The sequence below is a fragment of the Nonomuraea sp. bgisy101 genome, assembly GCF_057708945.1.
The window spans coordinates 173015-227865 of the sequence record NZ_JBYITD010000007.1; the positions used below are offsets into that span (position 1 = coordinate 173015).

57 protein-coding genes and 1 tRNA gene (2 of these 58 running past the window's edge) are annotated in these 54851 nt (G+C 68.8%); 29 read left to right on the forward strand and 29 right to left on the reverse strand.

Features of this window, described 5'->3' with window-relative positions:
* Both AC3EO4_RS15415 and AC3EO4_RS15420 read left to right on the forward strand, forming a co-directional pair.
* Window positions 1–860 carry the 3' portion of an ROK family protein gene (locus tag AC3EO4_RS15415; RefSeq protein ID WP_379573707.1) on the forward strand. Its footprint begins 82 nt before the window's first position, so the window shows 860 of its 942 coding nt (coding positions 83–942); its start codon lies off the left edge, out of view; the stop codon is at window positions 858–860.
* 17 nt (window positions 861–877) lie between these two features.
* A tRNA-Val gene (locus AC3EO4_RS15420) sits at window positions 878–949 on the forward strand.
* 59 nt (window positions 950–1008) lie between these two features.
* On the opposite strand, the gene AC3EO4_RS15425 is transcribed toward AC3EO4_RS15420, so the two are convergent.
* From AC3EO4_RS15425 to AC3EO4_RS15440, 4 genes are all read right to left on the reverse strand, one after another.
* Entirely contained in the window at window positions 1009–1719 is a 711-nt protein-coding gene (locus tag AC3EO4_RS15425; RefSeq protein ID WP_431896160.1) for a tyrosine-type recombinase/integrase, read from the reverse strand.
* 784 nt (window positions 1720–2503) lie between these two features.
* Window positions 2504–3439, reverse strand: a complete 936-nt coding sequence (locus tag AC3EO4_RS15430; RefSeq protein WP_431896162.1) for a site-specific integrase — start codon at window positions 3437–3439, stop codon at window positions 2504–2506.
* Between the two features lie 503 nt (window positions 3440–3942).
* Entirely contained in the window at window positions 3943–4362 is a 420-nt protein-coding gene (locus AC3EO4_RS15435) for a hypothetical protein (RefSeq protein ID WP_431896164.1), read from the reverse strand.
* A 23-nt stretch (window positions 4363–4385) separates the two neighbouring features.
* Entirely contained in the window at window positions 4386–4697 is a 312-nt protein-coding gene (locus AC3EO4_RS15440) for a hypothetical protein (RefSeq protein ID WP_431896166.1), read from the reverse strand.
* A 247-nt stretch (window positions 4698–4944) separates the two neighbouring features.
* Between AC3EO4_RS15440 and AC3EO4_RS15445 the strand changes: the two genes are divergently transcribed.
* A complete protein-coding gene (locus AC3EO4_RS15445; protein WP_431896168.1) occupies window positions 4945–5751 on the forward strand; it encodes a UTRA domain-containing protein in 807 nt (268 codons plus the stop codon).
* Between the two features lie 21 nt (window positions 5752–5772).
* Complete coding sequence (locus AC3EO4_RS15450; RefSeq protein ID WP_431896170.1) at window positions 5773–6276, forward strand: hypothetical protein; 504 nt, start codon at window positions 5773–5775, stop codon at window positions 6274–6276.
* A 452-nt stretch (window positions 6277–6728) separates the two neighbouring features.
* Here the strand turns inward: AC3EO4_RS15450 and AC3EO4_RS15455 are convergent, their stop codons facing one another.
* On the reverse strand, window positions 6729–6872 hold the full coding sequence (locus AC3EO4_RS15455; RefSeq protein WP_431896172.1) for a plasmid pRiA4b ORF-3 family protein: 144 nt from the start codon (window positions 6870–6872) through the stop codon (window positions 6729–6731).
* Between the two features lie 270 nt (window positions 6873–7142).
* Here AC3EO4_RS15455 and AC3EO4_RS15460 point away from each other — a divergent pair, with 270 nt between their 5' ends.
* On the forward strand, window positions 7143–7487 hold the full coding sequence (locus AC3EO4_RS15460) for a DUF6247 family protein (protein WP_431896174.1): 345 nt from the start codon (window positions 7143–7145) through the stop codon (window positions 7485–7487).
* Entirely contained in the window at window positions 7488–7736 is a 249-nt protein-coding gene (locus AC3EO4_RS15465) for a hypothetical protein (protein ID WP_431896175.1), read from the forward strand.
* A 348-nt stretch (window positions 7737–8084) separates the two neighbouring features.
* On the opposite strand, the gene AC3EO4_RS15470 is transcribed toward AC3EO4_RS15465, so the two are convergent.
* The 3 genes from AC3EO4_RS15470 to AC3EO4_RS15480 form a co-directional block, all read right to left on the reverse strand.
* Window positions 8085–9515: an ATP-binding protein gene (locus AC3EO4_RS15470; protein ID WP_431896177.1), complete on the reverse strand. Its 1431-nt coding sequence runs from the start codon at window positions 9513–9515 to the stop codon at window positions 8085–8087.
* Window positions 9516–10280: 765 nt separating this feature from the next.
* Window positions 10281–11591 carry an SEC-C metal-binding domain-containing protein gene (locus AC3EO4_RS15475; protein WP_379573717.1) on the reverse strand — a complete coding sequence of 437 codons (1311 nt, stop codon included), beginning with the start codon at window positions 11589–11591 and terminating at the stop codon, window positions 10281–10283.
* A 414-nt stretch (window positions 11592–12005) separates the two neighbouring features.
* Window positions 12006–12734, reverse strand: coding sequence for a LysR family substrate-binding domain-containing protein (locus tag AC3EO4_RS15480; RefSeq protein ID WP_379573718.1), 729 nt, complete (start codon window positions 12732–12734; stop codon window positions 12006–12008).
* A gap of 54 nt (window positions 12735–12788) precedes the next feature.
* On the opposite strand from AC3EO4_RS15480, the gene AC3EO4_RS15485 reads away from it, so the two are divergent.
* From AC3EO4_RS15485 to AC3EO4_RS15495, 3 genes are all read left to right on the forward strand, one after another.
* The gene (locus AC3EO4_RS15485) at window positions 12789–13160 is read left to right on the forward strand and encodes a DUF5997 family protein (RefSeq protein WP_379573719.1); all 372 of its coding nucleotides are present in this window, start codon (window positions 12789–12791) and stop codon (window positions 13158–13160) included.
* 193 nt (window positions 13161–13353) lie between these two features.
* Window positions 13354–14187 (forward strand): SDR family oxidoreductase, encoded by an 834-nt coding sequence (locus AC3EO4_RS15490; protein WP_431896179.1) that lies wholly within the window; start codon window positions 13354–13356, stop codon window positions 14185–14187.
* Window positions 14188–15042: 855 nt separating this feature from the next.
* A complete protein-coding gene (locus tag AC3EO4_RS15495) occupies window positions 15043–15588 on the forward strand; it encodes an ATP-binding protein (protein ID WP_379573721.1) in 546 nt (181 codons plus the stop codon).
* Between the two features lie 80 nt (window positions 15589–15668).
* Here the strand turns inward: AC3EO4_RS15495 and AC3EO4_RS15500 are convergent, their stop codons facing one another.
* The 3 genes from AC3EO4_RS15500 to AC3EO4_RS15510 all read right to left on the reverse strand — a co-directional run bounded on the left by AC3EO4_RS15500 (window position 15669) and on the right by AC3EO4_RS15510 (window position 18953).
* A complete protein-coding gene (locus AC3EO4_RS15500; RefSeq protein ID WP_379573722.1) occupies window positions 15669–15983 on the reverse strand; it encodes a hypothetical protein in 315 nt (104 codons plus the stop codon).
* Window positions 15984–16080: 97 nt separating this feature from the next.
* On the reverse strand, window positions 16081–16911 hold the full coding sequence (blaOXA, locus tag AC3EO4_RS15505) for a class D beta-lactamase (RefSeq protein WP_379574558.1): 831 nt from the start codon (window positions 16909–16911) through the stop codon (window positions 16081–16083).
* Window positions 16912–17156: 245 nt separating this feature from the next.
* Entirely contained in the window at window positions 17157–18953 is a 1797-nt protein-coding gene (locus AC3EO4_RS15510) for an ABC transporter ATP-binding protein (protein WP_379574559.1), read from the reverse strand.
* A 198-nt stretch (window positions 18954–19151) separates the two neighbouring features.
* On the opposite strand from AC3EO4_RS15510, the gene AC3EO4_RS15515 reads away from it, so the two are divergent.
* Entirely contained in the window at window positions 19152–19319 is a 168-nt protein-coding gene (locus AC3EO4_RS15515) for a hypothetical protein (protein ID WP_379573723.1), read from the forward strand.
* A 296-nt stretch (window positions 19320–19615) separates the two neighbouring features.
* On the opposite strand, the gene AC3EO4_RS15520 is transcribed toward AC3EO4_RS15515, so the two are convergent.
* A complete protein-coding gene (locus tag AC3EO4_RS15520) occupies window positions 19616–19909 on the reverse strand; it encodes a hypothetical protein (RefSeq protein WP_379573724.1) in 294 nt (97 codons plus the stop codon).
* Window positions 19910–20007: 98 nt separating this feature from the next.
* Between AC3EO4_RS15520 and AC3EO4_RS15525 the strand changes: the two genes are divergently transcribed.
* Both AC3EO4_RS15525 and AC3EO4_RS15530 read left to right on the forward strand, forming a co-directional pair.
* The gene (locus AC3EO4_RS15525) at window positions 20008–20130 is read left to right on the forward strand and encodes a hypothetical protein (RefSeq protein ID WP_379573725.1); all 123 of its coding nucleotides are present in this window, start codon (window positions 20008–20010) and stop codon (window positions 20128–20130) included.
* Between the two features lie 95 nt (window positions 20131–20225).
* Window positions 20226–21884 (forward strand): TROVE domain-containing protein, encoded by a 1659-nt coding sequence (locus tag AC3EO4_RS15530; protein WP_379573726.1) that lies wholly within the window; start codon window positions 20226–20228, stop codon window positions 21882–21884.
* 28 nt (window positions 21885–21912) lie between these two features.
* On the opposite strand, the gene AC3EO4_RS15535 is transcribed toward AC3EO4_RS15530, so the two are convergent.
* Window positions 21913–22086, reverse strand: coding sequence for a hypothetical protein (locus AC3EO4_RS15535; RefSeq protein WP_379573727.1), 174 nt, complete (start codon window positions 22084–22086; stop codon window positions 21913–21915).
* Window positions 22087–22294: 208 nt separating this feature from the next.
* Between AC3EO4_RS15535 and AC3EO4_RS15540 the strand changes: the two genes are divergently transcribed.
* Genes AC3EO4_RS15540 through AC3EO4_RS15550 form a run of 3 tightly spaced genes read left to right on the forward strand, consistent with a single transcriptional unit; the run spans window position 22295 to window position 23751 of the window.
* Entirely contained in the window at window positions 22295–22537 is a 243-nt protein-coding gene (locus tag AC3EO4_RS15540; protein ID WP_379573728.1) for a hypothetical protein, read from the forward strand.
* Between the two features lie 48 nt (window positions 22538–22585).
* A complete protein-coding gene (locus tag AC3EO4_RS15545; RefSeq protein ID WP_379573729.1) occupies window positions 22586–22783 on the forward strand; it encodes a hypothetical protein in 198 nt (65 codons plus the stop codon).
* A 5-nt stretch (window positions 22784–22788) separates the two neighbouring features.
* Window positions 22789–23751: a D-2-hydroxyacid dehydrogenase gene (locus tag AC3EO4_RS15550; RefSeq protein WP_379573730.1), complete on the forward strand. Its 963-nt coding sequence runs from the start codon at window positions 22789–22791 to the stop codon at window positions 23749–23751.
* 66 nt (window positions 23752–23817) lie between these two features.
* On the opposite strand, the gene AC3EO4_RS15555 is transcribed toward AC3EO4_RS15550, so the two are convergent.
* Genes AC3EO4_RS15555 through AC3EO4_RS15565 form a run of 3 tightly spaced genes read right to left on the reverse strand, consistent with a single transcriptional unit; the run spans window position 23818 to window position 26806 of the window.
* The gene (locus tag AC3EO4_RS15555; protein ID WP_431896182.1) at window positions 23818–24627 is read right to left on the reverse strand and encodes a carbohydrate ABC transporter permease; all 810 of its coding nucleotides are present in this window, start codon (window positions 24625–24627) and stop codon (window positions 23818–23820) included.
* Window positions 24624–25508 (reverse strand): carbohydrate ABC transporter permease, encoded by an 885-nt coding sequence (locus AC3EO4_RS15560; RefSeq protein ID WP_379573732.1) that lies wholly within the window; start codon window positions 25506–25508, stop codon window positions 24624–24626. Before AC3EO4_RS15560 ends, AC3EO4_RS15555 begins: the two co-directional genes overlap by 4 nt.
* Window positions 25505–26806 (reverse strand): ABC transporter substrate-binding protein, encoded by a 1302-nt coding sequence (locus AC3EO4_RS15565; RefSeq protein ID WP_431896184.1) that lies wholly within the window; start codon window positions 26804–26806, stop codon window positions 25505–25507. Before AC3EO4_RS15565 ends, AC3EO4_RS15560 begins: the two co-directional genes overlap by 4 nt.
* A 955-nt stretch (window positions 26807–27761) precedes the next feature.
* Between AC3EO4_RS15565 and AC3EO4_RS15570 the strand changes: the two genes are divergently transcribed.
* The 10 genes from AC3EO4_RS15570 to AC3EO4_RS15615 all read left to right on the forward strand — a co-directional run bounded on the left by AC3EO4_RS15570 (window position 27762) and on the right by AC3EO4_RS15615 (window position 36317).
* On the forward strand, window positions 27762–28319 hold the full coding sequence (locus AC3EO4_RS15570; protein ID WP_379573734.1) for a helix-turn-helix domain-containing protein: 558 nt from the start codon (window positions 27762–27764) through the stop codon (window positions 28317–28319).
* A gap of 105 nt (window positions 28320–28424) precedes the next feature.
* The gene (locus AC3EO4_RS15575; protein ID WP_379573735.1) at window positions 28425–29543 is read left to right on the forward strand and encodes an ABC transporter substrate-binding protein; all 1119 of its coding nucleotides are present in this window, start codon (window positions 28425–28427) and stop codon (window positions 29541–29543) included.
* 7 nt (window positions 29544–29550) lie between these two features.
* The gene (locus AC3EO4_RS15580; RefSeq protein ID WP_379573737.1) at window positions 29551–30378 is read left to right on the forward strand and encodes an ABC transporter permease; all 828 of its coding nucleotides are present in this window, start codon (window positions 29551–29553) and stop codon (window positions 30376–30378) included.
* Complete coding sequence (locus tag AC3EO4_RS15585; protein ID WP_431896187.1) at window positions 30375–31157, forward strand: ABC transporter permease; 783 nt, start codon at window positions 30375–30377, stop codon at window positions 31155–31157. Before AC3EO4_RS15580 ends, AC3EO4_RS15585 begins: the two co-directional genes overlap by 4 nt.
* A complete protein-coding gene (locus tag AC3EO4_RS15590) occupies window positions 31147–32229 on the forward strand; it encodes an ABC transporter ATP-binding protein (protein ID WP_431896189.1) in 1083 nt (360 codons plus the stop codon). The genes AC3EO4_RS15585 and AC3EO4_RS15590 overlap by 11 nt, the downstream gene beginning before the upstream one ends.
* Entirely contained in the window at window positions 32226–33617 is a 1392-nt protein-coding gene (locus AC3EO4_RS15595) for an NAD(P)/FAD-dependent oxidoreductase (RefSeq protein ID WP_379573740.1), read from the forward strand. Before AC3EO4_RS15590 ends, AC3EO4_RS15595 begins: the two co-directional genes overlap by 4 nt.
* Window positions 33617–33961 carry a cupin domain-containing protein gene (locus tag AC3EO4_RS15600; RefSeq protein WP_431896191.1) on the forward strand — a complete coding sequence of 115 codons (345 nt, stop codon included), beginning with the start codon at window positions 33617–33619 and terminating at the stop codon, window positions 33959–33961. Before AC3EO4_RS15595 ends, AC3EO4_RS15600 begins: the two co-directional genes overlap by 1 nt.
* 83 nt (window positions 33962–34044) lie before the next feature.
* Window positions 34045–34878 carry an ABC transporter substrate-binding protein gene (locus AC3EO4_RS15605; RefSeq protein WP_379573742.1) on the forward strand — a complete coding sequence of 278 codons (834 nt, stop codon included), beginning with the start codon at window positions 34045–34047 and terminating at the stop codon, window positions 34876–34878.
* The gene (locus tag AC3EO4_RS15610; RefSeq protein WP_379573743.1) at window positions 34879–35598 is read left to right on the forward strand and encodes an amino acid ABC transporter permease; all 720 of its coding nucleotides are present in this window, start codon (window positions 34879–34881) and stop codon (window positions 35596–35598) included.
* Window positions 35595–36317 (forward strand): amino acid ABC transporter ATP-binding protein, encoded by a 723-nt coding sequence (locus AC3EO4_RS15615; protein WP_379573744.1) that lies wholly within the window; start codon window positions 35595–35597, stop codon window positions 36315–36317. The genes AC3EO4_RS15610 and AC3EO4_RS15615 overlap by 4 nt, the downstream gene beginning before the upstream one ends.
* On the opposite strand, the gene AC3EO4_RS15620 is transcribed toward AC3EO4_RS15615, so the two are convergent.
* The 8 genes from AC3EO4_RS15620 to AC3EO4_RS15655 all read right to left on the reverse strand — a co-directional run bounded on the left by AC3EO4_RS15620 (window position 36289) and on the right by AC3EO4_RS15655 (window position 47059).
* Window positions 36289–37569, reverse strand: coding sequence for a hypothetical protein (locus AC3EO4_RS15620; RefSeq protein ID WP_431896194.1), 1281 nt, complete (start codon window positions 37567–37569; stop codon window positions 36289–36291). The two genes, AC3EO4_RS15615 and AC3EO4_RS15620, sit on opposite strands and share 29 nt — an antisense overlap.
* Before the next feature lie 23 nt (window positions 37570–37592).
* Window positions 37593–38621, reverse strand: coding sequence for a LacI family DNA-binding transcriptional regulator (locus tag AC3EO4_RS15625; RefSeq protein WP_431896196.1), 1029 nt, complete (start codon window positions 38619–38621; stop codon window positions 37593–37595).
* Between the two features lies 1 nt (window position 38622).
* On the reverse strand, window positions 38623–40329 hold the full coding sequence (locus tag AC3EO4_RS15630; protein ID WP_431896197.1) for a glycoside hydrolase family 36 protein: 1707 nt from the start codon (window positions 40327–40329) through the stop codon (window positions 38623–38625).
* A gap of 2 nt (window positions 40330–40331) precedes the next feature.
* A complete protein-coding gene (locus AC3EO4_RS15635) occupies window positions 40332–41141 on the reverse strand; it encodes a carbohydrate ABC transporter permease (protein ID WP_379573748.1) in 810 nt (269 codons plus the stop codon).
* Window positions 41138–42040, reverse strand: a complete 903-nt coding sequence (locus tag AC3EO4_RS15640) for a carbohydrate ABC transporter permease (RefSeq protein ID WP_379573749.1) — start codon at window positions 42038–42040, stop codon at window positions 41138–41140. The genes AC3EO4_RS15635 and AC3EO4_RS15640 overlap by 4 nt, the downstream gene beginning before the upstream one ends.
* Window positions 42037–43341 (reverse strand): ABC transporter substrate-binding protein, encoded by a 1305-nt coding sequence (locus AC3EO4_RS15645; protein ID WP_431896198.1) that lies wholly within the window; start codon window positions 43339–43341, stop codon window positions 42037–42039. The genes AC3EO4_RS15640 and AC3EO4_RS15645 overlap by 4 nt, the downstream gene beginning before the upstream one ends.
* A gap of 18 nt (window positions 43342–43359) precedes the next feature.
* The gene (locus tag AC3EO4_RS15650) at window positions 43360–44508 is read right to left on the reverse strand and encodes an aminotransferase class V-fold PLP-dependent enzyme (RefSeq protein WP_431896199.1); all 1149 of its coding nucleotides are present in this window, start codon (window positions 44506–44508) and stop codon (window positions 43360–43362) included.
* Window positions 44509–44620: 112 nt separating this feature from the next.
* A complete protein-coding gene (locus tag AC3EO4_RS15655) occupies window positions 44621–47059 on the reverse strand; it encodes a M9 family metallopeptidase (protein ID WP_431896201.1) in 2439 nt (812 codons plus the stop codon).
* A gap of 80 nt (window positions 47060–47139) precedes the next feature.
* Between AC3EO4_RS15655 and AC3EO4_RS15660 the strand changes: the two genes are divergently transcribed.
* Entirely contained in the window at window positions 47140–47295 is a 156-nt protein-coding gene (locus AC3EO4_RS15660; protein ID WP_431896202.1) for a hypothetical protein, read from the forward strand.
* A 114-nt stretch (window positions 47296–47409) separates the two neighbouring features.
* Here the strand turns inward: AC3EO4_RS15660 and AC3EO4_RS15665 are convergent, their stop codons facing one another.
* The 3 genes from AC3EO4_RS15665 to AC3EO4_RS15675 form a co-directional block, all read right to left on the reverse strand.
* Window positions 47410–47970, reverse strand: coding sequence for a cysteine hydrolase family protein (locus tag AC3EO4_RS15665; protein ID WP_431896203.1), 561 nt, complete (start codon window positions 47968–47970; stop codon window positions 47410–47412).
* A gap of 347 nt (window positions 47971–48317) precedes the next feature.
* Window positions 48318–49643, reverse strand: coding sequence for a DUF1254 domain-containing protein (locus tag AC3EO4_RS15670; RefSeq protein WP_431896205.1), 1326 nt, complete (start codon window positions 49641–49643; stop codon window positions 48318–48320).
* A gap of 674 nt (window positions 49644–50317) precedes the next feature.
* On the reverse strand, window positions 50318–50905 hold the full coding sequence (locus AC3EO4_RS15675; RefSeq protein ID WP_431896207.1) for a type II toxin-antitoxin system Phd/YefM family antitoxin: 588 nt from the start codon (window positions 50903–50905) through the stop codon (window positions 50318–50320).
* Between the two features lie 274 nt (window positions 50906–51179).
* On the opposite strand from AC3EO4_RS15675, the gene AC3EO4_RS15680 reads away from it, so the two are divergent.
* Complete coding sequence (locus tag AC3EO4_RS15680) at window positions 51180–51803, forward strand: alpha-ketoglutarate-dependent dioxygenase AlkB (protein ID WP_431896208.1); 624 nt, start codon at window positions 51180–51182, stop codon at window positions 51801–51803.
* A gap of 51 nt (window positions 51804–51854) precedes the next feature.
* Complete coding sequence (locus AC3EO4_RS15685) at window positions 51855–52559, forward strand: HD domain-containing protein (RefSeq protein WP_431896210.1); 705 nt, start codon at window positions 51855–51857, stop codon at window positions 52557–52559.
* A gap of 13 nt (window positions 52560–52572) precedes the next feature.
* Here the strand turns inward: AC3EO4_RS15685 and AC3EO4_RS15690 are convergent, their stop codons facing one another.
* Window positions 52573–52836 (reverse strand): DUF4031 domain-containing protein, encoded by a 264-nt coding sequence (locus tag AC3EO4_RS15690; protein ID WP_431896211.1) that lies wholly within the window; start codon window positions 52834–52836, stop codon window positions 52573–52575.
* Window positions 52837–53004: 168 nt separating this feature from the next.
* Between AC3EO4_RS15690 and AC3EO4_RS15695 the strand changes: the two genes are divergently transcribed.
* On the forward strand, window positions 53005–53508 hold the full coding sequence (locus tag AC3EO4_RS15695; protein ID WP_379573760.1) for a GlcG/HbpS family heme-binding protein: 504 nt from the start codon (window positions 53005–53007) through the stop codon (window positions 53506–53508).
* Window positions 53509–53553: 45 nt separating this feature from the next.
* Here AC3EO4_RS15695 and AC3EO4_RS15700 read toward each other — a convergent pair whose 3' ends face one another.
* Window positions 53554–54851: the 3' portion of a glycoside hydrolase family 71 protein gene (locus tag AC3EO4_RS15700; RefSeq protein WP_379573761.1), read on the reverse strand. The gene runs 613 nt beyond the window's last position; 1298 of the gene's 1911 nt are visible here — the last part of the coding sequence; its start codon lies off the right edge, out of view; the stop codon is at window positions 53554–53556.

The following is a 54851-nucleotide window of genomic DNA, read 5'->3' on the forward strand; positions in this document are numbered from 1 at the left end:
TCACCGACCGGCGCGCCACACCGCGCGCCGAGGGGCCTGACGCCGTCGTCACCGCCATCCGCGAGTTCATCGCCGACCTCGCCGCCCGCGGAGGGGCGGGCCTCGCGGGAGTCGGCCTCGCCGTCCCGGGGCTCGTCACGGCCACCAGCGCCGTCTACGCCGCCAACCTCGGCTGGCGCGACGTGCCCGCGCAGGCCTTCGTCGACATGGACGTCCCCGTCATGCTCGGACACGACGTCCGCACCGGCGGGCTCGCGGAGAGCGTCCTCGGCGCGGGACGCGGCGTGTCCGACTTCCTGTTCCTGCCCATCGGCACCGGCATCGCCGGCGCGATGATCCTTTCCGGCCGGCCGTACGGCGGCGCCGCAGGCTGGGGCGGCGAGATCGGCCACATCCCCGTCTTCCCCGACGGCGAGCCGTGCGCCTGCGGTCAGCTCGGCTGCCTGGAGACGTACGCGTCCGCGGCCTCGGTCGGACGGCGCTACAGCGAGCGCTCAGGCGTGCCAGGGGTCAAGGCGGAGGAGGTCGTCGCCTCCGACGACCCGGTGGCCATAGAGGTGTGGGACGAGGCCGTTGAGGCGCTCTCACTGGCGCTGGCCACGTACACGCTCCTGCTCGACCCCTCCGTCATCGTCCTCGGCGGCGGCCTCGCCGAGGCGGGCCCCGCCCTGTTCGATCCGGTACGCACGAGGCTGGTCAAGCGACTCGCGTTCCGCGACGCGCCCCCGCTGGTGCCGGCGTCGCTGGGAGTGAACGCGGGCATGCTGGGCGCGGCCCTGCTGGGCTGGACCGCGGCCGGCCGGCCTTCGGTAGGGGAAGGATGGACAATGGATGTGCGATCGGCGCCCGCGGTGTCGTAAGGTGTAGTGCCGATCAGGGGCGGTTAGCTCAGCGGTAGAGCACTCGCCTTACAAGCGAGGGGTCACTGGTTCGATACCAGTACCGCCCACCTGCACAAAGAAGCCCGGTAGCGATCTTGCCACCGGGCTTCGTGCCATTAGCGTGCCATTAGATTGAGCTGATCATGGCGTCTATCGCGTTGACGATCTTGCGGTCCGCCTCTTCGGTGTTGTGCTGGTAGATCAACGCGGCGCGCACCGAGTCGTGCCCCATCCGCGCCATGAGATCTTTGAGGCTCGCGCCGGACGCGGAGGCGATCGTGTTGCCTGTGTGGCGAAGATCATGGAAGTGCAGACCGGGCATGCCGATCTTCTTCGTGTTCTCATCCCACTTGGCCGCGCGCCTGAAGTTGCTTCGGCGCAGGACACCGCCCCGGGAGCCAGTGAAGACCAGGTCATCGGGTTCCGGTCCCGTGAACGAGTCGAGATGTTCCTGCACGGCGGGGATGATCGCCCGGGGGATGGCGACCATGCGAACACCGGCGCGTGACTTGGGCGGCCCGACCAGGAGTTCGCCCGTGTCCAGTTCGACGTGCTGTTGCCGAACGCTGACCGTGCCCTTCGCCAGGTCCAGGTCCATCCGCCGCAGGGCAGCCACCTCACCCCACCGCAGGCTCGTGAAGGTGGCCAGGAGGATCAGCGCCCGCAGACGCTTCACGACGAGGTCGGCCAGCTTGAAGACCTGCGCCACCGTGAGCATCGGTCGCTCATCGGGCTTCTCTTCACCGGCTCCCCTGATGCGACAGGGGTTGCGCGGGATGATCAGGTCGTCTGCCGCCGTCATGAGCACGGCACGCAGGAACCGGTACGCCTTGGCCACCTCCGACGCGCCGACGCCGTTCGAGATCAGCGCGACCCGCCACTCTCGAACGGCCGACGTGTCGATCTTTCCGAGAAGGAGCCCAGCGCATCAAGGCCAGGGGTCAAGGTCGTTCGTCCAGTAGGGCGCTCCACCTTGACCCCTGGCCTTGATCCGCTGCATTGCATGTGGGACGAGGCAGACGGGAAGATCGGGCAGGGCGGAGCGCGATGTAGAGGATTCCTGCCGTTCGATCCCATGTGGGATGCTCTGCGCTGTGACTGAGCCCGAGGATCCCCAGCTCTACCGTTCGCCGACCAATGCCCCCGAGGGCTATGAAACGGTCCGAATCATAGGGACTGTCTCCATAGTCGCCGGTGTCGCCGTATCTTTCGGGATTCTGATCTTCGATGAACGATCCCCCTCGTGGCCATGGCTCGTTGGTCTGTGGATCATGGCCCTAATCGGCGTTGGCTTGCGGGTTGAGGCGGGAATTCGTGAGCGTCGACGCTCTTAAGCATTGGCGTGCCATTAGAGCCACCTGAGGGACCACATCGGCCGTGAGTGTGAGCCCGCCAACTTCACAGATGCCCATGATCGCCGTGCCATTAGCGTGCCATTAGGCCACGTCGAGCGAGCCTCATGCCGCGAGGTGAACGAGGCTCCCACGCACGTCAGCCGCGCTGCAAAGGCGATCTTGGCTCCTTACAAGCGAGGGGTCACTGGTTCGATACCAGTACCGCCCACCTGCGAAAAGGCCCCGTCTCCGACTGCGGAAACGGGGCCTGAGTGACTAAGTGAGTGACTAACTCCCAAAGATCTTGTCCATCGCCGCAGCTCCTTGCATGATCACCGGCCGGATCTGGTGCCGGTAGACCGTCTCGGTCACCACCGTGTTGGAGTGGCCGACCAGGCGCGAGATGTCCTCGATCGGGACGCCGGAGTCCGACAGCACCGACACGAAGCTGTGCCGCAGCTCGCGCGGGGACCATTGCTTGCCGACGAGACCGGCTGCATCCACCACCTTCCGGAAGTCGCGTCGTACGTTGTGCGCGGTGACCGGCGTTCCCGTCCTCGTGCAGAAGACGAGGTCGGTGTCCTGCCATCGCTCGCGCGCCTTCTCTCGTGCGGTCTGCTGGACGTCCCAGAGCAGACGAAGCGCCTCCACACAGCGGCGGGGGAGCTTGAGCGAGCGCCGGGACTTCACGGTCTTCGTGTCGCCCTTCTGCCGGACGGAGCGCCACACGTAGATCGCGAACTCCTCGTGGTCCCATCCCGCCTCTGCCACTGGTAACCACGCCTCGCGCTCTGCGTCGTATGCGACGACGTGAGACCAGAGCAGCGCACGCAGTTCCTCGGTACGCGCGCCGATCAGCAGCGACAGGACGATGTACGCCCTGATGCGCTCGCCGCTGGTCTCCGCCTCGGCCAGGACGGCCAGTGCTTGAGCGAGGGTGAGCGCCTTGGAAGGTCGGCCCGCGCGACCGTCCGGGATGTCGCAGAGATCGACCACGTTCCGCTTCACCATGTCGCGCCGCATGGCGCTCTTGACGGAGCGGTTGAGGATGCCGTGGATCAGCTTGAGTGACCTGGTGCCCAGCTCGTCCGTCTTGCTCGCGAGCCAGCGATCGACGTCCTCCACGGACAGGTCACGAAGCTTGCGAGCACCGAGCGCCGGGATCACGTGCTTGTCGGCGTACGTGTGGTACATGGTGACCGTGGCCGGGGATCTGCCGCTCAAGGACTCGCTTCGCTCGCCACGCCGCCGCCCGCTCCGGGCGGCCTGCGCGCCGGGCGTGCGGCCTTGGGGGCCGGTCCCGGCGCGCACCGCCCCCGCTCCTGGCGGCGTGACGACCAACAAGCACAGGCCATGCAGGACGCTGAGTCCAGCAAGCCACCTGATGGCCGTTCCGCCGCCGGCCCCCACCGCTACGCGGCCCCTACGGGGTGCTTCGCATGCGCGCCGGCCGCTGCACTCCGAAGACGCATGGATCACGGGCTGAGGTCCGTACCCCTGCCCCCGATACCGCATTGTTCGTGTCCCTTGGTCGGCGTCAACTCCGTCTGCACGCCATGGACGCAGGACGCGTGGAAGCCGCACGGCAACGGCTCCGAAGACGGAGTTGACACCTCGGTCGGGCCACACAATCTGGCAGCTATCGGGGGCGGGGGGGAGGAGTGGGCTGTGGGAAGAACCGACCCACGACCAACGGCACGACGCTCCGGCTCGTTCGACGGCGATGCTCATGGGAGCGCTGCCAGGTGAATGCAATTCGGGCAAGCCCGGTCCGCTGTGGGCGAGAACGGCATCGACCAGCCGCACACGGGCAATGGGTACACCGGCTCCCCGCACAAGCTGATCTTCGTGTCGAGTGGTACGGCGTGCTGCACCGCTTGCCGTCCAGTGCCGGACAGCCCGAGCCGGTAGGCCTCGCAGGGATGGTCCGACCCCGATTCCGTGCCGTACACGAGCAGGTCGTCCCAGTGAACCGGCCAGCGCCGAACGCCGCCCGGTAGATCGTGGGCCGCGTCGTCGAGCTCGAACAAGGCCAGGGTGCCGTTGCGCAGGACCATGACCACGGTTCCACGCTGACCGATCAGCCACGCGCCAGAGCCACGGGTTCGAGCGGGACTGTGCAGCAAGTCCACGATCTTGGCACGCACCCCCGGCATGTGCCGAGGCGATGTCACCCCGGTGCCTTGCTCGCTGTCCCCACGTCATCAGATACGGCCGACAGCGGTCGTTTCTCCCGCAGGTCGGCGTAGCGGAAGGCGATTCGTCGAGCGGCGCGTGATGGATCCATGGCCGGATGACGGGCGTACACGGCACGCTTGCGCCGCTCGTCCCATCCCGACCGCCACCAGAACCACTCGCCATCGCACCACACCACCAGCCCGACCCAGACGGAGACGAGCGCCATGCCGTACCCGTCGTGAGTGTCCGCTGCTATGTCGTGCCCTTGCCGCAGTGCGTCGCGCAGTATGTCTGCCGATAGCACTGCTTGTGACTCCTTGCCGTTCCTGGGCACGGCAGTAATCTGGTTCTGCATCGTTGACGCCCCAAAGCTCTCGATGCGTTCTGGACCCCCGTTGTGGGCGGTGTTCCAGCACCGTGCTCCCATGGCGGGGGTCCTACTTAGTCCCCCACTTTAGGGGGGCTAAAGTCGAGGGTAGAACCTGGCCTTAGCCCTCGCAATAGGGGGGCTAAAACCGGCTCGCGTCAGTCGCTGAGGAGGCATTGCCCGGATGGATCTGAAGACGCTGAGGGAAGTCGCCCAGATGAGCGACCCCGTGGAACGAGCCCGCATCCTCAGTCGCCTCATGACCGAGGAGCAGGGCTTGGTCACCGAAGCGGCGAAGATGCGACGCCAGGCGATCGCCGAGGCACGCGAGTCCGGCATGAGTTTGGAAGAGATCGCCGGGCGCTTGGGCGTGTCTCCCGGCCGCATCTCGCAGATGAGGAGAGGGCCAGCGGCCCGCGCGCCAGAAGGGCCAGCTTCTCCGGCACCCAGGGTGCTGGTCCAGCGAGCGTTGCCGACCGAGCCAGCCGTACGCGGCTCGAAGTCGCTCTTCCTCGCAGAGGCGGAGAGGCAGGGGCTCAAGGCCGACCGGCGGATGCTGTACGTCGGGCTGGAGCCCGCGAGTGATCATGTAGCGGCTTGCCTCCGTGCCGAGCCGGGCGCGGAGATCGTCGCGAGACGCAAGATGATGTTGGCCAACGACGTGCCGGTGAGAATCGCGACCAGCTACTTTCGCGCCGACCTGTTCGGCGACACCAGGCTGGCCGAGCCCGAGTTCGTGCAGCCGTCGTTGCAGTCCGCCTTGACCGCCCTGGGCTACACGTTCGGCCACGCGGAGGAGAACCTCACCGCCAGGCCGCCGACACCGTTCGAGCGGGAGACGCTGGAGCTTGAGCCCAGCGAGTGGATCGTTCAGGTCCTCCGGGCGAGCTACTCCACCGAGGGCACGCCCATCCACGTCCTGGAGACGATCTGCGCCGCCAACCGGCACATCTTCCCCATCGGACAGGTCTCCGGGTACGACGAATTCTGAGAAGACGATTGAGAAGATCGGATGCTCACGTATCAAGATCAGACATTCATCAATTTTCGTCAGTTCACCTCAGGCGATCATGCACGTCGCTGGGTCGACATCAAGCGCTTCGGTCTGTCCCGCCCGGACGCCGACGTTACCCATCTGCTGACGGAGCTGATTGGCCAAGAACAGTACCGGGATGACTATGCCGGAGGAGGAGTCGAGGTCAATGGGCTCCGTCATGGCCCCTACTGGCTACGGAACGTGAGCCCGGCCGCCTACGTGCGCGTTGATGAGGCGAGCGCGAACGCCATTCTCCGCGACTGGGCGGCACAGTTCGGTCCTCTTCCGGTGGCCCTCTCCGCCCGGCTGGAACACGAGGTTCATGCACTGGTCGCAGGAGCCACTGAGAGGTACCAGCTCAAAGATCTCGGTTATGAGGCGTTTCACGACTGGGGCGGGGTTCATAACGACTTCCACGAGCTGGTTGTCATCGATCGCCCTGCCAAGGCTCTGTCGCTCCTGGTCGCCGCCGACGACTGAACGTTTTGAGGGGACTGGTAGTCGGCTGGACGGGCGGCATGCCGAGTGACTAACTGGGTGACAATAGCCTCGGACGACCATGGACTAGAGGGGATCGCCCTGGACCGTAAGCGCAGGTGAGCCTCGTAATCCGAGGTGGTCCCGCCCTCTTCGAGGGTGCCTTACAAGCGAGGGGTCACTGGTTCGATACCAGTACCGCCCACCAGCGCAAAGAAGCCCGGTAGCGATCTTGCTGCCGGGCTTCGTGCCATGAGCGCGCCATGAGGTCGAGCTGATCACGGCGCCTACCGCGTTAACGATCTTGCGGTCGGCCTCGGTCGGTGCCCGCGCTGTAGCGAGGACCAGGTCTCCGTGCGGTTGAGCCGAGTCGGTCTGGGTCCGGATGTGGGATGTGGCAGACGGATGGGACCGTCAGACCGGGCCTGCAGAAGTCGACGTGCCGAAACGTGTCGCTAGATCGCCCGGGGCCGGTTGTCCGCAGGGTCCACATGGACGATCTCCTCCACCGTCACCCTGTGGTCGCGGCCGTTGTGATAGCCGAACGACTGGCCGGGCTCGTTGGCGAGCTGTGAAGGGGTCGCGTCCGGAGTTTGCATCGTTCGAGGGTGAGTCTGATCTGGCCGAGTGTCATGAGGAGATTGCGTTGTGACACAGATGTCCTCTCGCCGCCGGCAACGTCAAGGACGAGCGTCATCACGCCTGCTTGATGCTGCTTCGCCAGGCAGTGGGGCAGTTGCTCGTGCCGCCCCGGTGATGGGTGAGTCGGTTACCTCCAGGACCCGCGCGGAGGTCCGCAAGCCGAATCACCTTCTCAAGTCGTGCGATTCGGCTGGGCCGCGCGAAGTACCTGTACATACACTGGCGGCATGAGCGCGCAACCGCAGGAGTTCTCCCCCGAAGGCCCCCCGCTGGAGAAGAATTTGCGCGCCATCCGCAGAGCGCTGGTCATCCCGCAGGACCGAGATGGGTTCGACGCAGGTCTTGACGTCGTCTTGGCTGAGGTCCGCGCCAGTTTGGACCTCGGCCGACTCAGCGAATTCATCCATACCTGGTGGCTTGTCGCGTGCGACTCGATCAAGGATCCGCAGGGTCGGAGAGATCTCTACGAGCGGGCTGCCCGTGTCCAGGAACTGGCCGATGGCGGCAAGCCGATCCCTCGGGGCGACAAGACATGGCGCCAACTGCTGGCTGAGCGCGGGGTCGAGCGGTAGGTGTATTCGATCGTTGAGCCCGATCCTGTCGCTCAAGAACAGATCGCGGCGCTCCCCGAGGATGCCTTGCGGTATCTGGCCGGAGTGCTGGACTTGATTGAGCTGGAGCCCTGGGCCGGCGGACCGCAAACGCCCGGCAAGCCCGACGGCAACATGCGCGTCATGCCATTTGGAGAACGTGGGCTCGTGACCTGTCTGGTGTTGGAGCCCCAACGCGAGGTATACATCATCCGCGTGCAGTGGATCTAGCTCGAGGGGTGATCATATTGAGCTCTAACTGCCGAGGCATGCGTAGTGCCCCCACAACTCCTGCCTGCCTGGGCCGCGCTGAGTGACTATCTGGGTGACAACGGCCATGGACGAGTCCGGACGGCGAGAGACCACCATGGACGGTGTGTCCAGATCAGGGCAAGTACTGGAGCTGCTCCCTCCCTCTCTTCGATTGTCTTACAAGCGAGGGGTCACTGCCCACCTGCATTAGGTAGCCCTGCAGCGATCATGCTACGGAGCTACCGTGCCCTTGGCTCGTGCAAGCGAGCATTTGCGGTTATCTCGTCTCGCTGGGCGAACCGGCGCACAAGGACATCGGCATCGCCCCTAATCCGAGAGCTTCCGGTAGGTCGTCGGCCGCCCTCGGCCCCCCAGTTGCTCGACGAGCCCTCTCGATCTCAGTTCGCGTAGTGCCTTGCGGATGTTAGGCGCGGACAGGTTCAATTCCTGCTTCAGATCGGCGACAGTGCGTGTCCCGGCGGCCAAGGCGTCGTAGACACGTAGCTCCGTCTCGTTCAGGTCGTCGCCCGGGCGTATGACGGGAACTGCCTGCTGCCTCAGGACGACGGTGAATCGGATGGCGGCGTCGATGTAATGCGCAGGTGGAAGCCTGGCCTCTGCCAGGGCATGGGCCACGATCGGGATGCCGGTTGCCAGAGCCTCGATCACTCGCGCGCCTGTTTCTGGTGTGCGAGCGTATTGGCAGATCGTAACGAGTCGCGCATTGCGTGCGGAAGTGACGGCATCCTGGCCGAGCCGGTCGACCGTGATGCCATACAGGCCGCCCGGGTTGGAGACGATCAGCCGGTCACGGCGGAGCCGAACCTCCACGGCCATGCCGGCCGACCAATGATCGAGGTCGCGGTGGAGAAGAGCGTTCGCGATGATCTCGCGAAACGCGATATATGGATAGGCGGGCCGATCACGAACAGTTCCGTCCGGCGCTGACACGACGCTGGTGTCAAAGGTTCGCCGTGCCCAGTCCAGGGCCTCTTCCAGCATCCGTGGAATGGCCCCAGTGATCGTCGTCTGGTTCCGAGCCCGCGATCCTGTGGGATCGGTCGGCAACGGCTCCGCCGAAGCCTGGATGACGAAGCGCGGAAACCACTCCTGTGGATGAACTCCCAAAGCCAACAGCCCTGCGACGGTCGGAGTGCCGTCGGGCAGAGTCACTCCAGCACGCCGGAGCAACTCGGCATCGTCAGGGAAACGGCCCAGGCCGTGGGGATCCCGTTCGCGGACCGAACGTAGGAACGCTGTGACAAGGTCGCTGTCCAGGTCCTCCCGGGTGGCGCCTGTCACGGGCTGCCGGTCGAAGAGCGGTGGCTTCCGGGCGGCAAGGAATGCCTGCTCTTCCAGATCCGACAGTGGGAAGTCTCCGTCGTACCCCCGCATGTATGCCGTACCTGACGCCGTGATTCGACACGGCTTGGCCGACGGATCGCATTCATGCACTCTGGCGACGATGACCGGTGCCCCATCCACTTCCGCGTCACTGATCGTAAGCTGGACAGGCGGCGAGAACGAGCGAGCCTTGTGAGCGAGGCCCTGCTTGAGAGCTTGCGGATCTGCAAGCTGTACCGGACGAAAGCCGGTGGCCTCGTCGAGGCCGAGGATGATCGTCCCGCCGCCCGGATGGTTTGCCAGTGCGCTCAGAGTTGAGGCGAGCGACTGCGGCAGCCCTCCTGCCGCCGACTTGACCTCGACATCGTCGTAGTCGCCTCCGGCCGTGCGGAGACGTGCGACCAACTCGTTCACGCTGTGGCTCATAGGTAAATGTAACCATGTGCTGGTTACATTTACTCGGGTTCTGGTTACATTTCATCCGGTTCCGATTCGGCGCCTCCAGACGCGTCGCCACCGAGAGTCCGGCGCCCCGGAGCCGACTGTCCGAGCATCGCATGGCCTGACGAGTTCCCGATCGACGTGATGCCGAGGCGTTCCCCATCCGGCGCCGCCGACGTCACTAGCCTCCTGATCGAGCGCCTTGCCAGTCGTCCCAAAGCCGCCGCCACCGCCCGTTCACCAGGAGAAGGCCTATCTGAAGCACGGGTCGTCCCACTGAGTGACTATCTGAATGACAACGGCCAGGGACGAGCGAGGACGGCCGAGGACTTGGGCGGAACGTTTGCCGAGGCGAGACCGTGAATCACCCAAGATCCCGACTTCTCCTGGCGTGCCTTAAAAGCGAGGGGTCACTGGTTCGATACCAGTATCGCCCACCAGCGCAAAGAAGCCCGGTAGCGATCTTGCTGCCGGGCTTCGTGCCATGAGGACTTGGCGACCATGGCGGCCAGCGCGTTGACGATCTTGCGGTCCGCCTCGGTCGGTGCCCGCGCTGTCGCCCGGGCCTGGTCCCCTCGCGGTTGAGCCGAGTCGGCCTGGGTCCGGATGTGGAATGCAGCCGACGGATGGGACCGTCGTAGACCGGGGCCTGAGAAAGTCTGCCGGGCTGGAGCGGTCGGCTCCAGGCTCGTCGAGGGGCCGTGCACGATGGGAGTCACCCATCAAGACAGCGTGTCGCTAGATCACCTGGGGCTGGTTGTCCGCCGGGTCCACCGGGACGATCTCCTCCACCGTCACCCTGTGGTCGCGGCCGTTGTGATAGCCGAACGACTGGCCGGGCTCGTTGGCGAGTTGTGAAAGGGTCGCGTCCGGAGCCTGGTCGGCGTCGATTTCGCCGTCCTGGACCGTGAAGCTGTAGTGGCCGCCCGCGCCGGCGTCGGCGTCGATCAGCGCGTGGAGCCGGTCAAGCCGAATCCTGGAGGGCACCTGCACCCGGAGCGGCTGTGGTCCATCGACACGCAGGATTGCCCGCCCTCTGTCGGGCACCGGCTGGTCGCGGAATCCGGGCCGGCCACAGCATTTCTTGTACTTGCGCTGAGAGGTGCACCAGCAGGGCGCGTTGCGCTCCGGTGGCCAGGAGATCGCGTCCCGGGCCGGCAGCGTGGACAGGTAGGCCAGCCGTGTACTTCGACGCTGTGGGTCGCGTCCCGTCCGCTCGGCGAACGCGTCGACCTCCGCCAGGTCGATCGCGACCACGGAGACCCTGCCGAGTTCGGCCGAGTCGAGCAGCGATGACTCCAGCTCGCGACGGTAGTCCTCGTGGTCGAGGGGGAATGTGGCGTCGAGCAGCCCTTCGGCCAGGCCCTTGGCGTACTCCCGCGCGGGGAGATAGGCCATCCGAAGCCTGGAGCGCTCCCCGCCCAGCGCACGTTTCCCGGAGGGCGTGGCGGCAGTGCGGGCTGCGCTGAGCAGTTCCTCCATCGCACTTTCAAGCCGGGCCCTCGACTGCTGCCGGTGTTCGGGATCGGGGCTGCGCTCCTCGATCCGCTTGGACTCTTCCTCAAGCCCGAGGCTTCTGGCCAGAGCGGCCCCCTCCCTGGCCAGGAGCGCGCCACGGTCGGTCTGACCCTGTTCGGCGAGGAAGGCCGGAGCCAGGTAGTAGAAACGGACGTCGCGGCGCTCTGGTAGCAGGAACGACATGTCGCGATGGAGGGCCTCCATCTCGGCCAGACCCTCGGCGTCGCGGTGGGCCGCACGCAGGGCGCCCAGGGCGAAGCGCTGGTCGGGGTGGGCGTTGAGTACCTCGGTCAGCAGCTCGACCGCGTCGTGGAGTTCGTCGTCGTCATAGAGGTCGACCAGTTCCCAGGCAAGCTCGAACACCCCGGGATCGCCCTGGCTGCGCGGATCCAGCAGCACCTGCCGGACCGTCTCCCTGGCCGCAGACTCGTTGGTGAGTTCGCCGACCTCGTCCGGCTCGCCGAACTGGTCGTAGACGGTGTCGAGCACCTGCGTGGGCTTGAGGGGGTGGAAGAATCTGTCGGGAAGCATGGGCTCATTGTCCACACGGCGCGGGCACGATGAGCGGTTTCTCCTTGGCATGCGGGGACAGGAGCGACATCGTGTCGCTTCGACACGGCGTTGTGGTTCGAACGGTGCCGAATCTGCGCCGCATCTCAGTTGCGGGATCGTGTCTCTCGAATTCGCGGGCGCTTGGCGAGGCCGGCGATGAGCGCGGCCTGCTGTTCTCTGCATTGTTCGGGGGTGAGCCTCATCCGGCGCTGAGTGACTATCTGGGTGACAACGGCCATGGACGAGTCCGGACGGCGAGAGACCGCCATGGGCGGTATGCCCAGATCAGGGCAGGTACTTGTGGTCCGCTTCAGCCGTACCTGGTGGGTAGATCAGTGCGGCACGAACCGTCCCCGTGCGAACTGGGCGAGGAACGAACCGGAGGGTTGCGGGTCACCGGGGCCGGTGGCCCTTCTTTTTCCGGCCGGCCGGCACGGCCCGGCGGCCGGAGCCGTTCTGCGCGGGCTTTCGTGCCTGCCGCTGTGCCGGTTTCTCCGGAGGGGAGGCGGGGGTACGGCCGCGCGAGCTGTTCGCTGTCCGGCCGCGGACGATGCCGATGAAATCTTCCACCAGGTCAGTGGTCGCGTCCGTGGGCCAGGCCAGCGCGACCTGAGACTGCGGCGCGTCCGGCACCGGCCGGTAGGTGAGATCCCTGCGATGGTGGAGGCGTGCCAGCGACTGCGGAACCAGGAGCAGCCCGGTGCCCGCCGCTACCAGCTCGACCGCGTCGGCCGTCGTGGCCGGGCGGGTGAACGCGGGCAGCCCGGGCCGGACCGTCCACTCGATGGTGTCGTCCAGAGGATGAAGCACCTCGTCGTCGGTCAGGTCGGCGATGGCCACCTCGTCGGCGGCGGCCACCGCGTGGTCCTTGGGCACCACGACCACCGTGGTCTCCACGTAGAGAGGGATCACGCTGAGCCCGTCGCGGTCGACCGGCAGCCTGACGAAACCGGCGTCGGCGCCGCCGTCCCGCAGGAGTCCCACCACCTCGGCGGCGGGAACCGCGACCAGGGTGAGCGGCACGCCGGGCATCCTCTCGGTCCAGACGTTGACCCATTTCGCGGGTGTCACCCCGGGCACGTACGCCAGCCGGAACACCCTGCCGGTCTCCCCATCAGTCACGTGCTCAGGGTACCGATGTCAGGGGAACCGTTCCGACTGACTACTCTTGGCGCCATGACCTCGTCCAAGCCGAAGACCATCCAGACGATGAAGCCCGAGACCGCGGCCAAGAAGCTGGGTGTCCTCCTCTCGGCCACTCCCGCCGAGTTCCAGGCGGGTGTCGTCTCCAGGGACGAGCTGAACGAGTTGCAGTCGAGGCCTCCCGCCTGGCTCGCTGACCTGCGCCGCAACGGTCCGCACCCCAAGCAGGTCGTCGCCGCGAAGCTCGGGGTCTCCATTTCCGGCCTGACCAGGGGCGGGATCACCGGACCGCTCACCACCGCTGAGATCGACGCGCTGAAGGCGGAGAACCCGGCGTGGCTGGAGCGCGAGCGGTCCATCCAGGCAGAGACCCGCAAGGAAGCGCTCCGCCTCAAGCAACGCTAGACGGCTGGGATCCTGCTCGAGCCCGTCCTGCGACCTGCGACGAGCCCGTCCTGCCGCGAGTTCCTCGTCGTCCCGAGGAACCAAGGAGCTTACGCAGGGAGCTGGGGACGGGCTCTTGCCGCAGGTGGGCGTGCGCGGCACTGGTGGAAACGGCGGCCGTCTCGGAGCTGCTGATCAACTATGGTGACCGGTCATGAGGACGCTCATCGTCGGCGGCAGTGGCTTTCTCGGCAGCGAGCTCGCTCGACAGTGTTCGCTGGCGGGGCACGAGGTGGCCGCGACCTATCTGACCCGGCGGCCTGGAGAGATCGCCGGCGTTGAGTGGTCGCCGCTCGACGTGCGCCGGCGAGAGGACGTCGACGTGCTGGTCGGCGCCTTCCGGCCGGAGGTGGTCGTCAACGCCGCCTTCCGGCAGGCGGATTGGACGACCACGGCGATCGGCGCCGTGAACGTGGCTCTCGCTGTCTCCACGGCGGGCGGACGCCTCGTTCACGTGTCGAGTGACGCGGTCTTCTCCGGCGCCGCGATTCGCTATGACGAGACGTGCGTCCCCGACCCGATCACCCCGTACGGCGCGGCCAAAGCCGCCGCCGAGACGGCGGTGAACGCGATTATGCCGGCTGCGGTGACAGCCAGGACATCCTTGATCATCGGCGACGGGGGCTCCTCGCACGAGGCCCTTGTGCATTCACTGGCCACCGGCACGGCGCGAGGGGTGCTGTTCACCGACGACGTGCGGTGTCCCGTGCATGTGGTCGACCTTGCCGCGGCGCTCCTGGAACTCGCGGCATCCGAGTATCGGGGTGTCCACCACGTCGCCGGAGCCGATGCCGTGAGCCGATACGAGCTTGGGCTGCTCATCGCTCGCCGCGACGGCCTCGACGCGGACCGTCTGCCTTCGGGCCGGCGGGCGGACAGCAGGGTGCCCGGCCCCCTGGACGTGCGCTTGGACTGCGCCATGACTCAGCGCCGGCTTCGGACCACGTTGCGCGGCGCGCGGCGGTTCCTGGGTGACGGTCGGCGGTGATCGCGCCCTCCGTCCGAAACGCGAGGGTGCCCGGCGTCCCGAGTGGGCTCGATATTGAGGTGTGGGGCGTCGCGATGCTCGGTACGGTAGGTCCAAGTTCGTCGGGCTTGATGTGGATGCGGGGTGAAGGGTGCCGGTTGTCGTTCAGCGACTCGCCGGTGCTCCTCGTCGGAGCCGTATCCCCTTCTGGCTTGGCGGGCTGGTCAGGTCTGGGCCGGCACGGGTCGAAGCTCGTCGGTTATCGCCTCTTAAGCCGGTGGTCGCGGGTTCGAATCCCGTCACGGACTTCGGGTCCGTGTAGCTCAGCGGTAGAGCACCGTATCGGCCGGTGGGCCCTCCCACATCCGCGCCGGTTCCAGACCTGATCGTCCGTCAGCCCTGCCGGTGGTACGGGTCGAATCTCGATCGGTTATCGCTCTCCAAAAGCGGAGACCCGGGTTCGAATCCCGGCGCCGCCTCCGGGCGGTGTGGTGTAGCGGCCTAGCACGTCATACGGCCGGTCGGTCACCCCACATCCGTACCATCGGCAGGGTCGGCGGGCGAGGGGAGCGGGTCGACGTCCTGCGGGATGCCGGGACCAGGTCGCCGGCGTGCGTGACCGCGGTCGGCGCCTCGATACGCCTCAAGGGGCGGCTACCTCTGCTGCGGCCGGTGCGGTCTACGGCCACGACCGAGCGTCTACGTACGTAAGAACAGGTACCTATACGGGGGTTTATACCGCCCCGGATACGCCCGTCGTCTGCGCATGCTGGTCGTGTCAGCAAGAAGGGGGGCGGATCCGGCGTAGCGGCCTGGTGGTCTTGGAAGGACGCCAGCCTGGACGTGAGCGGATCCGCCCCGGGCGGAAGGTGCGAGATGAACAAGTGCTCGGTAGCCGGCGTCATCGGCAGGAGCGCGGACCGGCAGACCTATGCGCAGGGCGGGGCCGCTCCCGAGTACGCGTGTGTGGAGAACCTGGAAGACAGGCGTTCGCCGGTCGAGCCCGCCTATCGCGAGCCTCAGCTGGACGCGGACGTGCGATGCGCCTCGTGGTCGCTTCCGCCCGACGCCTCCTCGGTGGCCTGGGCGAGACACCTCATCAGGGCCCGGCTGGCCTCCTGGGCCCTCGATGGGCCTTCAGAGGTCGCGCAGCTGCTGGTCAGCGAGCTGGTCACCAACGCGGTACGGCACGCGCGCGGGCCGTACCGGCTGGTTCTCTACGTCGTCGAGGACCTGCTGCGCTGTGAGGTCCAGGACGCGGACGAGATCCTGCCCCAACTCCGCCACGTCGACGCGGGCGACGAGAACGGCCGCGGACTGGCCGTGCTGGACCTGCTGGCCTGCTGCTGGGGCAGCCAGCGCACCCTTGAGGGGAAGAGCGTCTGGTTCGAACTTCCGGTGGTCGCCCCGGTCGCCTGCTGATCGGCGCACCGCCGTCAGGCGTGAAAGAAGCCCGGTAGCGATCTCGCCACCGGGCTTCGTGACCACCGCAGGCGGTCACATCAGCATCTGCTCGCGCCGTCGAAGCTTCGGACGCCGCGTGGCACCTGTGTGCTGATGGTCTGCCCCGGTCGCACGGTCTCGCAGGGCCCGTCCGTGCCGCGCGCCCACACGATCTTGAGGTTCAGCGAGTAGTCGCAGTCGTTTCTCGCATAGCCGGTCTTCATGATGCGTCCTGTGCGCTCCCAGACGGTGACACAGGTCGGGGCGTTGCCGGTAGGGACCGCCGCGGCGGCCTGGCCGGGGAGGGCGAGCAGGGTCGCGGCGAGAAGGCCGGACGCGGTGAGAACGGCACCTGTGCGGTGAGAGACGCGCATGGTCGGGCAAGTCCTTTCATGGGGAACCTTGCCATTAGTAATCAATTGGCCACGGACAGTCAAGTAGCCTCGCGGGAGCTCCAGCGGTGCGCGGCGGTCAGGAGGCGGGCAGGACGTCCAGGCGCTTCAGGAGGTCGCGGGCCAGCGGGACGCGCTTGCCGGTGTCGCCGTCGGCGTTGACGTCGATGTTCAGCGCGAACGTGTACAGCCGGCCGTCGCGCTCGACCCAGCCCACCCACCAGCCGATGGCGGGCTTGACGTCGAAGGCCCAGCCGGTCTTGGCGTACAGGGCGTAGCCGTCCTTCTCCTCGATCTTCAGCATGTCGCGGACCAGTCGCTGGTTCTTGATGGAGGCCGGCAGCTTCTGGCGGGCGAACCTGGACAGGAAGCGCGTCTGCTCGACGGCCGAGATCTCCAGCGGACCGTCGAGCCAGAACCGGTCGACCACGGTGCCGACCTCGCGGTCGCCGTACCCGAGGCGGTTGAGCCACTGCCGTTCCTTCTTGAGCCCGATCCGGCGGGCGATCGTCTGGAAGACGGGGACGTTGGAGGCCCTGATCGCGTCGCCGAGGTTCATGTCCTTCTCCCACTCGGGGAACGGCTGGGGCTTGCCGCCATAGGGGATCACCTCGTTCTCGTCCTTGACCGCGCCGGTCTCGAGCGCGACGAGGGCGTGGGGGATCTTGAAGGTGGACGCGGGGATCAGGCGGCGTTCGGCTCTGGCGCGGTCGACGACGGTGGTACGGCCGGTCCCGACGTCCATGAGGGCGAAGGTGCCGCGTACGCCGGCCTGGTCGAAGAGGGCTCGCAGGTCGTCCCTGACGATCGGACCGGCGGGGGAGGCGGCTTGGGCGGGTGCGGGGGTCGCCGTGGCGGGGGCCGCGACGCCTGTCAGGGCGGCGACCGTCAAGAGGGCGGCGTTCAACATCATCATGGGGCGCTTCATGCGGGAGATCAGACCAGCCGCGTGGCGACGTGTCCAATAGTGATATTGACCGTCCATCGATATAGGAACGGATATCGTGCCTGGCCGGGAGCAAGAGGAGGCCCGGCCATTCCCTGGGGAAGGCCGGGCCGGACCCGCTTCTTCTTCTCGACGCTTTCCCGCAAACCGTTGACATTCCCTTGCAGAATGTCGCAACGCCGAATCATGACGACGCATCTGACGGCCCGTCACGCGGGCGCGTTACGCGGTGTCCTGTGCTTCAGCGTGATCCGGTTCGCGCGCCGTGCCGGTTCGAGCGTGATCGTGCGTGCCATTGCCGGAACATGGCGCAGATCATGGGTGATCATGATGGTGGTGCGCCCCTCCATCAGCCGGGCCAGCGGCTCCATGATCCGTGCCGCCGTGGACTCGTCCAGGCCGGTCATCGGCTCGTCGAGCACCAGCACCGGCGCGTCCCGCAGGATGGCCCGCGCGATCGCGAGGCGCTGCCGCTGCCCGCCCGACATCAGACGTCCCCGCTGCCCGATCGGGGTGTCGTACCGCTGGGGCAAGGTGTTGACGAAGTCGTGCACCCCTGCCAGCTCGGCCGCCTGCACGACCTCGTCGAGCGTCGCCTCCGGCCTGCCGTACGCGATGTTGTCGCGGACGGTCCCCGAGAACAGCAGGCTCTCCTGGTGGAGCAGCGTGATGTTGTCGCGGAGGGAGGCCATGGTGATGTCGCGGATGTCGGTGCCGTCGAGCAGGATCCCTCCGGTCAGAGGGTCGTAGAAACGCAGGAGCAGCTTGGCCAGCGTCGACTTGCCCGCGCCGCTCGGCCCGGTCACCACGACGAGTTCGCCGGGTGAGACGGTGAACGACAGGTTCAGCAGCGCCGGCTGGCGGCGCTTGGGATAGGTGAAGGAGACGTGGGCGAATTCGATGTACCCCCTGCTGCGCGCGGCCAGGGGTACGGCGGTGGCCCTGTCGGCGACCGCGGGACGTGCCCGCAGCACCTCCATGACCCTGTCGGAGCCAGCCGCCGCCTCGCTGACGGTGAGAGCGATCTCGCCGAGGCTCTGGACGGACGGATACAGGTAGGCCAGGTAGGCGGCGAACGCCAGCAGGCCACCGATGGTGAGGCGTCCTGAGGCGATCTCCCAGGCACCGAAGCCGATGATGACGATCAGGCAGATGGTCTCCAGCACCTGTACGGCGGGGCCGTACGCGCCGGACAGCCACGCCTGCGTCATGTTGGCCTTCAGCCAGGTGCGCCCTTCCCTGTGCAGATGGCGTGACTCCGACCGCTGACGGTTGTAGGCCTGGACGAGTGACTGGTTGGACAGGCTCTCCTCGATGACGCTGTTCATCGCGCCGTTGCTGAGCCGCTCGCGGGCGGCCGCGGTCCTGAACCGGCCGGCGAACAGCTTCGACACCAGCAGGAACGCGGGAACGAGCGCCATCGTCACCAGCGCGAGGTCCCATCTGATGTAGAAGGCGGCGCCGGCGAAGAAGATCACGCTGGCGAGTGTGGTGACCACCTTGACGAGCCCCGACCCGACGAGTTCCTCGATCGCCTGGATGTCGTCGGTGAGCCTGGCCATCAGGTCGCCGAGCTTGCGGTTGTCGAAGAAGTCGGGCGTCAGGGTCTCGAGGTGGGCGAAGACGGCGTCCCTCAGCTTGAGCAGGAAGCGCTCGGCTCCCAGCGCCGTGACGTAGGAGCCGGCGAAGGAGAAAAGGCCCGCGACCACCGCGAGCCCCAGCCATGCGAGGGCGGGGCGCCAGAATGCCCCGAGATCACCTGCGCTGAGCACCGCGTCGGTGATGTAGCCGAACAGTGCGATCGTCGCCACCTCGCACAGTGCGGCCATGATGGCGAGTACGACGCCCGCGGCGAACAGCTTCCGGAGGCCGCGGGTGTAGGGCCAGAATTCCCCGAATGTCCTGCGGATGGTGACGGCGGGAGCGAGGGGAGATCGGTCCCGGGCGGTAAATGAGAGCCGACGGGAAATCCATCGGCTCTCACGGGAACTACCTATCACCACCATCCGCCCCACCAGCGTCGGCGCCAGCCCCAGCCGCCACCCCAGCCACCGCAGCCGCACCTACGCCGGCGACAGCCCCACCAGCTCGCGCTTGTCGTCGGGCTCGGGAACAGTTTGTTGAGAGTCATTTTTCCTCCCCGTGATGTGCTGTCTCTCACAACAGGACGTTAGCACCCAAATCGGGATGAATCATCAATTGTCGTGCATATTGAACATCTCTTTGCGGCGAGACCTCAGGAAGATCAAAAGGCGATTTACGGTAAATCGCCGATAAACCTCGCACAGGATTCCCATACCTTGCCGGAACTGGGTCAATGCCGCCTCAAGCGGGTCTCCGCCGATCGCCGGATGGAGCAAATTTCGCCGTGATTTCGTTGTACGGGCAAAGAGGTCCGCGCAACAATCCGGACACAAAATTCCATGCGGGTATACGGATATTTCGGCATAAAGATGGTGATCTAACGGCGTGTCGCCACGGTTATGCCGCCCACGGTCAGAGCGAGTCGTCCCGCTGCGGCGGCCGGGACGAGCACGTGTGGCACGCGGTACGGGGGCGCGCGTAGTCGTACGCAAGCGCCTGCAGGAAGGGGAGAGGGGGTCGGGGGCGAGGGGAAGGGGGAGGGGCGCAGGCCGTGCACCACGCAGCGGCCTGCGCGAGCAGGCGGCTAGACGCCTGCGCGGGCGCGGCTGCTGCCGCCCATCGACTTGTCGAACATGGCCATCTCAGAGGTGTCCTCCTTGTCCACGTGGGTCTCCTCCATCCGCAGCGCCACCCCGAGCATGAAGAGCGTGGGCGCCCACTCGCCGATGAAGATTCCCCACCGGTCGGCCCTGTCGATCCCCGCGTCCTCGGCCGACGCGGAGATCAGCCAGGAGCAGATGGACGCGCCGATGGCGGCGAATCCCGCGACGTACATGTGGCCGGACCTGAGGCCCATCTGATGCAACTTCTTGATCATCTAAGATCCCCCCTTGTCGTGGGGAACCTGCCCTACCCTGCCGACCAAAACCCGGCATGCGGGCCAAAGAGTTCGTATTCCGACCGCTGGAGGACATCATGACCGCTGACCGTCACCGCCCCGGCTATGTCCGCCGCCGCCTGGGCAGAGCGTTGCTCGCGTACGCCGTCGCCCTGCTCGTCGCCGCGATCGTGGTCGCCTTCTGGTGGTTCACCAGGTGATCGGGGTGGCGCCGGATATTCGGATGTGGGGTCGCGCGTAGATCGCCTCCCCCACATCCGCCTCGACGGCGGGTCGAAACCGAAGGAGCACCACCGTGGCACGTGATCCCCTCGCCGCGGTCTCGACGACCGCGACGCCGCAGAGCCGGCCGATCTCCGGCCGTACCGACCAGGTCCCCAACGCGGCCGGCGGCTACGTCTTCGCCAAGGACCTGTGGACCAGGCTGGAGGACTTCCTCATTCTGGGCACCACGGGCGGCACCTACTACGTCGGTGAGGACAGACTGACGGCCGAGAACGCGGATGTGCTGTTCCAGGCCATCGGCGAGGACGGGCCCCGGGTGGTCGCGCTGCTGACCGGCATCGCCACGGCCAGGCCGCCGCGCGCGCCGAAGCAGCGTCCTGCGCTGTTCGCGCTGGCCGCCTGCTACGCCAAGGGCGACGCCGACACCAGGCAGGCCGCCAAGTCGGCCCTGGCCAGGGTCGCCCGTACCACCGACCATCTGGCTCAGTTCTTCGGCTACTACAAGAACCTGGGCGGTAAGGCGACCGGCAGGGGCAGCGCGCCCGTCGTGGGCCGTAGCCTGCGCACGGCGCTCGGCTCGTGGTTCCTGACCGGCGACGCGGACGATGTCGCGTTCAAGGCGTGCAAGGCCGCCCAGCGCAGGACGCCGCAGGGTGAGGCGTTCTCGCTGCGTGACGTGCTGAGGATCGCCCACCCCGTTCCCGACGACGAGCGGCGCAGGACGCTGTTCGGGTGGATCGCGGGCAACGTCCACGACGATGTGGCCAGGGACGTGCTGCCCGCCGTCGACCGGTTCCTGAGCGCCAAGGCGGTCACGTCGGTCGAGCAGGCGGTGCGCGTGGTGAGCGAGGCGCGGGTGCCGTGGGAGTTCCTGCCCGACGCGATGCTGCGCGAGCCCGCGGTGTGGGACGCGCTGGTGGACACGGTCGGGATGACCGCGCTCATCCGTAACCTGGCCCGGATGACGCGCATCGGCACGCTCACGCCGATGGGCGAGGCCACGGCGCGCGCCGTCGCCCGGCTGTCCGACGCCGACGCGGTGCGCAAGGCCCGCATCCACCCGATGGACGCGTGGCTGGCCATGCGCGTGTACGGCTCGGGCCGCGCCCAGCCGAACAGGAAGGCGGACGCCCAGACGTGGACGCCGGTCCCGGCGATCCTCGACGCGCTGGAGGAGACCTACGAGCTGTCGTTCGGCGCGGTCGCGCCGTCGGGCAGGAGGCTGCTGGTGGCGGTGGACTCCTCCGGCTCGATGGGCCAGGGCGTCTACTCAGGCGGCTCGCTGCTCGGCACCGCCTACCAGGCGGGCTGCGCGCTGGCGGTCATGCTGGCCCGTATCGAGAGGGGCAACGTGCACGTGATCGACGTGGACACCGCGGTGCACGCGTCGAGGGTGACCTCGCGCACGAACCTGCGGGAGCTGTCCTCGTGGACGCCCTCGGGCGGCGGCACCGACCTGTCGCTGCCGTTCACGTGGGCGGCCGGCGAGCGGTTCGGCGCCGACGGGATCGTCGTCTTCACCGACAACGAGACGTGGGCGGGCCGCTCCCACCCGTCGCAGGCGCTCACCGCCTACCGCCGCTCGGTCAGCCCGGACGCCAGGGCCGTCGTGGTCGCGATGACCGCCGCCGGTTACACGATCGGCGATCCGGAGGACGACGGCGTGCTCAACGTCGCCGGCCTGGACGCCTCGTTGCCGATGGTGATCAACGGGTTCGTCAGGTCCTGACGTCCGGGTGCGCTCACAGGACCCGGTCCTAGAGGAGCTTGCCGAGCCCGCCACCGCCGCCGAGCAGCTTGCCGAGCAGGTCGGAGACGGGGTTGCCGCTGGCGTGGAACGGCGCCGGTGCGCCGGCGGCGGCGACGGCCGGCGCGGCTGCCACGCCCAGTGCCAGCGCCACGCCGGCGGTCATGATCGCGAAACGCTTCATTGTCAGTCCCCCTGTGGTGATCGTTGCCCGGCAGGCTATCGACCCGGGCGGCAAGGGCCCGTCAAGTGAGAGGTCGTGTTCATCAAGGGGGAGATGAGGCCTGGAGGGGAGGGTTGTGATACTTCTTCATGGTTCGCGAGCGTCTGCGCGAAACATCCTGATGTGGTGTTTTTGCCACGTCTTGGTGGGGCTCCTGGCACCTTGAAGTATGGACTCCTCGGAGGAGCGCTGGGTTTCCGCACTCCGTGACCAGGCCGCCCGCCTGGCCTTCCCCGAGTGGGTCCCCGGCCCCGACGACTGGACCTCCCTCTACACCAGCTTCGAGGAGGGCGGCGCGCCGCTGACCGAGGTGGCCGTCTACCGGGGCCATGATCGCATCCATTACATCCGCTTCACCGGCAACGAGCTGATCGCCTTCTGGACGAAGCTGGTCGACCGCATCGCCGAGTGAAACCCACCGCTGAACCCGCCGAAATTGTCGGTCGGGTACGAAAGACTGATGTCCATCATGGTGATCTCCCCTTCGCTTCCCTTCACCCCCGTGCGCTCCCCCTCGGGGGACATCGTGGTGTTCTACACGGGCACCGAGCCGCGCATGTCCCGTGAGCAGGCGCTGGCGCTGGCCGACCAGCTCCGCGAGCTGGCCACCGAGACGCCGGCCGCCGGCATGGCCCAGGCTCTTCGCTGGGCGGACTGATCACGATGACGCCTCCGACCGGCGAGCACCGGAACACGAGCCTGTACGTCGAGCTGGCGCTCACCGCCGCCGAGCGGGAGCGGGTCCGCGCGCTCGCCGGCGACGTGCCCGTGTGGTTCGCTCAGCCCAAGGAGCACACCCGGCGCGACGTCGAGGCGTTCGCCGCGGCGAGCGTCGCGGTCGGCAACTGCCCGCCCGAATGGCTGGCGCAGGCCGGCGACCTGCGCTGGCTGCAGCTGTCGTCCATGGGGATCGACAGATACCTGGATCTCGACTGGTCCGAGCTCGGGCGGCGCATCACCGTCACGAACCTGTCGGGCACGTTCGCCGATCCCGTCGCGCAGACCTGCCTCGCGGGCCTGCTCGCGCTGTACCGGGGCGTCGACGAGCTGGCGCGGCTGGGGGAGCGGCGGACCTGGTCGAAGGAGCCGATCAGACCCAGGCTGCGGCTGCTCACCGGGGCGTCGGTCGTCATCCTCGGCGCGGGCACGATCGCGCGGCGGCTGGCCGAGCTGCTGGCCCCCTTCGGCTGCCGTGTGACGCTCTACTCGCGCCGGATGAGCCTGGCCGAGCTCGACGCCCTGCTGCCGGAGACCGACGTGCTGGTGGGGTTGCTGCCGGGCACCGAGGAGACGGCGGGCCTGGTCGACGCGGCGCGGCTGGCGCTGCTCCCGCCCGGCGCGATCCTCGTCAACGCAGGGCGCGGCTCGCTCCTCGACGAGGACGCGCTGGTGGCGGCGTTGCGGGAGGGACGGCTCGGCGGGGCGGTCCTCGACGTGACGGCGACCGAGCCGCTGCCGGCCGGACACCCGCTCTGGAGCACCCCGAACACGCTGCTCACCCAGCACACCGCGGGCGGCTCCGACCAGGAGTCGGGCCAGATCCTCGAGGTGTTCGAGGACAACTGGCGCAGGTTCGTCGCGGGGGAGCCGCTGCGCAACGTCGTGCGGTGGTCGCGGGGCTACTGATCCCTCCCCGGACGGCCACCGCCCGAGGCCGCGGGATGGGCGGCCGCGGGGTGCGGGTCCTCAGGGTCAGCCCTTCACCGCCCCGCCGAGCAGGCCGGAGACGAACTGCTTCTGGAAGACGAGGAAGACGAGCATGAGCGGCAGCGTCGCCAGCAGCGCGCCGAGCATCAGGCCCGCGTAGTCGACACGGGTCAGCCCGGTCAGGTGGCTGAGCGCGACGGGGAGCACGTACTTCTCCTCGGAGTTGAGCATCAGCAGGGGCCAGATGAAGGAGTTCCACTGGCTCATGAAGGTGAAGATGACCAGGGCGCCGAGCTGCGGCCGTACCACGGGCAGCACGAGCCGGTAGAAGATCCGCAGGTCGCCCGCGCCGTCCAGACGCCCGCTCTCGATCAGCTCGTCGGGGAAGTCGAGGAAGGCCTGCCGCATCAGGAAGATGCCGAAGGAGTTGGCCAGGAACGGGATGACGATCGCCTGGTAGGTGTCGACCCAGCCGATGCTCGCCATCATCTGGAACAGCGGCACGAGCAACACCTGGAAGGGGATCATCATCGTCGCGAGAACCGCCGCCAGCAGCACGCCGCGGCCCCTGAAACGGAACTTCGCCAGGCCGTACCCGGCCATCGCGCTGACCAGCGCGCTACCCGCGGTGTAGACCAGCGCGGTGGCCAGGCTGTTGACGACCACCCTGCTGAAGCCGACCGCCTCCTCCAGCCCGCGCAGGTTGGCCAGCAGGTCGTCTCCCGGCAGGAACGGCGGCGGCGAGCGGAACAGCTCGCTCGTGTCGTGGGTGGAGGCCACCGCCATCCAGTAGAACGGCACGACGCTGACGAGCGCGCCCGCCGCGACGAGCAGCCAGACCAGCAACCGTCTCATTTCAACCACCTGAACTGCGCGTAGGACAGCAGGCCGATGATCAGCACGATCACCCACGCCATCGCGGCGGCGTAACCGAAGTCGAACTGCTTGAACCCCACCTGGAACAGCAGCAGGATCGGCGAGAGCGTCGCGTCGTCCGGCCCGCCGTCGGTCAGCACCTTGTTCTCGTCGAACAGCTGCAGCGTCCCGATCGTGGAGGTGATCGAGCAGAACAGGATCACCGGCTTGAGCTGCGGCACGATCACGCTGGTGAACGTCCGCCACGGGCCGGCGCCGTCGATGGCCGCGGCCTCGTACTGCGCCTTGCCGATCGACTGGAGACCGGCCAGCAGGATCACCATGTTGTAGCCGGTCCACCGCCAGGTGATGGAGGCGATCAGCGCCACCCGCGCCCACATCGGGTCATCCAGCCAGCCGATCTCGTGCCCGAGAAGCTGGTTGACCATGCCGCCCTCGGTCTTCAGCAGCACCCTGAACACCACCGCGTACGCCACCAGGGTGGTCACGGCGGGCAGGAAGAAGGCGACCCGGAGGGTGGCGCGGAAGCGCAGCCACGACTGGTTGAGGACATAGGCGAGCACCAGCGCCAGCCCGATCATGATCGGTACCTGGACGACCAGGATGAGGCCGACGTTCAGCAGCGACCTGCCGAACCTGGCGTCGGCCAGCAGCCTGGCGTACTGGTCGAGGCCCGCCCACGAGGTGACGCCGTCCTCGGTCCGCTGGAAGCTCTGCATCAGCGAGGCCGCCAGCGGATAGGCGAAGAAGACGGCGAACAGCGCGGTGGCGGGGCCCGCGAAGATCCACGGGATGAGCCGCCGGTGGCGGGGACCCGTCAGGGCCGGAGCCCCGACGAGCTTCTCGGTCAGCGCGGTCACGACGCCGCGATCTCCCGCTTGGTGGCGGCCGAGATCTGCTTGGCGGCCTCGTCCAGGACGGTCCTGGGATCCTCGCCGCCGACCACGGCGCGCGACAGCAGCGTCTTCAGCAGCTCGGCCGCCTCGGCGTCGTCGTCCGTGGACTCCACAGGCGGGATGTCGCGCACCTGCTCGGCGAAGATCTGGTTGACGGGCTGGCCGCCGAAGTAGTCGACCGGGGTGCCGAAGTAGGGGTCGGCCAGCGCGGGCAGGTAGGCGGGGAACAGGCTCTCGGTCTTCATCATCGACAGCTGGCTGTCCTTGTTCGCGGTGACGAACTCGGCGAAGGCGTAGGCGGCCTGCTGGTTGCGGGTCTGCCCGGTGACGGCGAGCATGGAGCCGCCGTTGGCCGAGGTGCGCACGCCGCCCGCCTCGAAGGCCGGCAGCGGGACCACCCCGAATTTTCCTGACAGCTCAGGCATCTCGGAGGTCAGCGTGCCGCTCCACCACACGGCGGTGGGCGCGGTGGCGGCCTTGCCCTCCTTGGTGGCGGTGACCCTGCCGTCCCAGCCCTTCTCGTTCTGCAGCAGGCCCTGCTTGTTGAGGCGGGCCATGAGCGTCAGCGCCTTCACACCCGCCGCCGAGTTCACCGCGACCTTGCCGTCCTTGAAGATCCCCTGGCCCTGCTGCTGGAGCAGGGTCGTGAACAGCGGGGTGATGTTGCCCAGATCGGAGACGAACAGCCGCTTGCCGGTCTTGGCCTTGACTCGCAGGCCCGCCGTGACGAGCTCGTCCCAGGTTGTGACGTCCTCGGCCTTGACGCCCGCCTGCTCGAAGTAGTCGCGCCGGTAGAACAGGCCGACGGGCGCGGAGTCCCACGGCAGGGCGTACAGCTTGCCGCCGGGACCGGACGCGGTCTGCCACTTGGCGGGGTCGAAGTCGCTCTTGTACTTGCCGGCGACGGGGGCGAGGTCGACCAGGCCGTTGGGGAAGTTCTTGGCGTAGGCCGAGACGCGCTCGTCCTCCAGGTGCACGACGTCGGGCAGGCCGGAGCCGGACTGGAGACCGACGGTGATCTTGTCGTAGACGTTGTCGTAGCCGACGTCGGTCACCTCGACCTTCACGCCGGGATGCAGCTTCATGAACTCTGGCGCCAGACGCTGCAGCGCCTTGGCCCCGACGTCGAAGGACCACACCTTCACCTCGCCGGACAGCTTCTGGGAGCTGGGCGCGATCGACGGCGCGGCTTGCTGGACGCCGCCCGTCGCGCATCCGGTCAGGGTGACCAGTGCCGCCACGGCGGCAAGGAGAGCTTTCACTTCCGCTCCAGGATGTACTATGTCACACGCTGAATAATGAGTTCTGAGTAAAGTACGCTGAATAAAGCCGGAGCGCTAGCCCTTCCTTGGCGCGCGCTCGGCTGTGCGCTTGACGACGGGCCGCCCGACGCCCGGCCGCGCTGCCGCCCTCGACCTCGCGCGCGAGCTCGACACGCCAACCCGGCTCGCCGGACGCGCCCGCCCTCGGCGCATCGGCTCGACGGGCGCGCCTGCCTCCAGCGTCGGCTCGCGGAACAGGCCCCCCGGCGTGCTGGCTCGGCGGGCGCGCCCGCCCCAGCGCACCGGCTCGACGGGCACGCCTGTCTCCGGCGCTGGCTCGCGGGGTGTCTCGTGGTTGGCTGTGAACCGGCCTTTCTCGGCGCCAGGCGGCGCCGCCCGCGAGCGCCTTCTTCGCGGGTGCGCGAGACGAGGAGGGCGAGGGGTGCGGACCGCCGGAGGCGGCGGGTGGTGCGGGTCTCTGCGGCGGCAAGCGGTGGCGGGCCTCCGGGGGGCGTGATGTGGGTGGGCCTCGAGCCCCGGGCCGGCGGTGCGGCGAGGCCCGGGTGGTGAGCAGGCGGGCTTCCCGCCGTGGGGCGTGGTGCGGGCGGGAGGCTGATCCGCGGCGAGCCGGGCGAGGGCGTCAGGTTCGCGCCGCTGAGCGCAAGGAGTTCAAGGAGCTCGCGCGGGTGCCGGCGTGGATGGAGGCGCTCGCGCTGCAGCTGTTCGATCCTGATGACCGGAACAGTGGGGCCGGCCGCGTCCTCGAACGCCCCCGTGATTTTTGCCTCTCACCCACACGCCCGTCACCAGCGGTTTTGCGCGTTCTTTGACGTGAGCGTGATCACAGTTGACCGATTTGTAACCAACCGCCCTCTTGCTGGGGCGGTTGATGCATTTGTACGGTCCCTTCATTGCCACTTAACAACTTGTTCAGTGCAGAGAATCGAGACGTTCGATGGCATCTGAGCCCTTGGGCGACCGGATCCGTGCCTATCGCAGCATGCGCCAGATGACCGTCAGGGGTCTGGCGGCGCAGGCACAGGCGAGTGCCAGCTTCATCAGCCAGTTGGAGCGCGGTCAGACCAGTGCGAGTGTCGGGATGCTACGGCGGATCGCCGTGGCGCTCGGCATCACGGTCGCCGACCTGTTCAGCGAAGAGGAGGCGAGCGGCCATCGCGTCGTCAGAAGGGCCGAGCGCCCCGAACTGCACGCGGGACAAGGCTCGCGCAAGTACCTGATCTCGCAGCGACCGCTCCAGAACCTGGAGGTGTACAGCGGCGAGTTCGAGCCAGGCGCCTCCACAGGGGACGAGCAGTACACCCACGGCGACTCCCAGGAGATCCTGCTCGTCCTGCGTGGCGCGGTAGCCGTCCATCTGGGCGAGAAGAGCCTGCTCCGGATGGGGCCGGGCGACAGCGTCGAGTACCGCACCTCCGTCCCGCACCGCGTCGTCAACGACGGCGAGGAGGAGGCCGAGGTCCTCTGGATCATCGGCCCGCCCACACCTGACTGACCTTCGATCCCACCCCCCGATCCCACCCTGACCCCACCCCCCTGACCCCACCCCCCTGACCCCACCCCGCAAGAACCCCATTTCACGATCAACGAGGGGGCAACCATGCTCATGCGACCCAAGCGACTGGCCGGTACGGCTGTCGCCGCGGCCTCCCTCCTGCTGGCTGCGGCCTGCGGCGGAGGCGCCGCGGCGCCCGCGGACGTCGACCTCGGCTCAGGGCCCGCACAGTCCGGAGCCATCAAGAAGGACGCCCTGAAGGGCGTCAACATGACCTTCGTGTCCTACGGAGGCGTCTACCAGAAGGGCCAGCAGGACGCGGCCATCGACCCCTTCGCGAAGGAGTCGGGCGCCCAGGTGGTCCAGGACGGCCCGACCGACTACGCCAAGATCAAGGCGCAGGTCGACTCCTCCAACGTCACCTGGGACGTCGTCGACACCGACTCCATCTGGGCCGCGGCCCAGTGCGGCAAGCTGCTCCAGCCCCTCGACTACAAGATCATCGACAAGTCGAAGGTCCCTGACGGCCTGGCCACCGAGTGCAGCGTCCCCGCCATGCAGTACGGCATGGTCCTCGCCTACAACAAGGACAAGTTCGGGTCCAACCCGCCGCAGGGCTGGAAGGACTTCTTCGACACGGCGAAGTTCCCCGGCAAGCGGGCCATCCCCGGCAACCCGGGCGACTCGGCGCCCGGCCCGTTCGAGGCCGCGCTGGTGGCCGACGGCGTGGCCGCCGACAAGCTCTACCCGATCGACGTGGCCAAGGCGACCAAGAAGCTCGACACCGTCCGCGGCGACCTGGTCTTCTGGAAGACCGGCGCCGAGTCCCAGCAACTGCTGGAGTCCGGCGAGGTCGACATGGTCATGATGTGGAGCGGCCGCGCCTACGCCGGCATCAAGAACGGCGCGAAGTTCGACGTCCAGTGGAACGAGTGGATGCCCATCATGGACTCCCTCGCCGTGCCCAAGAACGCCAAGAACCCCAAGGCGTCCATGGCGATGATCAACTACTACCTGGGCGCCCAGCAGCAGGCCAAGCTCACCGAGCTGACCTCCTACTCGCCCATCAACACTGAGGCCAAGCCCCAGCTCGACGAGCTCGGCACCTCCTTCCTGACCACCCGCCCCGAGGTGGCCGACAAGCGGCTCAAGGTGGACGACAAGTGGTGGGCGGAGAACCAGTCCGAGATGATCGAGAAGTGGTCCGCCTGGCTCGGGGGCTGAGCACGCCGTGAAAGAGAGAACGGCGGGGCCCGCGCTCCTCCTGCTGCCCGCGCTGGTCGCGCTCGGTGTCTTCTTCCTCTACCCGCTGGTGTCGATGCTGGTCAGCGCCTTCACCGACCCCGAGCCCGGGCTGGGCAACTTCGCCTGGTTCTTCGGTGAACAGGCGAACCTGCAGGTGCTCGGCAGGACGTTCGGCACCGCGTTCTGGGTGACGCTTGTCGCGCTGGCGCTGTCCTACCCCTACGCCTACGCGATGACGATCGCGGGGGCGAAGGCCAGGGCGGTCCTGACGCTCCTGGTGCTGGTGCCGTTCTGGACCAGCCTCATGGTGCGCACGTTCGCGTGGGTGATCCTCCTCCAGGACACCGGCGTGATCAACAAGATGCTCGGCGTGCTCGGGATGGGGCCCTTCAGCCTCATCCGCACCCAGACCGGCGTGGTCATCGGCATGGTGCAGCTGCTGATGCCGTTCATGGTGCTGCCGCTGTACGCGGTGATGAGCGGCATCGACAGGCGGCTGCTGCCCGCGGCCACCAGCCTCGGCGCCCACCCGGTCAAGGCGTTCCTCAAGGTGTACGTGCCGCTGTCGCTGCCCGGCGTCTCCGCCGGGTGCCTGACGGTGTTCATCAGCGCGCTCGGGTTCTACGTCACCCCCGCGCTGCTGGGCTCGCCGACCGACGCGCTGATCTCGCAGCAGATCTTCACTCAGGTGAACGGCCTGCTCAAGTGGGGTCGCGGCGGCGCGATGGGCGTCGTGCTGCTCGGGCTGACGCTCGCCATGATCGCGCTGCTGGCGCTGACGCTGCGCCGTACCGGAAGGAAGGTGACAGGATGAGGGCCCGCGGGCTGCTCTGGGCCTTCTGCTCGCTGATCGGCGTGTGGCTGGTCGCGCCCGCGCTGATCGTGGTGCCGCTGAGCTTCACCGACAAGCCGTCACTGAAGTTCCCCCCTGACGGCTACTCCACCCGGTGGTACGCCAACTTCTTCGGCGACTCGGCGTGGATGTCGGCGCTCGGCACCTCCGTGCAGGTGGCGCTGCTGGTCACGGTCGTGGCCACCGTCCTCGGCACGGCGGCCGCGCTCGGCCTGACCAGGGCGAAGATCAAGGGTCTCGCCGTGGCCCAGGGCTCCTTGCTGGCGCCGATGATCGTGCCCGGCGTCGTGCTCGCCATCGGCACCTACGCGGTGTTCCTCAAGCTCCAGCTCGTGGGCACCCTCGTGGGCTTCGTCATGGCGCACACCGTGCTGGCCCTGCCGTTCGTCATCATCCCGGTCACGGCCTCGCTGCGCGGCTTCGACAGGCGGCTGGAGGACGCGGCCGCCAGCCTCGGAGCGAGCAGGTGGACCGCCTTCCGCAGCGTGACGCTTCCCCTCGTGGCCCCCGGCGTGGCCTCCGGGGCGCTGTTCGCCTTCGTGACCAGCTTCGACGAGGTGGTCGTCTCGCTGTTCATCCAAAGTCCGTATCTGCAGACCCTGCCGGTGAAGATGTACGCCAGCGTCACCCGTGAGACCGATCCGACCATCGCGGCCGCGGCCACCATGATCATCGTGCTCACCACGACGCTCGTCCTCGTCGCCACCTTCTTCGTCGCCAGGAGGACCCGTGCCAAGTAGCATCCAGCTCACCGGCCTCACCAAGACCTACCACGACTTCGTCGCCGTCGACGACGTGTCACTGTCGATCGAGCCTGGCGAGTTCATGACGCTGCTCGGGCCCAGCGGCTCGGGCAAGACCACGACGCTCAACATCATCGCCGGGTTCGTCAGGCAGACCAGCGGTGAGCTGACCGTCGACGGCACCTCCATCGGCTCCACCCCGCCGCACAAGCGCGACATGGGCATGGTCTTCCAGCACTACGCCCTCTTCCCGCACATGACGGTCGCGGAGAACATCGCCTTCCCGCTCAAGCAGCGCAAGGTGCCCAAGGCCAAGCGCGCCGAGATGGTGGAGGCGGCGCTGGCGACCGTCCACCTCGGCGACTTCGGCCACCGCTACCCGCGCGAGCTGTCCGGCGGCCAGCAGCAGCGCGTCGCCGTCGCCCGCGCGATCGTCTACAACCCCCGGGTGCTGCTGATGGACGAGCCGCTCGGCGCGCTCGACAAGAAGCTGCGCGACTGGCTCCAGCTGGAGATCAAGCGCATCCACGCCGAGCTCGGCACCACGTTCGTCTACGTGACGCACGACCAGGACGAGGCACTGGTGCTGTCCGACAGGATCGCGGTGTTCAACAAGGGCCGCATCGAGCAGGTCGGACCCGCCGCCGAGCTCTACGAGCGGCCGAAGACGTTGTTCGTGGCCAAGTTCCTGGGCGAGTCGACGGTCCTGCGCGGGCCCGTCTCCGACCACGGTATCGGGGTGTGCGCGCGCCACCTGCACGTCCAGGGCGGCATCGAGGCCAAGGACGGCGCCCTGGTGGTGCGGCCCGAACGGCTGGCCGTCCGCAAGCCAGGACACGAGGCCGAGCCTGGATGGAACGCCCTGCCCGGCACCGTCACCGGCGAGATCTACCTGGGCTCCAGCCGTAAGCTGGAGCTGCAGCTGCCGGACGGCTCTCCCGCGCTGGTCCGCGAGCAGGCCGGCGGCCTGAGCGAGGCCCGTGTGGGCGACGAGGTGACGCTGACCTGGCGCGTCGCCGACTCCGTCCTCCTACCCGACGAAAGCGACGCGGAGGCTGTGCTCACGTGAACGTCACCAAGGACTTCGCCAACGGAGGAGTCTCCTTCTGGTACCGGCAGATCGGCATCCCCGACCGCAGGGCGGCGCTGCCGGGCTCGCGCGACTACGACGTCGCCATCGTGGGCGGCGGCTACACCGGCCTGTGGACCGCCTACTACCTGAAGAAGGCCCAGCCCGACCTGCGGATCGCGATCCTGGAGAAGGAGTTCGCCGGGTTCGGCGCCTCGGGACGCAACGGCGGATGGCTGTCGGCCGAGTTCGCGGGCTCGCGCGAGCGCCACGCCAAGGCGCGCGGCCGCCAGGCGATGATCGACCTGCAGCACGCCATGTTCACCTCGGTCGACGAGGTCATCCGCGTCGCCGGCGAGGAGGGCATCGACGCCGACATCCACAAGGGCGGGCTCATCCACACCGCCACCAACCCGGCCCAGCGCCGCCGCCTGCACGAGGAGCTCGACGAGCTGCGCGCGTGGGGGTACGGCGAGCAGGACCTGCGCCTGCTCGAGCGCGACGAGCGCGAGTCGCGCCTGCGCGTGGCCGGGGCGCTCGACGCCACCTTCAGCCCGCACTGCGCCCGCATCCAGCCGGCCAAGCTGGCCGTGGGCCTGGCCAGGGTCGTCGCCGCGCTCGGCGTCGACATCTTCGAGGGCACCACGGTCACCGCGATCAAGCCCAGGCAGGCGATCACCACCAGGGGGGTGGTGAAGGCGGAGTACGTCATCCGCGCCACCGAGGGCTTCACCGCGGGCATCGAGGGGCAGCGCCGCCAGTGGCTGCCGATGAACAGCTCGATGATCGTCACCGAGCCGCTGCCCGCCGACGTGTGGAAGCACCTGGGCTGGGAGGACCGCGAGCTGCTGGGCGACGAGGCGCACGCCTACATCTACGCCCAGCGCACCGCCGACGACCGCATCGCCATCGGCGGGCGCGGCGTGCCGTACCGCTACGGCTCGCGCACCGACGACCGCGGCGCCACCCAGCGCTGGACCGTCGAGTCGCTGTGGCGGATGCTGGTCAAGCTCTTCCCCGCCGCGGCGGACGCGCGCATCCAGCACTCCTGGTGCGGCGTGCTCGGCGTGCCGCGCGACTGGTGCTCGACCGTCCACCTGGACCACGAGACGGGCCTCGGCTGGGCCGGCGGCTACGTCGGCAGCGGCGTCACCACCACCAACCTGGCCGGGCGCACGCTGCGCGACCTGGTGCTGCGCCAGGACACCGAACTCACCTCGCTGCCGTGGGTGGGCCGCCAGGTCCGCCAGTGGGAGCCCGAGCCGCTGCGCTACGCCGGCGTGCAGCTCATCTACACGCTGTTCCGCGCCGCGGACCGGCGCGAGAACGACAGGGGTACCACCACCTCCGGGTACGCCCGCCTGGCCAACCTGATTGCGGGGCGCTGATGACGCATCTGACCGACGCCGTGACCGTGACGCTTCCTCCCGCCGTCCCCAAGCCCACCAGCCTGACCGGGCAGCGAGAGTCGACGCTGGAGCTGTGGCGTGACGGCGGCGCGGAGGCGGGTGTGTGGGAGTGCGAGCCCGGCACCTTCACCGCCGTGCGTGACGGCTTCCACGAGATCTGCCAGATCCTGACCGGCAGGGCCACGCTGACCGCCGAGGACGGCGAGGTGACCGAGCTCGGCCCCGGCTCGACCGTGGTGCTGCGGGACGGCTGGAAGGGCACGTGGGTGGTGCACGAGACGATGCGTAAGACCTACATCACAATTGACACAAATCCTACCTGATTAGTAGATTACCGGACGGCCCGTCGCGATGACGGGCCGTCTTCTTCGGTAAATTCCCTGCTTTTCCTACTTGGATATGTGATATGAGTAAGCGCATCGCCCTTGCCCTCGCCGCCCTCCTTGCCGTCTCCGCCTGCGGGTCGAACGGATCAGGCGACACCGCGGGAGGTGCCACCGCGGGAGGTGCCACCGCCAACCCGTACAAGCTCCTGCAGCCCGGGATCGTCAGGACGGGGACACTGACCGACGCGCCCCCGAACGTGTTCCTCAAGGACGGCAAGTTCACCGGCTTCGACAACGACCTGTTCTCCGCGGTCGCGGCCAAGGCGGGCCTGAAGGTCGAGTTCGTCGGCACCGACTTCTCCGCGCTCCTGTCCCAGGTGGCCACGCACAAGTTCGACGTGGGCAGCTCCTCCATCACGATCACCGAGGCCCGCAAGAAGACCGTCGCCTTCACCAACGGCTACGACTTCGGCTACTTCGGCCTCGACGTGCCCTCCGACTCGGCGATCAAGTCCTTCGACGAGCTCAAGGGCAAGCGGGTGGTCGTCGTCCAGGGCACCGTCCAGGACGACTACGCCACCCAGCAGGGCCTCGACCCCGTCCGGGTGCCCGACTACAACGGCGCGGTCAACCAGCTCAAGGCCGGCACCGCCGACGCCTGGATCTCCCCCGCCGAGATCGGCGAGACCAGCGCCAAGGAGAGCGACGGCGCGATCGTGCTCGCCGCCAAGCAGCTCAGCCCCTCGCCGACGGCCTTCGCGGTCGCGCAGGACAAGCCCGAACTGCTGGCCGCGCTGAACAAGGCGCTGGACGAGGTCATCGCCGACGGCACGTGGAAGAAGCTGCAGGACCAGTACTACCCCGGCCGCCCGATTCCCGCGGACTTCAAGCCGGGTAGCGCGGGCGCCAAGTAAATGGACTGGTTGTCGACGCTGTGGCGGATGTTCTTCGACTGGGAGTCCATGCGCGAGGCGCTGCCCGACATGCTCACCGTCGGGCTGCCCAACACGCTGATCCTGGCCGGCCTCTCCGCCGTGCTCGGCACGGTCCTCGGCATGCTGCTGGCCATGGCGGGCATCGCCAGGGCCAGATGGCTCAGGTGGCCCGCGCGCGTCTACACCGACGTCTTCCGCGGGCTGCCCGCCGTGGTGACCATCCTGCTCATCGGGGTCGGGCTCGCGCCGCTCGGCATGCAGGTCTGGGGGCCCAACCCGTATCCGCTGGGCATCCTCGCGCTCTCCCTGATCGCCGCCGCCTACATCGGTGAGATCTTCAGGTCGGGCATCCAGAGCGTCGAGAGCGGCCAGTTGGAGGCCGCCCGCGCGCTGGGGTTCTCCCGCGGCGCCGCGCTGCGCATGGTGATCATCCCCCAGGGCGTACGGCGGGTGCTGCCGGCGCTGGTCAACCAGGTCATCGCGCTCGTCAAGGAGTCGAGCCTGGTCTACTTCCTCGGCCTGCTGGCCACCCAGCGCGAGCTGTTCAGGATCGGGCAGGACGCGGCGGCCAACACCGGCAACGAGTCCGCGCTGGTGCTGGCCGGGCTGTTCTACCTGCTGCTCACCGTGCCGCTCACGCACCTGGTCAACCACATCGACAGGCGGCTGCGGGCCGCACCGAAGGAGGCGAGGGCATGAGCGGCGTCGTCACCCGCGACATCCACCTGTCCTTCGGCGCCACGCCCGTCCTGCGCGGCGTGGACCTCGACGTCGAGCACGGGCACACGGCCTGCGTGATCGGTCCCTCCGGCTCGGGTAAGTCGACGTTCCTGCGCACGATCAACCGGCTGCTCGAACCCTCCAGGGGCGACGTCCTGCTGGACGGGCGGAGCGTGCTGGGGGAGGACCCCGACCGGCTGCGGCGCCGGATCGGGATGGTGTTCCAGCAGTTCAACCTGTTCCCGCACATGAGCATCCTGCGTAACCTCACGCTGCCGCTGCGCAGGATCAGAGGCGTGTCCGCCGACGAGGCCGAGGCGATCGCCAGGCGCCAGCTCGATCTCGTCGGCCTGGCGGGCAAGGCCGACGCCAGGCCCGGCCACCTGTCCGGCGGCCAGCAGCAGCGGGCCGCCATCGCCAGGGCGCTGGCGATGGAGCCGCAGGTGATGCTCTTCGACGAGGCCACCTCGGCGCTGGACCCCGAACTGGTCAAGGGCGTGCTCGGGCTGATGGCCGACCTGGCCGGGGAGGGGATGACCATGGTGGTCGTCACCCACGAGATGGGCTTCGCCCGCGAGGCGGCCGACACCGTGGTCTTCCTCGACGAGGGAGTGTCGGTCGAGGCGGGGCCGCCGTCGCAGATCTTCGAGGCGCCGGTCAGCCCCAGGCTCAAGCAGTTCCTGTCCGACGTGCTGTGAGCGTGGCGCCCGGCGGTACCCGCTGGGTGAGCCCGCAGGCCGTCCAGGTGTAGGTGAGGTGTCGCGACAGGTTGGTGAGCGTGGTGGTGCCGCCCTCGTGGCGGACCGCCACGCTGCCGCCGCCGACGGGGATGCCGGAGACGGACAGCCAGTCGACGCCCGCGGGCAGGGAGGGCTCCGTGACGATCGCGTCGCCGTGCGGCCGCACGCCCAGCAGGCCCTCGACCACCTGGCTGACCAGCGTGAACGACACCTCCGGATAGTCGCCGTTGCGCCCGCCCGCCACGTGCTCCCCTTCACGGGAGGCGAAGATCTCTCTCATCCACCGCCAGGCCGTCTCGGTCCTGCCGTGGCGGAAGAACGTGTCCGGCAGGTACGTCCACGCCTCCACGTTGTGCGGCCTGCCGGGCCCGCGGGTCTGGGCGTCGATGTGGTCCAGGAGGTCCTCGTCGGCGGTGAGCCGCTTGAGCGCGGGGAACCAGCTGCTCTCCATGCCCCAGCCCGTGACGGGCGTGCCGTCCCTGGTGAAGCCGCGCGCCCCCTTCCACTCGGAGGCGAAGCGGCGGCACAGGTCGAGAGCCCGCCGCTCGTACGCGTCGCCGTCCAGGCCGCGCGCCCTGGACAGCTCGGCCATCGCGAGGAAGGCGGCGTACTGCGCGGCGACGCCGTCACCGGCCACCGCCAGCGGCTCGCCGTCCTGCTCGTTGTAGGTGGCGGTGCCGTCGAAGATGCCCGTCCCCATGGCGGTCGGGGGCAGGTCGACCGCCCGCCGGTAGTAGTCCCACAGGACGGGGTCGTCCACGTACGAGCGGTCACCCGTCCACCGGTAGGCGGCGGCGCCCGCCTCCACCAGCTCGTAGACCGCGGGCGCCTCCCTGACGAACGCATCGGGGCCGCGGTAGTCGATCGACAGGTACGAGCCGTCGAAGTTGAAGGCCCACACGGGACGGTGGCCGTGCTCCTCGGTGGCCGACGCGGCGAAGCAGCGCAGCATCGCCAGGTTGGCCGCGTGGAGGCCGAGCAGGTGGGCGCCGGGGAGCTGGTGGACGAAGTCGCGCAGGTAGAAGCCGCTGCGGTGCGCGTAGCCCGCCCAGTACGAGGGCAGGTAGGCGCCCTCGCCTGTGCCGTGCGGCTGCCGCTCGTCGACGTTGAGCGGGCCGCGCGACCCGGCGGGGTGCGCCCAGCGCAGCGCCCTGTCGCGCGCCCACTCGAACATCGCCACCAGCTCCTCGCTGGAGGAGTCGATACGCATGAAGGGTTCCGATCACGAGGCCCTCACGGGCCGAGACTGGGGCGGATCACCAGCTCGCCTGGGAGCAGGAGGCCCGCCTGGGGATTGACGCCGTCCTCGACGATGCGCACCAGCCGGCTGACCAGCGCCTCGGCGATACGGCGGAGCGGCAGCCGCACGGTGGTCAGGGCCGGCTGCAGGAACGCGGTGACGGGCAGGTCGTCGAAGGCGACGAGGGCCAGGTCGGCGCCGATCTCCACGCCCTCGGCCCTGGCGGCGGCGTACACGCCGAGCGCCAGCCAGTCGCCCCCCGCCACGATCGCGGTCGGGCGGGCGCGGCTCGCGAGCAGTTCGCGGGTGGCGGCGACGATCTCGCCCGGCTCGTCGCCCCGCACGGAGAACTCCTGTCCGGCCAGGCCGTGGCGGCGCACGCCCGCGAGGAACCCGTCGCGCCGGTCGTCCATCCACGGCTGCCCGCTCGACGAGGCGAGGAAGGCGACCTTGCGGTGCCCTCGGGCGGCCAGCAGACCCACCAGCTCGGTCACCGCCTGGACGCTGTCGACGTCCACCCACGACTGCGGGTGCTCGGGTTCCGTGCGCCCGAAGGCGGCGAAGGGGAAGCCCTCGGCGGCCAGATGGGCGACGCGGGGGTCGTCGCGCAGTATGTCGGACAGCAGGAAGCCGTCCACTGTGCGGGCGGCGATCAGCTCGTCGAGCGCCTGCTCGTGGGTCTGGCCTGGACGCGGCCTGACCAGCAGGATCCGGTAGCCGGCCTCGCCCGCCGCCGCCACGACCGCCTCGAGGAACCCGCCCATCAAGGGGTTGGGATTGGCCGGATCGTCCACCGGCGTCGGGTAGGCGATGATCCGCCTGGTGCCCGACTTCAGGCTGCGCGCCGACTGGTCGGGCCGGTAGCCGAGCTCCTCGATCAGCGCCGTCACCCGCTCCAGCGTCTCGGCCTTCAGCCGGTGCGGGGCGTTGAGCGCGTTGGAGATCGTCTGACGGGACACGCCGGCCGCGCGCGCGACGTCCTCGATGGTGAGCCCGCGCTCGCGCGGCCGACGTGCCGTCACTTCAGTCTCTCCTCAGCTTGAGCAGGCCGCCTGTGGGCACCTCGACCATGCTCGCTCCCGCGTCGAACCGGAGCCTGCCGGCCCAGACGAGCGTCCCTCCGCAGTCGAGGACCTCGGCTTGTGCCTCGCCCTCGCCGTAGAGGACCACGCGGGGGTCGGGGTCGGCGTTGGCGATGAGCACCTCGCCCGTGCCCGGCACGTCCACGGCGAGGGGAGCGTAGCGGGCGATGATCGTGGTCTGCCCATCGTAGGCCCGCACGAGCGGATAGCCGTGTTCAGGCTGCGAGGGCTCCAGCACGCCCAACTGGAGCGTGTCGAGGTGGCGGCGGAAGACGCCGAGCCAGAACTCGATGGCGGCCAGCTGGTCGGGCCGCTGGGCCGCCAGGTCGACCGACACCTGCGGCACCGAGAACAGCGCGTTGATCAGGTGCACCGCCACCTGCTCGGCGGGCTCGTCGGGGTGCCAGAGGATCATGTCCGAGTGCACGGCGAGCGGTCCCGCGGTCAGCCGCAGGTCGATCGTGCGCTGCCGGTTCTCCTGCGGGCTGAGGGGGCAGTCGGCCGCTCGCACCATGTTCGCGTACGGCCACAGCCCGGGGCTCGTGTACGGCTGGCGGTGCTCGATCAGCACCTCGGGCCTGGTACGGCGCAGCCGGGCGTCGAGATCGTGCAGCAGCCGCCGCACCCCCTCGTCGACCTCCGCGCAGTCGGCGCCTTCGGAGGGAGCCGGATCGCCGCCCGGCGTGGCGAACCGGTCCACGAAGTCGATCTTCAAGCCGTCCATGCCCCAGAGCTCGACCGCCTGGGCGAGCTTGTCGATGAGGAACGCGCGCACCTCGGGGTGACGCGGGTCGAGCACCGCCGCGTCCATGTGGTCGAGGTAGCGCAGGAACCTGCCGTCGAAGCGTTCGAAGGCCCCGTTGTGCTTGCCGACGAACGGCAGGGCGTACCACAGCAGGTAGGCCATGTCGTTGCCCTGAACCTTGCGCACATGGCTCACGATGTCGGGGAACGCCTCCTGGTTGGGCTCCCAGTCGCCGCAGAAGGCGTACCCGCGGGCCCGGTCGGCGGTCTGCCAGCCGTCGTCCACGATGATCGTGTCGCAGCCGAGCCGCTTCGACAGCCTGGCCTGCAGCTCCACCGACTCGGCCGTGACCTCCTGGTGCATGCTGTACCAGGTGGAGTAGACCGGCAGCCTGGCCTGGCGCGGAGTCGGCGGCAGCTCGCGGCCCGCCTGCCACCACTCGGCCACGCCGGCCAGGGCCGCGGAGTACAGCCGGTCCGACAGGTCGAGCCTGATGCGCAGCCCGTCGCCCTGCAGGGTGAAGACGAACTCGCCGGTCTCCTCGATCAGCCCCCCGGTGAAGCTCACCGGTGCCACCGACTCGGCCAGCGCCGCCGTGCACACGTTGGTGCCCGCCGTACCGACCAGGCTCACCACGGGCGCGCCCACGGTCAGCCTGGCCGACATCGGCGCGTTCCAGATCGGCGGCACCCAGCGGGTGCCGCTGCCCGGCGTCCAGAAGGCGGCGGTCTTCACGCACGGCACCTTCCACTGCGCCGCCGTCGCCTCGGGCGCGTCGATCAGCCAGACGCCCTCGGCGACCGGCGTCACCGTGACGCCGGTGGTCCCCGCGACCGCCACCTCGACCTCGCCCGCGTGGACCACGGTCGTCTCGTCGAGCGCGTGCGGCTCCCAGATCTGCATGTCTATCCCTTCGTGGCACCGGCCAGCAGGCCGGAGATGAACTGTCGCTGGAGAACGAGGAAGAGGATCATCATGGGCAGCGAGGAGATCGCCGTGCCCACCATGACCTGGCCGAAGTCGGTCCTGGCCAGCCCCTGCAGCGTGGCCAGCGCGACGGGCAGCGTGTACATCTCGGGCGTGCGCAGCGCGATCAGCGGCCACAGGAAGTCGTTCCACGCGCCGAGGAACAGGAAGACCGCCAGCGCGGCCAGCACGGGGCGCATCACCGGGATCACCACCCGCCACAGCACCCGCAGCTCGCCGGCGCCGTCCACCCGCGCCGCGTCCAGCAGTTCGTCGGGTACGGCCAGCAGTGACTGCCGCATCAGGAAGATGCCGAACGGTACCGACAGGCTCGGCAGGATCAGCGCCGGATAGCTGTCGATCAGCCCGATGTCGTTCATCATCTCGAAGATCGGGATGATGGTGACGCCGCCGGGGATGACGAGCGTCGACAACAGCAGCACGAAGAACAGGTTGCGGCCCCTGAAGGTGAACTTGGCGAAGGCGTAGCCCGCCAGCAGCGACACCACGATCGCGCCCGCGGTCTGCACGACCGCCACGTACAGCGTGTTGCCCAGCACCTGCATGAGGCCGATCGACTCCTCCAGCTTGGCCGTGTTCGCGGCCAGCTGGTCGCCGGGGTAGAACTTCGGCGGCCAGGAGAAGATCTCGGCGTTGCCGTGCGTGGCGGCCATCGCCAGCCAGTAGAACGGGCCGACGCACAGCCCGAACACCACGGCCAGCGTGAAAGTCAGCGTCCAGCCCTTCATTTCTTCTGCAACCTCATCTGTGCGATGCCGAACACGGCCACGATCAACGTCAGGGCGTAGGCGATCGCCGCCGCGTAACCGAAGTCGAAGTAGCGGAAGCCGTTCTGGTACAGGTAAAGCGAGATCGTCAGTGTGGAGTTGTCGGGCCCGCCGCCGGTCAGCACGAACGGCTCGTCGAACAGCTGCAGCGTCCCGATCGTCGACAGCACGATGGTCAGCGCGAGGATCGGCCGCAGCTGCGGCACCGTGATCGACCAGAACCTGCGGACCGCGCCGGCGCCGTCGACCATCGCCGCCTCGTACAGCTCCTTGGGGATGCTCTGCAGGCCGGCCAGGTAGATCACCGCGTTGTAGCCGGTGTAGTGCCAGGTCAGCGCGATGACGATGGCGATGCGCGCCCAGAAGGGGCTGCCCAGCCAGTCGATCGGCGTCACGCCGAAGAGGCTGAGCATCCAGTTGAGCAGGCCCGAGTCCTTGCGCAGGATCACCGAGAACATCACGCCGTAGGCGACCAGGCCCGTCAGGCTCGGCATGAACACGCCGAGCCGCCACAGGCCGCGCAGCCGTAGGGAGGGGGAGTTGAGGCCGAGCGCCAGCAGCAGCGCGAGCAGCAGCATGATCGGCACCTGGACGACCAGGATGAGCCCCGTGTTCCAGAGCGAGGTCCAGAACAGCGGGTCGTTCACCAGCCGCACGTAGTTGTCGAGCCCGACGAAGCTGCGGGCCGCGCCCGCGCCGGTGGTCAGGCTGATGTACATCGCGGCGAGGATCGGATAGGCCTTGAAGACCAGGAAGCCGAGCAGCGCGGGCATGATCAGCAGGTAGGGGATGTTCCGCCTGGTGACGTACGACCGCCTGGTCCGCGCCCGCTCCCGCGGCCTGGACAGGGTGAGCGTCATCCGGCCAGCTTCCTGTTCGTCTGCTGGGACAGCAGCGTGGCGGCCTCGGTCAGCGCGGCGGCCGGGTCGGCGCCCTTGAGCAGCACCTTCGTCTGCGCGTCACTGGCGATCTTCAGAGCTCTGGCGTAGTCGCCGGAGTAGTAGGTGGCGTCGGCGCCCTCGGTGAGCGCGTCGACGAACGTCTTGAGCGCGGGCTGGTCGCCGAAGTACGGCTGGGGCGCGGTGAACCTCGGGTCGGAGTAGGCCGCGGTCAGCGCGGGGAAGACGCCGCCCTCCTTGAACACCTTGTTGATCACTTCGGGCTTGGTCAGCGCGTACTCCACGAACTTGTACGCCTCCTTCTGGTGCGGGCTGGTGCCCGACACCGCCAGGTGCGTGGAGTTGACGATCGCGGCGCGCTTGCCGCCGGGCGTCACGGCGGGCGGCTGCATCACGCGCCACAGGCCCTTCTGCTCCGGGCGCATCTCGGGGATGTAGCTGACCGCCCACGCCGCCCACGGCAGCACGGCCAGCTTGCCGCCGCTGATGAGCTGCTTGGCCGTGCCCTCGCCCGAGGTGTCGGCGACGATGCCGGCGTCGTTCATCTTCTTGATGAGCGTCATGGCCTGGACGGCGGGCGCGGAGGCGAGCGTGACCTCGCCCTCCTTGTTGAAGTAGAAGGCGCCCTGCTGCTGGAGCAGCGCCTGGTAGAAGTCCATGTCCACGCCGTTGGCGGCCGGCTTGTTGAGGCCGATGAGGAAGGCGCCGGTCTTCTCCTTGAGCTTCTTGCCTGCCTCGATCGCCTCGTCCCACGTGGTGACCTTCTCGGGGTCGACGCCGGCCTTGTCGAACAGGTCCTTGCGGTAGAAGAAGCCGACCGGGTTGACCTCCCACGGCATCGCGTAGACGCCGCCGTCCTTGCCCGTCACGGTCGGCCACAGGCCCTTGGCGAAGGCGTCCTTGTGGGAGTCGGCGCCCAGCTTGCGCAGGTCGGCCAGGCCGCCGGGGAACTTGTCCATGTAGCCGGGCAGGTAGTCGATGCCGATGTGCAGCACGTCGCCCAGGCCCTTGCCGCCCGCGGCCATGCCGATGGTGATCTTGTCCCAGATGGCGGGGTTGCCGACCGCCTGGACGGTGACCTTGATGTTCGGGTTGGCCTTCTCGAAGTCCTTGGCGACGGCGGCCAGGCCGTCGGAGGCGGGCTTCCACGACCAGACGGTGATCTTGACGGGGCCCGTCTGCTCCGGTTCCCCTGCGGTGCCGCAGGCCGCGGTGAGAGCGCCGGTGAGGAGGACGGCGAGGGCCGCGCGACGGTTGATCATTTCGTTCCTTTCGGGGGGTCAGGGCCTGCGTGCGGTACGCAGCCCCTCGGCCAGGCGATCCACGGCCTGGCTCGGGGTGGTGGCATGGGGGGACAGCCGGATCCAACGGCCGCGCAGGGTGGTGGCGAGCCCCGCTTTCGCGAGGGCGGCGTGGACGTCCACCGGGTCGTGCCCGGGCAGGCGGAGGCAGGCGATGCCGCCGCGCTCGGCGGGGATGAGTTCGTCGTGCGGGATCTCCGCGCCGGCGGCTCTGGCGGTGTCGAGCAGGGCGCCGAGCGTGTCGGCGATCTTCGCGGCGATCGTCTCGACGCCCACGGCGGTGACGAGGTCGAGGGCGGTGCCGAGGGAGCTGACGGCCGGATAGTCGGGGTTGGTCATGGCGTGCGCGTCCGCCCCGTCGAGCGGCTCGCGCGGATGGTCGTCGGCCGCCAGGGGGTCGCGGACGCCAGGCCACCCGCCGAGGCCGGGGAACAGCAGGTGGGCGACACGGTCACGGACCAGGAGGAGGGCCGCGCCCCATCCTGCCCTGAGCCATTTCTGGCCGCCGGAGGCGAGCACGTCGGCGGCCTCGAGCTCCAGCGGGACCGCGCCGAGACCCTGGATGGCGTCCACGACCAGGACCCTGTCCGGCCCGAGGACCTCCTTGAGCGCGCCGAGCGGCGGCCTGTGGCCGGTCAGGGCGTCCACCGCGCTGACCGTGAGGGCCCTGACGTCGGGGGTCAGGTGCGCGGCGACGTTCTCGGGGGTCACCCGGGGGGCGTCGATCCAGCGCACCCGCAGGCCTCCGCGGTCCTGGAACCGCAGCCACGGGTAGACGTTCGCGGGGAACTCGCCGCGCCGCACCAGCACCACGCCCTCGTCGCCCTCGTTCCCGCCCTCGCCGGTGGCGCAGGGACGGAAGGCGGCCGCGGTCGCGAACAGGGCGTGGCTGGTGGAGGTGGCGAAGCCGACCTCGTGCGGCGCGGCTCCCAGGAACAGGGCCGCGCCCGCGCGGACCGCCTCGGCCCGTGCCGACAGCACCTCCACCACCTGCTCGCCCCTGCTCAAGCGTGCCGCCTCGACGAGCGTCATGGCGACGTCGTGCGAGATCGGCCCGACTCGGGCGAAGTCGACGTAGCCGGGAAGCTCGTCGAATCGCGCCAGGTAGCGGGCGAGTTGAACGTTCATATCGTCTACTCGCCGCATGAGGGGCTCCAGGGGGGTGGGGGAGGTATGAACGTTCATATTAGGGTAAACCGGGCGCGCCGGGAAGACCCCCGGCGCGCCCGATCGTGCGGGGTCAGTACTCGGTGGTCAGCGTGACGCCGCTGAAGTCCGTCACGCCGTACAGGCTGACGTAGTTCCAGCTGTTCGGCGTGACGTCGGCCACCAGGCTCTCCGAGGTACCGGGCCCCGTGGATCCGGCGTCATGAGAAGTGCGGGTCGCCCATCCCGCCCGCCTGACGTACAGGTCGGCGTTGCCCGTGCCGCCCGAGGAGGTGACCTTGAGCCTGGTCACGCCCGCCGGGATCCACAGGTAGAAGTAGGCGTAGTTCTGGTTGGTGTGCCCGATGCCGGTGCGCCTGCAGTCCTCGCCCATGAGGCGCGGGTCGGCGCCGGTGCAGTCGGGCAGGGTGGGCGGCTCGGCGCACGCGCCCGCCGCGCACGCGGTCAGCCACGTCCTCCAGTCGGTCTCGTGGTCGAGCGAGCGCAGCATCGCGCCCGCCGCGCTCCAGTTCCCCGTCCTGTAGTGACCGAGCAGCGTGGCGACCTCGGCCCGCTGCCGCTCGAACATGTAGCGGACGGCGAGGTAGCCCCAGACGTAGATCCGGTTCTCGCCCTGGCCGTAGGCGGTGTCGAAGAGGTCGCGCAGCGTGTGGCTGTGCTTGCCCGCCTCGGTGTAGGCGGTGGTGTTGGGCAGGCCGCGGTAGGACCACGACACGTACTCGGCCAGGCCCTCGTTCCACCACACGACGGGCGTGGTCGGCGCGCCGAAGTTCCCGTACAGGTCGAAGCGGCCGTCGAGGTAGTGCGTGTACTCGTGGTTGAGGTTCCACACCGCGAAGTCGGGGCGCTCCCACGTCGCCTCGTAGGCGATGAAGCGCGCCTGGTTGCCCGCCGCGGCCGGGTCGCCTTCCAGGTACATGCCGCCGTTGTTGGTGTCGATGCCGTAGATCGGGCCCGCGTAGGTCCGGTAGTCGGCGCTGGAGTCGAAGACGACCACCTCCAGCGTGGTGTTGCCGTCGTCGGCGACGGGTCTGCCGCCGGAGTCGACCAGGTTGTGGAAGAAGGCGTCCTGGCCGGCCAGGCTCGCGCAGGTCGTGGCGAACTGCGCCGCGGTCATCTCCTGCGCCAGGATGCGAAGGGTCGGTCCGCAGGTGTGGGTGAGCGGCAGGGCCACCGCCTTCAGCCTGGCGGGAAGGTCGCACACGTCGTAGAAGGCGCAGTCAGCGGGAACGCTGTCGAAGGTGACGTCCGCGATGCCGATCCACAGCGGAGCGGTCCTGCCGGTCATCGAGTACTCCACCAGCATGGCCTTCACCATCGGCTTGACGGTCGGGACCAGCTCCGGGTGGGTGAGGAACCTGGCCAGCTCCCGCCCGGCGTTGACGGTCATGAAGGCGGAGTCGGTGCCGAGCAGGTCGAGATGGTCGGCGGCGAAGGCCTTCAGGGAGTGGAGCAGGCCGTTGTCGGCGGCGACGGCGGCGACGAAGTCGGGCCTCCAATGGCCGCGGAAGATCGTGTTGAACGCCTCGTAGACCGCGTTCCGCATCCACCACGAGGCGTTGTGGGCGCTGTCGTAGGAGTCGAGCAGGCGCTTCATGACCGGGATGTAGCGGGCGTTCTCTCCCGAGCTCGCGGTCAGGATGACCGCCTCGGTGAGCACCTCTCCGTTGGCGTCGGAGACGGTCCTGGAGGCCGGCGCGGCGAAGAAGGCGTCGAGTCCCGCCCGTACCGGCACCTGCAGGCTCTCGGTGTACGGCCCGACCGCGTCCTCGTTGTACCACTGCACGTAGTAGCCGGCGCGCAGGTAGAGCACGATCTGCTCGACGGAGGTGGAGTTGTCGCCGGGGTAGGAGGGCGCGGCGCCGCGCAGGGCGTCCGCCACGGTGATCATCTGCGATTCCCTGAAGGCGCCGCGGGCGTCGGCGCCGGTCAGCGTGAACAGCGTGTTGACGCACGAGACCTGCGCCGCCTTGATCGCGGCCACGAGCGCGTCGCCCGTCCTGGTGGTGAAGTCGGTGACGTCGCAGGCCGCCGCCTTGGCGGAGCGCGCGGAGGGGCGCGGGCGCGTGCGCTCTGTCGCGGCGGGGTCGTCGTAGTCGCGCCTGCTCTCCTTCCGGGGTTCGGCGAGCGGCGGAAGCTCGGTGGCGGGCAGCGGCTCGGCCTGCCGGTGCGGGCGGGCGGCCGAGTCGTCTCCGGCGGGCGGCGGCCGGTCGCCCGACGGGGCCCGGCCCGACGTCGCCGCGGCCTGCGCGGGGCCCGCGGCGTCCGTGGGGCTCACGGCGTCCGCGGCGGCGGTGGGGCTTCCTGTGCGCGCGGCCGGTTCGGAGGTTGAGGTGTGCGCGGCTGGTTCGGAGGTTGCGGTGCGTTCGGTCGTGGCGGCGCCCGCGGAGGGCGGGGCCGCCGCGGATAACTCGAGGGAGGCGGCGTGGGAGGCAGGGGCGAGGCCGCCCGCTCCGAGGGTGAGCGTCAGGGCCACGACAGCCGCTTTCAGCAGGGACTTCGCGATTCTCATCGCTACTCCTGGGGGTGGAGCGCGGTAGGGCCGGGCCCCCGAACATCCGGCCGGCCGCGATGGGCTACGTGATGTGTAACATGTCACACCCTTCGCCGGGTGGCAAGACGCTACTATCTGAACGTTCATATGCGTCCGAGCTCGCGCTCGGCGACGACGTCGCGGCCGGCCTCGGCACGCACGTCAAGACGGTCAGGCTCGTACTGCTGCTCACCGGCGACCTCGTCGCCCCCTAAAATCCCCGGGGCCGGACTGCCGGTCGGCGTCACGCTCTTGTCATCGAAGGCCGAGCGGGTCAAGTGCTCCGTCTCATCGCGAGCATGACCCAGATCTCCCATGATGACGGCTGGTCACAGGCGGGCGGTCCACTCGTGGCTCGTGAGGACGTCGGCACCCCTGGCCGGGAAGACGCGGTTGATCAAGAAGTCGTGCACGTCCGGCTCCTCGTCGGCGCAGGCGTCGCTGAGCACGGTCACGCGATAGTCCCGATCGGCGGCGTCGTAGAGCGTGGCGGCGACCATAGCCCCGGTCGCAACACCGGTCAGCACGATCGAGTCGATGCGCTGGGCGCGCAGAAGCAGATCGAGGTCGGTCGCCGCGAACGCGCTGGCGCGGCGCTTGACGACGACGGACTCACCCGGCAACGGCTCGATGCGCGAGTGCACGAGCGTCTCAGGGGATTCTTCGTGGAACAGTGTCCCCGCCCCGTGCAGGGAGCTGATCAACTGGTTTCCCGCTGACACATCAAGGCCTGAGGCCCGGACCCCGAAACGTATGAAGATCACCGGAATTCCGGAGGCTCTGGCCGCGGGGACAACCCTCTCCATGACGGGAAGCACGCCGGCGGCGAAGGGATAGTTGTCCACGATGCCGGCCTGCAGGTCGCCGACGATGAGCGCGGTGGTGGTCATACGCCTTCCTTGTCTGTACGGCGTGCCGTCGGCCATCCTCCACGGTGGCATCCTTGGCGTGGTTGTCGTCGATCAAGTACGACAATAGTGGGACAGATTCGCGTATGGGTCATTGGTCGCGGCGCATGGCGGCTTGGGCCGTAGGCCGCACTATCGGGCTCTATGTCCACCACGACCAGCCCCCTGACTCGCTCACACCTCGATGGCGCGAGCTCAAGGCATCCCTGGTCGCACGGACTCGGGCGGAGGGCCTTGTAGATCATTGAGCGACTGGCGCCAAGCAGCTCGGCTCGGCCGCTGAGCGGACGTGCTTTCTCCGATCCGGGGGACGCCGTTTGTGAAGGGTGTCAGGGGGTCTTGGTGACCGGGGGCGGGGCCCAAGTGCCGTCCACGACGCTTTGCTCGGGCCAGTACATGCGCAGGATGAGGTTGAACCCTCCGGCCGGGGCAGGCAGCCAGTTGGGTTGCATGTCGGAGGGGGCGTCGTGCTGGATGTAGAGATCCACCGACCCGTCGGGATCGGCGGTGGGTTTCGCGACATGGCCGATCTCGTATCGGTTGATCGGATTGTCGACCAGGAAACCGGTGGGGTCGTACATCGTCAGCGACCAGAACGCGTTGGCCGGAGGCAACTGGCCGGCAGGGAAGTGGATGGTGTAGTTGTTCGCGCCGTTGAGCGGCTGGCCCTGGCCGTCGACGAAGGCGATCGGGTAGATGGCGTCTTGGGGCAGGTTCGCGCCGAGTCCTTGCCATGCGATGGCGGCGCGCCGCAGGTAGTCGGTGCCGTAGCTGCCCAGATTGGTGGCGACTTGCCAGCCGTTGACGTTCTCGCCTATCGCGGCGACGGCGGCCTTGATCTGCTCCTGGGCTGCGGGGACCGCTGCGTGCAGGGCCTGCGCGGTGGTCGAATCGACGGCGTTGATGTCGAATGGCTGTCCCGGCTGGATGTTCAGCTGGGCGAGTGTGACTGCCATGGGCTTGTCCGCGGCTGTCGGGGAGTCGGTCCGCATTGCGGCTGCCAGCTGGGAGAAGAACGTCTGGGCGTCCATCTGCTCGACCTGCCGGGGCGGTGACGCCATCGCGATGCCGGGATCGACTTTGCCGGCCGGGGGCGTGTAGGCGCCGCGCCCGTAGGCGCTGAGCGGCTGGAGGGTGTACTGATCCACGAGCTCCGCCACGGCGGGCAGGTCGGATGGGCCGTCGAGCTGGGTGCGGCCAATGATCCAGACCGTGTCGGTCGGGGATGTGAGCTGTTCGACGCCGTCTGGCAGGGTGCCGTTCCAGTTCGGGCCGGTGATGGCGAAGTCGCCCTCGCCGGTGCCGGTGGTCCGTGTCCCGGGTGAGGCGAACACATTGGTCCAGGCGTCCAGCATGGGCATGAGGTAGTACCGGCCGCGGGTGTCGGGCAGGTGCAGCACCATGGGCTCCTGGGCCAGATCCAGCCACGCGGACGTGTAGAGCGTGTCGAGGTTGGGTGAGACGACCTGCTTGAAACCGGGGTCGGGGAGGGCGTTCGCCTTTGCGAACTGATTGACGGGCGCTCTAAGGGTGACGGGGTCGGGTTCCTCGACGTTGGTCAAGAATTGTCTGGTGGTCTCCATCAGCACCAGTGGATAGCCGTAGATGTATGCCTGGACGGCGTTCTGATGAACATCCTGGCTCGCGGCTTCCATGGCGCTCCTCCCGGAACGGGGCTTCAGGATCCTTCGACACGCGTCGCCTATCAGTCTCTGGCTCCCGCAAGAGGGCAGAAAGCATCGATGCGTAAATATCGACCAAGAGATCGTTCACCCTGGCCCGCACCCGGAGTCCAACTGTCGCCCGACGGACCGGTACCGCGCCAAGCGCTCCCCAGCACGCCGGCGAAGATCAGGATCACGCCCGAGACCACGGCGTGGATTCCTCTGTTCGGGGCGAACTTCGCCACCGCCACACGCGGGTCACACCTGTGCTGGATCGGTATACGCTGCGCCTGCTCACCAGGCAGGATGCGCGCTGCCCGCTCTGCGGAGACCACCTGCTGACCGCCGACCAGCCACCCGAGTCCCCCGATCAATGGACACGCTGGTGGCAGCACGTCGCTCGGCGCGCGATAACAGCCGACTATCTCGTATGTCGGTCCACCGGAAGACGTGCACAGGCATGTACACGTAACCGTGCAAGCCTGGTTGCGCCGACGAGCGCCTGGTTGGGTGTGGTGGGCCGAGGTCACCCGCTGTTCGTGGCGCCGGCAGGGGTGCACTCGAGTCGAAGCCTCGCCTGGAGGGTTGCCTTTGGCGCTGATCCGCGCCAAAGGCGGCTGCCGACCTTTGTCCGCCTTTCGCCAGGACGGGCATGAGTCGCTCGCCTACTCCGGTCCAGACGCGCTGGTCATGCCGGCCGCGGGCCGGCCCGGCCGACTCCACGGCGGCGGCTCGGCGAGGGCGCGCAGCGCTTCACGGGAGTTGCGCCCCGCCCCGGTTGAGACCTCGGCGCCGTCCTGATCGCGGGCGACGGCCACGACGAGGCCTTCCACGAAATCGTGAGAGAGGGCAATGGTGTGGCCGCCGACCAGCAACGCATCGGCGGCCGGATGGTCCGAGGGAGCGGCTCTGCCCAGCAAGACATGGGCCGCGACCAGGCCGGCGACCGGGGAGCGGTGGCGGCCCAGCAGCACGGGCTCCCCGTGCGGGTCGGCGACCTGGCGTACGAGGTCGCCGAGCTTGGACCGCGCCGTCGACACCGGCACGAGGGGCAGGCCGCTCCACACCCCGCCCACCTTCGACAGCGGCACCAGCCCGGCCCACTGCCAGCGCTCTCGGGTGATCATGACAGTGCTGCCATTCCTGGCCTCCTCCACGAGCGAGGCCCAGCGGGCGCGGGCGTCCTCGACGGAGTAGGGGACACCGAGCAGCGCCACGTGTTCGTCGTACGACAGCCGTTCCGTGTTGATCATCCGGAGATCGTAAGGCGCCTTACGGAATTTCTCAAGGCACATGACAAATATGGCGATGTGCGGCCGTGGCCGGCGCCGTCTACTCACCGCGGCGCCGGGCACACCGTCACCGCCCTCGCCCTCCCCCCGCACTGGACCACCGGCCGGGCGGATGCGGGACTCCTCCCTGACCTCGTCATGATCCGCCCAAGGTGATGGGCGCGGCCCTGGCGCTGTCACGGGACAACCGGGGCCTGCTGTCACTTTCGCGGGTCACGAGCCTATAATCGAACACATGTTTCAGGCTTCGTTGCTCGACTGCTTCTCCTCGGACGGTCCAGGACCGCTCGGGTCCACGGTCAGGCGCGTCGACCTGGGTCGCGGCGCCTGGATCGACCTCAGGCCCGGCTGGATCGGCGGCGCCGACGCCCTGCTCGACCGGCTGATCGCCGGAGTGCGCTGGCGCGCCGAGCGCCGACACATGTACGACCGGGTGGTCGACGTGCCCCGGCTGCTCGCCTTCTACGAGGAGGGCGAGCCGCTGCCCGAGCCGATGCTGGAGGAGGCCAGGGCGGCGCTCGACGAGCACTACGGCGCCGAGCTGGGCGAGCCGTTCGTCACGGCGGGCCTGTGCTTCTACCGCGACGGCCGCGACAGCGTGGCCTGGCACGGCGACACGATCGGCAGGGGGAGCACCGAGGACACCATGGTGGCCATCGTCTCGGTGGGCGCTCCCCGCGCCCTAATGCTGCGCCCCCGCGACGGCGGAGGCGCGACGGTCCGGCACGAGCTGGGTCACGGCGACCTCATCGTCATGGGCGGCAGCTGCCAGCGCACCTGGGAACACGCGATCCCCAAGACGGCGCGTCCCGTCGGCCCCCGCGTCAGCATCCAGTTCAGGCCTCGCGGCGTCCGCTGACCACCGCCCCCGGCCGGAGCCGCCCACCGGGCCGATCAGTAGGCTCGGCCTGTGTCGCACTCTCTCGCCGACGGCTGGACCGGGCTGGTGGGGCCGTCTCACGCGGCCGGGGCCGTAGGGGCCGAGCTGCTCGCCAGGTGGGCCGAGCCGCACCGCAGGTACCACACCCCCGACCATCTGCGCGCGGTCCTCGCCGCGATCGACACGCTGGCGCCGGTGGCCGCCGACCTCGACGCGGTACGGCTGGCCGCGTGGTTCCACGACGCGGTCTACGAGGGCAGGGCGGGCTCGGACGAGGAGCGCAGCGCCCAGCTCGCCCTGTCCCGCCTGCCGAGGTGCGGCGTGCCGGGGGAGCGGGTCGCCGAGGTGGCCAGGCTCGTCCGCCTCACCGCCACCCACGACCCCGACTACACCGCGGCCGGGCCGGCGCAGGACGCGGGCGCGGCGTCAGGGCGGACCGCGGGCACGGCGTCAGGGCGGGACGCGGGCGCGATGTCAGGGCGGGACGCGAACGGCGCCGTGCTGTGCGACGCCGACCTGGCCGTGCTGGCGGGCGATGCCTACCCGGCCTACGCGAGTGCCGTCAGGCGGGAGTACGCCCACGTCCCCGACGAGCTGTTCAGGCAGGGCAGGGCGCAGATGCTGCGGCGGCTGCTCGCCGCGCCGCGCCTGTACCGCACGGCGCTCGCCCACGAGCTGTGGGAGGGGAAGGCCCGCGCGAACATGGCCGCCGAGCTGGCGGCTCTCGAAAGCTGACCAGCGGCCCCGGTCAGCGGAGTTTGCGGCGGCGCAGTCCCGCGGCGATCAGGCGGGCGAGCAGTTCCCGCGAGGTGACGGGCTCGGCGCCCATGGCGACGGCGCGCGAGTGCACGGTCTCGGGCACGTCGTAGTGGTCCCGGTCGAACGCCCGTTCCGGCACTCCCAGCCGCAGCGCGAACGCGTGCAGTTCCTCCAGCGAGGTGTCGCTGACCAGGTGGGACCACAGCAAGCCTCGGGGGCCGGGCCAGTTGGGGGGATCGATCAGCACGGTCACGCCGACAAGCGTAGAACCATCGGGAACCATCCCATGAGGGGGCTCTCGGGGACGATCGGCATCAACCGATCGGTTGATGGGAGGTTCATCCGGATCCCTGATGGAGCGGGGCGCGCCGGACGGCAACCTTAAATCAGTCAAGCCGTTCCGACCTGGAGAAACGACACCATGAAGATCCGTACCCGCCTGGTCGCTGGAGCCGTCGCCGCCCTCGCTCTCACCAGTGGCGTCGCCACCGTCCAGGTCGCCCAGGCCGCCGCGGCCGGCCCGGCCGTCGTCGAGACCAAGGTGCTGTCCGCCGAAGCCGCCCTGAGGATCGCCGACGCGGTGCAGAAGGAGGCGGCCAAGCAGAAGCAGCGCGTGACGGTGGCGATCGTGGACCGCTCGGGCGCGACCCGCCTGATCCTCAAGGGCGACGGCGCCGGCCCGCAGACGGAGGAGTCGGCCAGGCGCAAGGCGTTCACCGCGGTCTCGTTCGGTCAGGCGACCAGCGCGCTGTCGAAGAACCAGGCGCTGGCGGCCATCCCCGGCACGCTGCTGCTGGCCGGTGGCATCCCCGTGGCCGTCGACGGCGCCCCGATCGCGGGCATCGGCGTCGGGGGCGCGCCCTCCGGCGACATCGACGAGGCCCTCGCGCAGGCCGGCCTGAAGGCCGTCCAGGGCCTCGGCTGACGGTCCCCAGGGGTGCGGGTCCCCGGCAGGGGGACCCGCACCTGTTCACTTCCGGCCGCTGCTCACCGCGTGGTACTGCAGGTCCTGTACGGCGAAGTCCTTCTTCACCTGCCAGGGCGAGGTGACCGTCACCGCGCCGACCGATGCCTTGTTCTCCCCGTACGCCAGGGGGAACGTCTTGGCCTGGAGCCCCGCCTGTCCCGCGTAGGTCTTCTGGGCGCCGCCGATGCTCGCCTTCACCGTCGCGTCGCGGGTGAGGAAGGAGAGCACCTCCACCGTGTCCCGCGGCGTGCTCGTACCAGGGCGCGGGGCCATGAATCTGGTCTGCGTGCCCGACGTCGGCCTGGCCGCCGCGAACTGCGTGCGATGCGTCAGGTAGAGCGTGTCGCGGACGATGGCCGGCGCCTTGCCGGTCTTGAGCCAGGTCAGGTAGTAGGACGAGATGTCCAAATAGGCGCCGCCGTTGTGCACGCTGGGCGCGAACTGGGTGCCCTCGGAGAAGTCGTTCCAGGTGGTCAGCTGGATCCAGTCCGCGTCTTCCGAGATGGCCTTCTCCCAGGTGAGGCGGAGGTTCTCGGTGTTGTTGGCCTCGTCGTAGATGCTCTGGTTGGGCCGCTCGTCCTGGACGGACACCGGCTGCATCCAGATCTTGTCCATGCCGTGCGCCTTGGCGACGTTCGAGGCGATGCCGCTCTGGCCCGCCGGGCTGCGGTTGCCCCAGTTGGAGAAGCCGTAGCTGATCGGCGCGAAGGCCGCGGCGTTCGACGGGAAATTCAGGAAGACGGGGACGAAGGCGACCGTGATGCCGTGCGTGTCCTTCATGATCTTCATGAAGTTCTGCCACCACGCGGCCGACTGCCCCTCCGCCTTGAACGGGGAGATCACCAGGCGCTTGTCGGCCAGGCGGTAGACGGACTTGGAGGCGGCGAGCTTGGCCATGGAGGCGGCCAGCGTGGCCGCGTCGGTCTTCAGCGAGGTCATGTCGGGCATCAGGACGATCTTGAAGCCCGGGTCCACCGCCTCAGCCGCCTTGATCAGCACCTGGAGGCGATCCCAGTGGGCGCTGGTGAGAGACAGGACGTCCACGGTGAAGCCGTCGAGACCGGCCGCTGCGGCGGTCTGGATCTCCTTCTTCATGTCCGCGAGCTGCCAGTCGCCTGACAGCACGCCCCTCGGCACGGGACGGTCCCTGAGCAGGCCGCCGTAGGCGGCGTGCTTGCCGTTCTCGCCGGTCGGGGTGAGGTAGTGCTTGGTGTAGTAGTCGTCGGCGCCCGCCTTGTTGTTCAGTGAGAGCGGATACGGCGTGAAGTAGTGCGCGAAGACCTTGCGCTCCGAGCCCCGCA

What these genes read in the sequence shown, in the direction of transcription:
- AC3EO4_RS15645 (WP_431896198.1), bottom strand. Translation starts at nt 43,341, where the DNA reads ATGATCAACCGTCGCGCGGCCCTCGCCGTCCTCCTCACCGGCGCTCTC.
- AC3EO4_RS15450 (WP_431896170.1), top strand. Translation starts at nt 5,773, where the DNA reads ATGCTCACGTATCAAGATCAGACATTCATCAATTTTCGTCAGTTCACC.
- AC3EO4_RS15545 (WP_379573729.1), top strand. Translation starts at nt 22,586, where the DNA reads ATGTCCATCATGGTGATCTCCCCTTCGCTTCCCTTCACCCCCGTGCGC.
- AC3EO4_RS15680 (WP_431896208.1), top strand. Translation starts at nt 51,180, where the DNA reads ATGTTTCAGGCTTCGTTGCTCGACTGCTTCTCCTCGGACGGTCCAGGA.
- AC3EO4_RS15570 (WP_379573734.1), top strand. Translation starts at nt 27,762, where the DNA reads ATGGCATCTGAGCCCTTGGGCGACCGGATCCGTGCCTATCGCAGCATG.
- AC3EO4_RS15575 (WP_379573735.1), top strand. Translation starts at nt 28,425, where the DNA reads ATGCTCATGCGACCCAAGCGACTGGCCGGTACGGCTGTCGCCGCGGCC.
- AC3EO4_RS15675 (WP_431896207.1), bottom strand. Translation starts at nt 50,905, where the DNA reads ATGATCAACACGGAACGGCTGTCGTACGACGAACACGTGGCGCTGCTC.
- AC3EO4_RS15650 (WP_431896199.1), bottom strand. Translation starts at nt 44,508, where the DNA reads ATGAACGTTCAACTCGCCCGCTACCTGGCGCGATTCGACGAGCTTCCC.
- AC3EO4_RS15540 (WP_379573728.1), top strand. Translation starts at nt 22,295, where the DNA reads ATGGACTCCTCGGAGGAGCGCTGGGTTTCCGCACTCCGTGACCAGGCC.
- AC3EO4_RS15655 (WP_431896201.1), bottom strand. Translation starts at nt 47,059, where the DNA reads ATGAGAATCGCGAAGTCCCTGCTGAAAGCGGCTGTCGTGGCCCTGACG.
- AC3EO4_RS15455 (WP_431896172.1), bottom strand. Translation starts at nt 6,872, where the DNA reads ATGCAAACTCCGGACGCGACCCCTTCACAGCTCGCCAACGAGCCCGGC.
- AC3EO4_RS15670 (WP_431896205.1), bottom strand. Translation starts at nt 49,643, where the DNA reads ATGGAAGCCGCGAGCCAGGATGTTCATCAGAACGCCGTCCAGGCATAC.
- AC3EO4_RS15640 (WP_379573749.1), bottom strand. Translation starts at nt 42,040, where the DNA reads ATGACGCTCACCCTGTCCAGGCCGCGGGAGCGGGCGCGGACCAGGCGG.
- AC3EO4_RS15660 (WP_431896202.1), top strand. Translation starts at nt 47,140, where the DNA reads ATGTCACACCCTTCGCCGGGTGGCAAGACGCTACTATCTGAACGTTCA.
- AC3EO4_RS15555 (WP_431896182.1), bottom strand. Translation starts at nt 24,627, where the DNA reads ATGAGACGGTTGCTGGTCTGGCTGCTCGTCGCGGCGGGCGCGCTCGTC.
- AC3EO4_RS15475 (WP_379573717.1), bottom strand. Translation starts at nt 11,591, where the DNA reads ATGCTTCCCGACAGATTCTTCCACCCCCTCAAGCCCACGCAGGTGCTC.
- AC3EO4_RS15500 (WP_379573722.1), bottom strand. Translation starts at nt 15,983, where the DNA reads ATGCGCGTCTCTCACCGCACAGGTGCCGTTCTCACCGCGTCCGGCCTT.
- AC3EO4_RS15445 (WP_431896168.1), top strand. Translation starts at nt 4,945, where the DNA reads ATGGATCTGAAGACGCTGAGGGAAGTCGCCCAGATGAGCGACCCCGTG.
- AC3EO4_RS15490 (WP_431896179.1), top strand. Translation starts at nt 13,354, where the DNA reads ATGAGGACGCTCATCGTCGGCGGCAGTGGCTTTCTCGGCAGCGAGCTC.
- AC3EO4_RS15610 (WP_379573743.1), top strand. Translation starts at nt 34,879, where the DNA reads ATGGACTGGTTGTCGACGCTGTGGCGGATGTTCTTCGACTGGGAGTCC.
- AC3EO4_RS15510 (WP_379574559.1), bottom strand. Translation starts at nt 18,953, where the DNA reads ATGGTGGTGATAGGTAGTTCCCGTGAGAGCCGATGGATTTCCCGTCGG.
- AC3EO4_RS15520 (WP_379573724.1), bottom strand. Translation starts at nt 19,909, where the DNA reads ATGATCAAGAAGTTGCATCAGATGGGCCTCAGGTCCGGCCACATGTAC.
- AC3EO4_RS15600 (WP_431896191.1), top strand. Translation starts at nt 33,617, where the DNA reads ATGACGCATCTGACCGACGCCGTGACCGTGACGCTTCCTCCCGCCGTC.
- AC3EO4_RS15550 (WP_379573730.1), top strand. Translation starts at nt 22,789, where the DNA reads ATGACGCCTCCGACCGGCGAGCACCGGAACACGAGCCTGTACGTCGAG.
- AC3EO4_RS15535 (WP_379573727.1), bottom strand. Translation starts at nt 22,086, where the DNA reads ATGAAGCGTTTCGCGATCATGACCGCCGGCGTGGCGCTGGCACTGGGC.
- AC3EO4_RS15630 (WP_431896197.1), bottom strand. Translation starts at nt 40,329, where the DNA reads ATGCAGATCTGGGAGCCGCACGCGCTCGACGAGACGACCGTGGTCCAC.
- AC3EO4_RS15615 (WP_379573744.1), top strand. Translation starts at nt 35,595, where the DNA reads ATGAGCGGCGTCGTCACCCGCGACATCCACCTGTCCTTCGGCGCCACG.
- AC3EO4_RS15485 (WP_379573719.1), top strand. Translation starts at nt 12,789, where the DNA reads ATGACCTCGTCCAAGCCGAAGACCATCCAGACGATGAAGCCCGAGACC.
- AC3EO4_RS15695 (WP_379573760.1), top strand. Translation starts at nt 53,005, where the DNA reads ATGAAGATCCGTACCCGCCTGGTCGCTGGAGCCGTCGCCGCCCTCGCT.
- AC3EO4_RS15665 (WP_431896203.1), bottom strand. Translation starts at nt 47,970, where the DNA reads ATGACCACCACCGCGCTCATCGTCGGCGACCTGCAGGCCGGCATCGTG.
- AC3EO4_RS15605 (WP_379573742.1), top strand. Translation starts at nt 34,045, where the DNA reads ATGAGTAAGCGCATCGCCCTTGCCCTCGCCGCCCTCCTTGCCGTCTCC.
- AC3EO4_RS15495 (WP_379573721.1), top strand. Translation starts at nt 15,043, where the DNA reads ATGAACAAGTGCTCGGTAGCCGGCGTCATCGGCAGGAGCGCGGACCGG.
- blaOXA (WP_379574558.1), bottom strand. Translation starts at nt 16,911, where the DNA reads ATGTTGAACGCCGCCCTCTTGACGGTCGCCGCCCTGACAGGCGTCGCG.
- AC3EO4_RS15635 (WP_379573748.1), bottom strand. Translation starts at nt 41,141, where the DNA reads ATGAAGGGCTGGACGCTGACTTTCACGCTGGCCGTGGTGTTCGGGCTG.
- AC3EO4_RS15525 (WP_379573725.1), top strand. Translation starts at nt 20,008, where the DNA reads ATGACCGCTGACCGTCACCGCCCCGGCTATGTCCGCCGCCGCCTGGGC.
- AC3EO4_RS15460 (WP_431896174.1), top strand. Translation starts at nt 7,143, where the DNA reads ATGAGCGCGCAACCGCAGGAGTTCTCCCCCGAAGGCCCCCCGCTGGAG.
- AC3EO4_RS15585 (WP_431896187.1), top strand. Translation starts at nt 30,375, where the DNA reads ATGAGGGCCCGCGGGCTGCTCTGGGCCTTCTGCTCGCTGATCGGCGTG.
- AC3EO4_RS15620 (WP_431896194.1), bottom strand. Translation starts at nt 37,569, where the DNA reads ATGCGTATCGACTCCTCCAGCGAGGAGCTGGTGGCGATGTTCGAGTGG.